The sequence below is a fragment of the Ezakiella massiliensis genome (assembly GCF_059862345.1).
On record NZ_JCBCEO010000002.1, the window covers coordinates 1 to 57,671 of the forward strand.

General features: G+C 29.1%; 39 protein-coding genes and 1 pseudogene (1 of these 40 running past the window's edge). 30 read left to right on the forward strand and 10 right to left on the reverse strand.

Annotated features, from left to right (window positions below):
* Positions 1-93: 93 nt before the first annotated feature.
* From AC6FXG_RS02985 to AC6FXG_RS02995, 3 genes and pseudogenes are all read right to left on the reverse strand, one after another.
* Positions 94-975 (reverse strand): SPL family radical SAM protein, encoded by an 882-nt coding sequence (locus AC6FXG_RS02985; RefSeq protein ID WP_500571510.1) that lies wholly within the window; start codon positions 973-975, stop codon positions 94-96.
* Between the two features lie 70 nt (positions 976-1,045).
* Positions 1,046-1,381 carry a hypothetical protein gene (locus AC6FXG_RS02990; RefSeq protein WP_500571511.1) on the reverse strand — a complete coding sequence of 112 codons (336 nt, stop codon included), beginning with the start codon at positions 1,379-1,381 and terminating at the stop codon, positions 1,046-1,048.
* Positions 1,382-1,570: 189 nt separating this feature from the next.
* A pseudogene (locus AC6FXG_RS02995) lies at positions 1,571-1,744 on the reverse strand (SAP domain-containing protein); the annotation flags it as partial.
* Between the two features lie 591 nt (positions 1,745-2,335).
* Between AC6FXG_RS02995 and AC6FXG_RS03000 the strand changes: the two are divergent.
* From AC6FXG_RS03000 to AC6FXG_RS03050, 11 genes are all read left to right on the forward strand, one after another.
* Positions 2,336-6,625 carry a beta-ketoacyl synthase N-terminal-like domain-containing protein gene (locus AC6FXG_RS03000; RefSeq protein WP_500571512.1) on the forward strand — a complete coding sequence of 1,430 codons (4,290 nt, stop codon included), beginning with the start codon at positions 2,336-2,338 and terminating at the stop codon, positions 6,623-6,625.
* Positions 6,618-14,666: an amino acid adenylation domain-containing protein gene (locus AC6FXG_RS03005; protein ID WP_500571513.1), complete on the forward strand. Its 8,049-nt coding sequence runs from the start codon at positions 6,618-6,620 to the stop codon at positions 14,664-14,666. Before AC6FXG_RS03000 ends, AC6FXG_RS03005 begins: the two co-directional genes overlap by 8 nt.
* An 18-nt stretch (positions 14,667-14,684) precedes the next feature.
* A complete protein-coding gene (locus AC6FXG_RS03010; protein WP_500571514.1) occupies positions 14,685-20,255 on the forward strand; it encodes an alpha/beta fold hydrolase in 5,571 nt (1,856 codons plus the stop codon).
* The gene (locus tag AC6FXG_RS03015) at positions 20,242-20,982 is read left to right on the forward strand and encodes a thioesterase II family protein (protein ID WP_490559965.1); all 741 of its coding nucleotides are present in this window, start codon (positions 20,242-20,244) and stop codon (positions 20,980-20,982) included. The genes AC6FXG_RS03010 and AC6FXG_RS03015 overlap by 14 nt, the downstream gene beginning before the upstream one ends.
* A 93-nt stretch (positions 20,983-21,075) precedes the next feature.
* On the forward strand, positions 21,076-22,008 hold the full coding sequence (locus AC6FXG_RS03020) for an ACP S-malonyltransferase (protein WP_490559966.1): 933 nt from the start codon (positions 21,076-21,078) through the stop codon (positions 22,006-22,008).
* Positions 21,977-22,525 carry a 4'-phosphopantetheinyl transferase family protein gene (locus AC6FXG_RS03025; protein ID WP_490559967.1) on the forward strand — a complete coding sequence of 183 codons (549 nt, stop codon included), beginning with the start codon at positions 21,977-21,979 and terminating at the stop codon, positions 22,523-22,525. The genes AC6FXG_RS03020 and AC6FXG_RS03025 overlap by 32 nt, the downstream gene beginning before the upstream one ends.
* Before the next feature lie 32 nt (positions 22,526-22,557).
* Complete coding sequence (locus AC6FXG_RS03030) at positions 22,558-22,932, forward strand: acetyl-CoA carboxylase biotin carboxyl carrier protein (RefSeq protein ID WP_500571515.1); 375 nt, start codon at positions 22,558-22,560, stop codon at positions 22,930-22,932.
* On the forward strand, positions 22,929-25,055 hold the full coding sequence (locus AC6FXG_RS03035; protein WP_490559969.1) for an ATP-binding protein: 2,127 nt from the start codon (positions 22,929-22,931) through the stop codon (positions 25,053-25,055). Before AC6FXG_RS03030 ends, AC6FXG_RS03035 begins: the two co-directional genes overlap by 4 nt.
* Position 25,056: 1 nt before the next feature.
* Positions 25,057-25,830: a carboxyl transferase domain-containing protein gene (locus tag AC6FXG_RS03040; protein ID WP_490559970.1), complete on the forward strand. Its 774-nt coding sequence runs from the start codon at positions 25,057-25,059 to the stop codon at positions 25,828-25,830.
* Entirely contained in the window at positions 25,817-26,491 is a 675-nt protein-coding gene (locus AC6FXG_RS03045; protein WP_490559971.1) for a biotin--[acetyl-CoA-carboxylase] ligase, read from the forward strand. The genes AC6FXG_RS03040 and AC6FXG_RS03045 overlap by 14 nt, the downstream gene beginning before the upstream one ends.
* Before the next feature lie 837 nt (positions 26,492-27,328).
* Positions 27,329-27,751, forward strand: coding sequence for a sigma factor-like helix-turn-helix DNA-binding protein (locus AC6FXG_RS03050; protein ID WP_490559972.1), 423 nt, complete (start codon positions 27,329-27,331; stop codon positions 27,749-27,751).
* A gap of 768 nt (positions 27,752-28,519) precedes the next feature.
* Here the strand turns inward: AC6FXG_RS03050 and AC6FXG_RS03055 are convergent.
* Both AC6FXG_RS03055 and AC6FXG_RS03060 read right to left on the reverse strand, forming a co-directional pair.
* Positions 28,520-29,839, reverse strand: a complete 1,320-nt coding sequence (locus AC6FXG_RS03055; RefSeq protein WP_500571516.1) for a relaxase/mobilization nuclease domain-containing protein — start codon at positions 29,837-29,839, stop codon at positions 28,520-28,522.
* 1 nt (position 29,840) lies between these two features.
* The gene (locus AC6FXG_RS03060; RefSeq protein WP_070699849.1) at positions 29,841-30,197 is read right to left on the reverse strand and encodes a plasmid mobilization protein; all 357 of its coding nucleotides are present in this window, start codon (positions 30,195-30,197) and stop codon (positions 29,841-29,843) included.
* A 411-nt stretch (positions 30,198-30,608) separates the two neighbouring features.
* Between AC6FXG_RS03060 and AC6FXG_RS03065 the strand changes: the two genes are divergently transcribed.
* A complete protein-coding gene (locus AC6FXG_RS03065; RefSeq protein WP_500571517.1) occupies positions 30,609-31,886 on the forward strand; it encodes an IS110 family RNA-guided transposase in 1,278 nt (425 codons plus the stop codon).
* 182 nt (positions 31,887-32,068) lie between these two features.
* On the opposite strand, the gene AC6FXG_RS03070 is transcribed toward AC6FXG_RS03065, so the two are convergent.
* Positions 32,069-32,524 (reverse strand): hypothetical protein, encoded by a 456-nt coding sequence (locus AC6FXG_RS03070; RefSeq protein ID WP_500571518.1) that lies wholly within the window; start codon positions 32,522-32,524, stop codon positions 32,069-32,071.
* 215 nt (positions 32,525-32,739) lie between these two features.
* Between AC6FXG_RS03070 and lanKC the strand changes: the two genes are divergently transcribed.
* The 18 genes from lanKC to AC6FXG_RS03160 all read left to right on the forward strand — a co-directional run bounded on the left by lanKC (position 32,740) and on the right by AC6FXG_RS03160 (position 53,654).
* Entirely contained in the window at positions 32,740-35,325 is a 2,586-nt protein-coding gene (gene lanKC / locus AC6FXG_RS03075; RefSeq protein WP_500571519.1) for a class III lanthionine synthetase LanKC, read from the forward strand.
* Between the two features lie 17 nt (positions 35,326-35,342).
* Positions 35,343-36,965: an ATP-binding cassette domain-containing protein gene (locus tag AC6FXG_RS03080; RefSeq protein WP_500571520.1), complete on the forward strand. Its 1,623-nt coding sequence runs from the start codon at positions 35,343-35,345 to the stop codon at positions 36,963-36,965.
* A gap of 120 nt (positions 36,966-37,085) precedes the next feature.
* Positions 37,086-37,292 carry a helix-turn-helix transcriptional regulator gene (locus AC6FXG_RS03085; protein WP_500571521.1) on the forward strand — a complete coding sequence of 69 codons (207 nt, stop codon included), beginning with the start codon at positions 37,086-37,088 and terminating at the stop codon, positions 37,290-37,292.
* A gap of 25 nt (positions 37,293-37,317) precedes the next feature.
* Positions 37,318-37,458: a class III lanthipeptide gene (locus tag AC6FXG_RS03090; protein WP_500571522.1), complete on the forward strand. Its 141-nt coding sequence runs from the start codon at positions 37,318-37,320 to the stop codon at positions 37,456-37,458.
* Positions 37,459-37,477: 19 nt separating this feature from the next.
* Entirely contained in the window at positions 37,478-37,612 is a 135-nt protein-coding gene (locus AC6FXG_RS03095; RefSeq protein WP_500571523.1) for a class III lanthipeptide, read from the forward strand.
* Positions 37,613-37,701: 89 nt separating this feature from the next.
* On the forward strand, positions 37,702-37,824 hold the full coding sequence (locus AC6FXG_RS03100; RefSeq protein WP_500571524.1) for a class III lanthipeptide: 123 nt from the start codon (positions 37,702-37,704) through the stop codon (positions 37,822-37,824).
* A 913-nt stretch (positions 37,825-38,737) separates the two neighbouring features.
* Positions 38,738-39,145 (forward strand): sigma-70 family RNA polymerase sigma factor, encoded by a 408-nt coding sequence (locus AC6FXG_RS03105; protein ID WP_500571525.1) that lies wholly within the window; start codon positions 38,738-38,740, stop codon positions 39,143-39,145.
* 467 nt (positions 39,146-39,612) lie between these two features.
* Positions 39,613-39,780, forward strand: coding sequence for a hypothetical protein (locus AC6FXG_RS03110; RefSeq protein ID WP_000332792.1), 168 nt, complete (start codon positions 39,613-39,615; stop codon positions 39,778-39,780).
* A gap of 98 nt (positions 39,781-39,878) precedes the next feature.
* Complete coding sequence (locus tag AC6FXG_RS03115; RefSeq protein ID WP_500571526.1) at positions 39,879-41,597, forward strand: recombinase family protein; 1,719 nt, start codon at positions 39,879-39,881, stop codon at positions 41,595-41,597.
* A complete protein-coding gene (locus AC6FXG_RS03120; RefSeq protein ID WP_500571527.1) occupies positions 41,590-43,335 on the forward strand; it encodes a recombinase family protein in 1,746 nt (581 codons plus the stop codon). The genes AC6FXG_RS03115 and AC6FXG_RS03120 overlap by 8 nt, the downstream gene beginning before the upstream one ends.
* The gene (locus AC6FXG_RS03125; protein WP_500571528.1) at positions 43,328-44,848 is read left to right on the forward strand and encodes a recombinase family protein; all 1,521 of its coding nucleotides are present in this window, start codon (positions 43,328-43,330) and stop codon (positions 44,846-44,848) included. Before AC6FXG_RS03120 ends, AC6FXG_RS03125 begins: the two co-directional genes overlap by 8 nt.
* Positions 44,849-45,033: 185 nt before the next feature.
* Entirely contained in the window at positions 45,034-45,837 is an 804-nt protein-coding gene (locus AC6FXG_RS03130; RefSeq protein ID WP_500571529.1) for a KilA-N domain-containing protein, read from the forward strand.
* Between the two features lie 81 nt (positions 45,838-45,918).
* The gene (locus AC6FXG_RS03135) at positions 45,919-46,416 is read left to right on the forward strand and encodes an ATP-binding cassette domain-containing protein (RefSeq protein WP_500571802.1); all 498 of its coding nucleotides are present in this window, start codon (positions 45,919-45,921) and stop codon (positions 46,414-46,416) included.
* A gap of 142 nt (positions 46,417-46,558) precedes the next feature.
* The gene (locus AC6FXG_RS03140; protein WP_500571530.1) at positions 46,559-48,133 is read left to right on the forward strand and encodes an ATP-binding cassette domain-containing protein; all 1,575 of its coding nucleotides are present in this window, start codon (positions 46,559-46,561) and stop codon (positions 48,131-48,133) included.
* A gap of 81 nt (positions 48,134-48,214) precedes the next feature.
* The gene (locus tag AC6FXG_RS03145; RefSeq protein WP_500571531.1) at positions 48,215-49,363 is read left to right on the forward strand and encodes a sensor histidine kinase; all 1,149 of its coding nucleotides are present in this window, start codon (positions 48,215-48,217) and stop codon (positions 49,361-49,363) included.
* Between the two features lies 1 nt (position 49,364).
* A complete protein-coding gene (locus tag AC6FXG_RS03150) occupies positions 49,365-49,967 on the forward strand; it encodes a response regulator transcription factor (protein ID WP_500571803.1) in 603 nt (200 codons plus the stop codon).
* Positions 49,968-50,095: 128 nt separating this feature from the next.
* Positions 50,096-51,877, forward strand: a complete 1,782-nt coding sequence (locus tag AC6FXG_RS03155) for an ABC transporter ATP-binding protein (RefSeq protein WP_500571532.1) — start codon at positions 50,096-50,098, stop codon at positions 51,875-51,877.
* Positions 51,867-53,654: an ABC transporter ATP-binding protein gene (locus AC6FXG_RS03160; RefSeq protein WP_500571533.1), complete on the forward strand. Its 1,788-nt coding sequence runs from the start codon at positions 51,867-51,869 to the stop codon at positions 53,652-53,654. Before AC6FXG_RS03155 ends, AC6FXG_RS03160 begins: the two co-directional genes overlap by 11 nt.
* 483 nt (positions 53,655-54,137) lie before the next feature.
* Here the strand turns inward: AC6FXG_RS03160 and AC6FXG_RS03165 are convergent, their stop codons facing one another.
* The 4 genes from AC6FXG_RS03165 to AC6FXG_RS03180 form a co-directional block, all read right to left on the reverse strand.
* Complete coding sequence (locus tag AC6FXG_RS03165) at positions 54,138-54,932, reverse strand: hypothetical protein (RefSeq protein ID WP_500571534.1); 795 nt, start codon at positions 54,930-54,932, stop codon at positions 54,138-54,140.
* Positions 54,929-55,660 (reverse strand): ABC transporter ATP-binding protein, encoded by a 732-nt coding sequence (locus tag AC6FXG_RS03170; RefSeq protein WP_500571535.1) that lies wholly within the window; start codon positions 55,658-55,660, stop codon positions 54,929-54,931. The genes AC6FXG_RS03165 and AC6FXG_RS03170 overlap by 4 nt, the downstream gene beginning before the upstream one ends.
* A gap of 599 nt (positions 55,661-56,259) precedes the next feature.
* The gene (locus AC6FXG_RS03175) at positions 56,260-56,910 is read right to left on the reverse strand and encodes a potassium channel family protein (protein WP_500571536.1); all 651 of its coding nucleotides are present in this window, start codon (positions 56,908-56,910) and stop codon (positions 56,260-56,262) included.
* An 8-nt stretch (positions 56,911-56,918) separates the two neighbouring features.
* Positions 56,919-57,671, reverse strand: partial view of a TrkH family potassium uptake protein gene (locus tag AC6FXG_RS03180; protein WP_500571537.1) — the 3' portion only. It continues 609 nt past the right edge of the window; 753 of the gene's 1,362 nt are visible here — the last part of the coding sequence; its start codon lies off the right edge, out of view — the gene reads right to left on this strand; its stop codon occupies positions 56,919-56,921.

Below are 57,671 nucleotides of genomic sequence, written 5' to 3' on the forward strand. Positions count from 1 at the left end.
TAGCTCTAGGCATAGTTCTTAAAAATGAACCTAATTATCTATGGTAAAATTATAGATATGATGGATGGTTAATTTCCTATATTATACATTATTTTAAAATAAGCTCAGTTGTTCATAGCTATTATTTTTAGAAACTTGTTTTATAATATTTGATGATTGAATATTATATTTAGAACGTAATTTTAAAATAACTTTGTCTGTTTTAGAAATGTAACTGTTGTTTGGATATCCATCAATATATATTTTTTTATAAATTTCTAATAATTCAGGCTTATATTGACTAAGAAATTTGAAAAAAATGTTTTTTGTTTCTCCCTTTAAATTTAAATAATTATATTCGATATACTTAACCTTATATTTCTTTGCTAATATAAATATGTTTTCTAAATTCTCATAGCTATCTGTAAGATATGGTATTATCGGCATGATATGAATACCGAAATAGATATTTGAAAATTTGAATTTTTTTAAAATAGTTACTCTTTCTTTAAAAGAAGATGCATAAGGTTCTAGTATACTTAATAAATTCGAGTCAGTTGTTATTAGTGATATTGCTATATTTACAGAGGTTTGTTTAGAGAGATTTTCTAGTAGTGTATAATCACGAAGTATAAGAGATGATTTTGTTGTGATACAACAAGGAATTTTAAATATCTCTAAAGTTTTTATTATCTCAGGCATAATCTTTTGTTCATATTCTATAGGCTGATAACAATCTGATATGCCTCCAATATTTAAAAGGAAAGGTTTTTTTTTATTCAATAATTGCTCAATAAAAATTGTTTTGATATTTCTTTTAATGAATATTTTCTTACTAAAATCTCTGTTATTCAAATAGCGAGCAGTATATCGAGCGAAACAGTAGATACAATCGTGTTCACATCCTCTATATATATTTAAGTCGCTATCATAAGGTAAATTTTGATTGTTTATTTTTGTGTATGCAGATTTCGAATCTAAATATTCATAATTCATATTGTACCTCTTAAGTTAGTTGATTAATATTTTATTTTTTAGAAATAGGAATAATTTTTTAAATGTAGAATTATTTGTTAATACCATTATCGTTATTATTATGAGAAAGTTTATGTATTTCTTTACTATATTTAGTTAGTAGCTCACTGGTGTATTTTTTTTCACCAGGGTTATCCCTTACTTGTCTCCATAAAAATGATGCAATTTGAATTTTGTTGTTTAATAATTTTGTTTTTTTATCCTTGTGGAATTCTTTTAGAAAATTATTCCATTGATAGGTTTTATCCTCATTGGTAATTATTTTTTTTGTAGGATTTTTTTTTGAGTCAAGATACACTTCAATGAGATCTTTTACAGTTATTTCTAAGTCATTATTTTTTTCAGCATTTCTCAGTGTAGCCGCCATTTCTTTTGTGAATGAAAATTTTTTAACATTGAAATAGTCACAAAAAAACTTTCTTGCAATATGGTCGAATTTAAAACCATCTTGTATTAAACGAGTGTTTATAGTTATTTCTTTTGAAGTATTACTTAGTCGTTTTTGTGTGACTTTTAGTCTAGAATTATATACTTCTTTACCATTTAATAAATTAATTATTCTGTCTTGTAATTCAGCTTTAGTTCCATGTGTTGGAAGATTATATTCAGAACAAATAGCTTGTAGTTCAGTTTTATACCAGTAATGTTTTAGAAATTCTTCTTTACTTAAAGATTTGTTAAAATTAGGTCTATTAATAATTTTATTTTCCTCCTTTTGGTATTTAGTGATATAATTATATTATATCACTAAACTACATATAATTTCAATTTTAGTTATGTGTGGAACTGGCAAAAAATATATTCAATTCTCAATAGGTCATTTATGTAAGATAATTTAATCTTTGATAATAAACTGTAGCATAAATTAGGAATAGATAAAAGATTAATATGAGAGCTAACATTTAAATAAGAAACAAAAAATGAAGAGAGAAGATATATTTCTTAGTTAGTAGGCTTAAATATATAATTGTAATATTCAACACACAGTACAGATATAAAATTATTAATATTTCTGATAATCTGAGAAATAATAGGAAGTTTTTACGAATCATAACATGAAATCTTAAAATAAAATAGTAATTAGAAAAATACTTCTGCACAGAAAAAAGAAAATATAAGGATAAAACAAATATTTATATAAAAAAGGGTATAAAAGTAATAACAAATTGAGAAGTGAAAATATGGATATAATTGTTATTTTTCAACTATTATTACCATAAATTTAAAAAATAAAGTAAAAAACAGACAGGTGTAAGCATAAAAAAGATTTATACTTAGAGTTATATATAACTATTACAATATTTACAGGAGGAATTTTAAATTGGAAGGAACTATGAGAAGTATAAAATTAAAAAATGAGTATGAAAGATTGAATGTAAGTGATTTAATAGATGTACATCAAATATGCAAGGAAGAATTATTTTTATGGGGTTATTTATATCTTATTTTTAGAATGCAAGATGAATCTGTATTTATTATTTATAAGGACTATAAATATTTTATTAATGATGACGAAAAAAAATTAGAGTCTTACAAATTTGATAATAAAAATGAAACAAGTGATTTTTTGATTTATAATCAATCGGGAGAAAAATTATTAATAATACGTTTTTTAGATACTGAAATAGAATACAATATTATTAAAAAGTTTGATTATGATTTTATAAAAATACTAAATGAATATTTTTATACACTGTTGTCTGAGTGGGTAAATAAAGTAGACTTTTCAATAGAAAAAATAGAATTTGCTTCTTCTCCATTAGTACAATATGAATCCATTTCTTCTGTAAATAGTTATCCAAAAGAAACAAATATTTATCAATTATTTGAAAAGAAGATGAAATTAACTCCCGATAAGAAAATTTTTGTTGATTACGAAAACGATTACAAAAGGAGTGTAAGTTATATTGAATTATATAATTTAGTAAATAAATTAGCTAATATTATCGAAGATAGTTGTAGTAAAAACTCTATTATTGGAGTTTATTTAAATAGAAGAATTGAATTAATTGTTTCGTTTTTGGCTATTTTAAAAACAGGAAATATCTATTTGCCAATAGATGCAAGTTATCCTAATAGTTATATAGAAGCTATGTTGGAGGATGCTAAACCTACACTGTTAATAACAGATAAAAATGATTTGGGAATCAAGTATAATGTAATTAATATAAGTGATTTTTTTAATAATTATAAAAATGAAGTAGTTGAAAATAAACATGTTGTTAGTAAATCAATAGAAGATACAATGGCTATTTTGTATACTTCTGGATCAACAGGGAAACCTAAGGGTGTATTGATAAATGAAAAACAGGTTTTAAATAAATTTTTTTGGATGAAAGAAAATTATCAAATTGCATTTGATGAAGTATTTGGACAACGTTGTGCAATTTCTACAATTCCTTCGTTTTGGGATTTAATGGCTGGAATTCTTTTAGGCAAAAAAACTGTTATTATACCGGATAATATAATAAAAAATCCAACTAAATTAGCTCGATTCATTGATGAAAACCATATAACATTTATTACATTAAGTCCAAGTATAATACGCTTATTATGTAAAATAGATAATGCTGATAAGTATATGGAATCATTAAACTACATAATAACACTAGGTGAAAAATTTTTAAATGAGGATTATATACAATGTAAAAAAGTATTTAAGAATAGTGTAATAATTAATGATTATGGCTCAACAGAAACCAATACACTTTTATATGAAAATTTAATTTGTAATAATGAAGAATACAAATCTTTAGGGTTTAGCAGTATTAAAAATGTTAATGCTTATATTTTGGATGATAATTATAAACAGTGTAATTATTACGTTGTAGGTGAACTTTGCGTAAATGGAGATTGTATATATAATGGGTATTTAAATAATACTTCTTTAACAGAAGAAAAAAATAAAAAAATTTTTTTAAATGGTAAGATGCAGCATATATTCAAAACTGGTGATCGTGCCTATATAGACATGAATAATAGAATCCATATATTAGGGAGAAAAGATCATATTTTTAAAATACATGGAAAAAGAGTGGATTTAGAAGGAATAAACAATTTAATTATGCAACTAGAATTTGTTCAAGAATCTCTAGTAATAGGTTTGAATAGTACTCAGCAAATTGGTTGTATTATTATACCAAGAAATGGTATTAATATGGAAAATAATATAATTAAAAAGGTTTGCAATGGATTAGAGGGGAGAATACCAGATTATATGATTCCTACAAAAATTGTTATTGTAGAAAATTTTCCATTGCTTCCTAATGGTAAAAAAGATATTAAAACAATGGAACGCATTCTAACACAATTTCAAATAGGTTCCAATCAAGAAAAAATAGGTATTAAAGAAATATTTGAAAATGTTCTTAATCTCGAACTGAATGAATCTAATATGGATATAGAGTTTAAACATTTAGGTATGGATTCACTAAGTGCAATGAGAATTATTGATGATTTGCAAGCGTTTATCGAAAGAGATATTGATATTTCTATTTTATATAATTATCCAACTTTAAATAAACTCATAAATTTTTTAGAGAAAAGGATAGATAATGCTTTTGTAGAAAATAATGTAGAGGAATGTATTGAAAATTCTATTAACGATTTAGCAATTATTGGCGTTAGTTGTTTATTTCCAAATGCTAAAAATCCAAAGGAATTTTTCGATAACTTATTAGAGGGAAAGGTGTCTATTGTTAATAATTCAAGTATCATCAATACAGGCGATTTGAAAGAGTTTTCTAATTCACAGAAAATTTATCCATGGGGATGTTATTTAACTGATATTTATGATATTGATATGTCGATGTTTGATTTAACTAAAAATGAGATTGATACTATGGATTTAAGTCAAAAATTGTCTATTTTTGAGTCTTTTAGAGCTATTGAAAATGCGGGATATAAAGCTAATGATGATGCAATGAGAAATACTGGAGTATTTGTAGGTGCTCATTTAGAACAAAATAGTTTATCAAATTCAATTAATGAAATTTTAGGACATACTAACTCTCTAATTTCGGAACGAATATCATATTTATTCGATTTTCATGGACCATCAATGGTTGTAGATACTGCTTGCTCTTCATCACTAGTGGCTTTGCATGAAGCTTGTTTATCAATAAAAAATGGTGATTGTGATATTGCGTTAGTAGGAGGCGTAAATATTATAAGAGATCCGAAATTTTATTACAATACAGATAAATTAAATATTTTTTCTGAGAAAGGAAAGTTAAGACCATTTTCTAGCGAAGCAGATGGATTTGTAGCTGGTGAAGGAATCGGTTTTATATTAGTTAAAAAGTTTAATGATGCAGTTAGAGATAATGATTATGTATATGCAAAAATAAAGGGAAGTATGATAAATCAAGATGGAAGAAGCAATGGAATTACTGCTCCAAATGGGATGGCACAAGAAGAATTAATGAATAATTTATATAGTAAGATATCTCTTGATTTAGAAGATATAGATTATATTGAATGTCATGGAACAGGAACTAAAATTGGAGATATAATCGAATTAAATGCACTTAGCAACGTTTATAAAAGCAAAAAAAATAAATGTTTATTAGGTTCAGTAAAAGCAAATATAGGGCATCTGATTTATTCTGCAGGTATAGCAGGAATAATAAAATCATTAATGATTATACAAAATCATATAATACCAAAAAGTTTTGAAAGTTTTCCGTTAACACAAAAGTTTAATTGGGATGATTCAATATTTAAAGTAAATATTGATAACGAATATTATAATGATAATAAGCCAATATCTATTGCGATTAGCTCATTTGGAATAGGTGGCACTAATAGTCATTGTGTTTTGGAAGAATATAAAGAAAAAAAATTATCAGAAAAAACAAATAATTATTATGCATTTCCGTTTTACGCAACAAGCAAAGAATCATTGAGGTTATATAAAGAAAATTTTACAAAATGGAGTGAAGGAGAGAAAAAATACAATTGTGAGGATTTATCATATACTTTGATTAATCGAGAAAGTAAAGATAGAGTTGGGGAGATATATGTAGCAAATTCATTAAATATGCTTAACAAATTAATAAGAGCTACTTTAAATGATAATAGTGAATGTTATGAGGTTTTAAGTATTAAACAATATTCCGTATATTACATGGACAAGGATGCTTATAGTAAGGCAAATTTGATAATCGATTATATAAAAAATAATAATTTTTACTTTGAAGTGAACCAAAGTTATCATAAGATACCGATAATCAGCTCTTACAATTATATTCACAAAGAAAAGAATGATTTTAAAGAATTTGATTTATTTGAGTTGATCAGTAAATATACAAAGTTATCTGAAAAAGATATAGATTTACAATTGACTTTAGAAGAAAACGGCTTAGACTCAATAACTTTGATGAATATTAAAGATGAATTAAATGATCTGCACAATAAAGATATAACTATGTCGGAATTATATGAGTTAAGTGTACAACAGCTAATTCATAAAAAATTTTTTGAATTTAATAAGGGGAATAATGATATCATAAAATTATTTAAAAAGAATCAAATTACAGTAAATGAATTAAGTAAAGAAGAAATAATGGTTATTTATGAAGGTTTATTGAAAGGGGATATAAATGAATAATGTATACGACTTGTCAGATATACAACAATCATATTTGTACAACTACTTAACAACTGGGGCCAAGTCTTATACATATACTGAACATAGAGTAAATGTATTGGATTTGAACAGATTTGAAAAAATATGGAATATTATTATTAAAAAAAATCCAATACTAAGATCCAAAGTTGATTTAAGTAAAGGGAAAATATCAATAACTGATAGCTTCAATAGTTATATTGTAAATAATAAATATGATGAAAATATAAATGACAGCAGATTAATCGAAATTCGTAAGAAGATAAAAAAAATAGAATTTTATAAAACAACAGAACAATTATTTTATATTGAAGTATCATCTTTTAATGATGCGTGCATAATACATTTTTTATTCGATTCACTGATTATTGATGGAAGAAGTGCTAACACTTTATTTTGCGAACTATATAATGCATATTTTAATGATACTGAAATCTATACTTGTAATCATACTTTTTATGATTATGTAGAAAGATTAAAAGCATATAAATCCAAATCCACTTATTACGAGCGAGATTTGAAATATTGGAGTGGAGTTTTTAAAGATTCAAACTATTTCTTTTTGCCATCAATAGATACTTATGATGATAAGAAAGTTTACATAAAAAAAATAGATAAAAATCAGATTGAACAAAAGTTAAAAGATAATAAGATACCAAATACAGTATATTTTTTAGAAACTTTTTCAAATATGATACGAAAAATTTGCAATCAAAATGAAACATCTATTATTCTTACTTTAGATAAAAGAAAGCATTTTTTCGAAAATGTTGAAAAAATAATTGGACCATTTACTGAGACTATTTATCATATAATTCATCATAGAGAAAAAAATAATGATATTGAAAACTTATCATTATGTAAAAAAGAAGTAATAAATGAAATTGATCATGCTTCTTGTAATGGAATTGATATAGCTAGGGAAATTAGGGATAAGATTAGTTTACCAGTAGTATTCACATATAGAAAAGAGGAAAGTTATATAAATGATTTAGTAGATGAAATTTATCAAGATATTGAAACTGCAAATATTGCAATAGAGTGTAATATAACAGAGACGAATAATAATTTTATAATTCGATTATTCGTTATACCTAAATATTTAGGATGGGATTCGGATGATATTTTTAACTTCTATATATCACAAATTGAAACTTTTATTAAAATAGATTGTTTTAAAGGAGGAAAAAATACAATTTTGTTAAGTCCGTTACAAAAATATTATATTAGAGATAGAATCAAAGGAAATTATTCAGGGGCAATATTCAAGCAGTATTTATATTATAACAGCAATCATAAGGATAAAATAGTAAAAAAAATAAATAGTATATTATCATTGTATGACAATGTAAAGATTGATTTAAACAACGAAAGTTTGGAGAAAATTAATCAACCACTTGAAGTAGATGTAATTGAAATAAATGAATTAGTTGAATTACAACGATATAGAAGGCATTCAATTGATATGATTGAATCAAATACTGATAATAAAGGTTTAATAGTAAACTTACTATTTAACGATTCATTCATGATTTTACAAGTTGCAGCAGATATGGTTTACTTTACGGCGAATCAAATTCTTAAATTATTAATGCAAATTTTGTCAGCTTTTGAAGGAGAAAGAAATTGTAAAAAATATATAAAAAAAAACCATGAAGATAAATTTTATTCAAGAAATTTATTCTTTGGAATGGATAAATTGTTTATTAAACAATGTGTAAACTATAATGTTAATTATATTGAAGCCCTTGAACTATTAATAACATATCTTTTAAAAAAAATGTGTATTATTTCTAAGGAGATTGCTACAATCATTAGTTATAGTAATGAAAACAAAAAATATGTAGATAATACAAAGATTGATTATAAAAAGTTTGTGTTAGAGAATAATGATATAATTAACAATATAAAGAGCAGTAAATCAAATTCAATGATAAGTCCAACAGAGAATGAATTGGTTTTTACTGAATGTAGTTCTATAAATTTCGAGAAAATTTGTGAAGAAGATGAAAATTTTTCTTATGCTTCTACTCCTGATGTGGGGATTGATTGTCTAATATATAAAAAAGAAGATACTATTAATTTTGAGTTCAATGTTAATAAAGAATTTGTAGATAAATCATTACTTGATTTATTCATAATTGAGTTAAGAAATTTATTGAAAAATTATAGTTTAATAGATGAAAGGTGGACAAGAAATATGAATGAAGAAATTCTATATAGAAATATATTAAATAATTTCCAAAATAATAATGATAATTTACTAACATTTAATGATTACAAAAAAACAGTTTATGATTTTAATGAAACTAGCGAACCCTTTAATTCTTCTATGTTAATACAAGATTGTTTTTTGGAATCAGTGCGTAAATTTCCAGAAAATATTGCATTAAAGACAAATGAACATGAAATAAGTTATAGAGAATTAGATGATAAGTCTGACTTAATTGCTAAGTACATAGTTAATAACATAGAAGATGATGTTATTGGTGTATATATGAATAGAAATGAATATCTTATTTTTACTCTTTTAGGAATTCTTAAGGCTGGGAAAGCTTATTTACCATTGAATGTTACTGATCCAATTGAAAGAGTTTGTACTATTTTAGAAGAAGCACAGGTATATTCAATTATAATAAGTAGTAGTTATAGTAATATCTTTTCAAATACTGGATTTAATATTATATGTAGTGAAGAGTGTTGTATTAAACGAGATTATTTTGAAAAAAATTCATTTGAAGTAAATAAAGATAAAAGTTCAAGTGATTTAGCGTATGTGATATATACCAGTGGGAGTACTGGAAAACCCAAAGGAGTTGCAGTAAATCATAGAGCAGTAATTAACTTGCTTGAATGGTGTAAAACAAAATATAATTTTTGTGAAAAAGATAAAGTATTGTGTGTTAACCCCTTGAATTTTGATTTATCTGTGTTTGATATATTTGGCTTTTTATCTTTTGGAGGGACAATTTACTTATTAAATGAAGAAGATAGAAAGAATCCTTTTACCATAATAGATACATTAAAATCTGAAAAAATAACATTTTGGAATTCAGCACCAGCATATATGAATTTATTACTACCTATACTGAAAACTAATGGATATGTAATAAATTCATTAAGGCTAATATTTTTAAGTGGTGATTGGATACCTTTATCAATGCTGGATGAAACAAAAAAGCACTTCCCAAAAAGTACATTTATTAGTTTGGGAGGAGCAACTGAAGCTACAGTTTGGTCAAATTATTATCAAGTTGATAGGGTAGAATCAAAGTGGAAAAGTATTCCATATGGAAAACCAATTCAAAATTGTATGTACTATATTCTGGATGAAAATTTAAGTCCGTGTAAAATTGGTGAACAAGGTAATTTGTATATTTCTGGTGAATGTCTTAGTATAGGATACTATAAGAATAAAGGGTTGACAGATGAAAGGTTTGTATTAAATCCATTTTCTGAAAAATATAAAAAAATGTACAAAACTGGAGATATTGCTAAATATTTTGAGGATGGTAATATAGAGTTTATTGGTAGAAGTGATACGCAAGTAAAAATACGAGGATATAGGATTGAATTAGGAGAAATTGAGTCAGTTTTAAAGCAATATATGAAATGTAATTGCATAACTTGGCTCGAAAATGAAAAAATTATTGCATGTATTGAAAGTAAATCTATAAGTATGGAAGAAAAGAACAAATTACTAGAAAAATTAGAAAGTAAGCTTTCACCATACATGATACCTAATGAAATAGTAACTATGAAAGAATTTCCTTTGACTACAAATGGTAAATGGGATAGAAAAAAAATTGTGGGTATTATGAAAGAACGAAAAAGTAGCGTAAGTATTGAGAAAGATAATGATGAAATAAGCGAATTAGAAAAAATTATTCTAGAAGTTCTAGATTGTGAAGAATTAACCTCAATTTATTTAAATGATTTAAGTTTAAATTCACTTCAATTAACTTTATTAAGCACAAAATTAAATGAAAAATATAAGATAAAAATTAATCCAACTTTATTTTATAAATTTAAAACTATATTAGATATTAAACATCATATTGATTATAGTCTTTTAAAAGAAAAAGAGGAAAGCGATTATACAAATAAAGAGAGTGAATTACTAAATATTATACAAGATGTATGCAATGATTATGAAAGTGCAATCAATTTTAATACTAAATTTAATGAATTAAATATGAATTCATTGCAAATTTCCATTTTATGTTCAAGGATACTGAATGAATTTAATAAAAAAATAAATCCAGCATCAATTTTTAAATATGAGAATGTTGGAGATTTATATAATGACATTACTGATATTAGAGATAGTTTAGTTACCGAAAAAATAAACTATGAAAAATCTGAAATTATAGATTCTGTAGTCATAATTGGAATTGATTATGATTTACCAAAAGCTAATAATAGCAATAATTTTGAAGATACTGTAATTAACGGATTAAATGCTGTTAGAAAAATACCGTCTGAAAGATGGGATGTTAATGAAATTAATAGAAAATATAATGTAAATTCTAGTTTTGCAAGTTTTATAGATAATATAGATGAATTTGATCCAAAATTTTTTAAAATTTCTCCTAGAGAAGCAGAATTAATGGATCCAAGACAAAGAATTTTGCTTGAATCGACATGGAAATTAATTGAAAAATCGGGATATTCGAATGAATCTCTTAGGGGGAAAAAAATAGGTGTTTTTATTGCTGCAACAGGAGATGAATATTATAATTTATGTAGAGAAAGAAATATAAATATTTCTGAATTATCATTATCAGGAACTTCTAAAACATTGTTAGCAAATAGAATTAGTTACTATTTTGATTGGCATGGACCAAGTGAAGTAGTTGATACAGCATGTTCAAGTTCATTAGTGGCTTTACATCATGCAGTGGAAGCACTAAAGAATAATGAGTGTGAAATGGCAATAGTAGGAGGAATTAATATTATTATAGATCCATTGCCGCATGTTTCTCTTGAAAAAGTTGGAATGTTATCTAAAGATGGTAAATGCAAAACATTTAGTTCAACAGCTGATGGGTATGGAAGAGGGGAAGGATATGGATTACTTTTATTAAAGAAAGAGAAAGATGCTATAAATGACAATGACAATATTTATGCTAAAGTAGCATCGACGATTACAAACCATGGTGGAAAAGCAAATTCACTTACTGCACCAAATCCAAACGCACAAGCAGAGTTGATTTATAGTGCTTTAGTCAAAGGAAATATCGATTTGAATGACTATAGATATATAGAGTGTCACGGAACAGGAACACAACTTGGAGATGCAATTGAAATAGAAGGAATTAAAGAAGCGATAACTCAATATTCTAGAAAATACGAAAATTATTTCGGTAAAAAAATATATCTTGGAAGTGTAAAGAGTTGTATAGGTCATTTGGAAGCTGCTGCTGGGATTGCCAGTATTATAAAAACTATAATATGTATGAATAATAGTCTTATTCCTAAAATGCCTTTATATGGAAATCTAAATGATAAGATAGATTTGTCTGATACAAACTTGATTATCCCCAATAATCAGATTGCTTGGGACGATAATAAGAAAATAGCAGGGATTAGTTCTTTTGGATTTGGTGGTACAAATGCACATATAATTCTAGAAAAAGACGAAATTAAAGAAAAAATAATAGATAATCATGACGATAGCATATCTAATACAGTATGTTTTTCTGCACCTAATGCGGATAAGTTAAAAGAATTTGTAGTGGAAATTTATAACTTTCTTTGCGAAAATACACAGTACTCTATTAAAGAAATTGCTTATACATTATCAAGAAGAACTGAGTTTGAAGAAAGGCTAGCTTTTATTGTTAATTCAAAAACAGAGTTATTAAATAAAATTAAAAAATATTTAGAAATGGGAAGTAAGGCAAATGATTTATATTACGGAAATATTACAAAAGATCAAGATATTACTTCTAATGTTAAGGTGATAGATAATAATAAATTGTCAGATCAAGATTTAGCTCAATTATGGTGCTGGGGAACAATAAAACTTTCAAAATTAGTTTCTAATGATTACAGGATTATTCCATTGCCAATAGTAGATTTTTCTAATAAAAGCTTTTGGATTGATAAGTTTAATAGAAAAACGATTATAGATAAAATTGGGACATTATGTATAAGAAAGGATAACATTATTATAAATAACCATATTATAAATAATAAAAAAATAGTTCCTGCTGCCATGTATATAGAATATATTTTGAAAATATCAAAATCAATTCCATTAAAAATTAAAGATATGACATGGCAAAAGGAAATTTCTGAAGATATGTTACCGGTTAAATTAGAAATTCATAATAAAGATGATGTAGAATTTGTATTAAATAATCAAGCAATGTGTTCTTGTAGGATATCAAAAATTCAATTGGAAAACACAGTAATTGCCCCTTACGAAAATGATTATAATACTCTAAATAAAGAAAAAATTTATAAACTATTTAGAGATAATGGAATTGCTTATGGTGATTTATTCAAAACAATAAATAGGGCTTATATCGGAAATCAAAGAGTTATTGCTTATCTAGATGAATATCTGATAGATACAGTGTATCTTGATGCAATGTTCCAATCGGCAATGTTATTAAATAGTAGTTATAATTCTGACATATTTTTGCCTTTTTCTGTGAATGAAATAAATATATATAGTAATATAAATAATGGCAAAAGAATAATATGTGAAAAAATATCGGATAATAAAAAAATTGATTTCTATAATATTTATATGGTAGATGACAGTAATCAATTAATATGTGAGTTTAAGTGTTATAGTGGAGTAAAAAAAAAAAGTAAAAATTACGAGATAGCTTATGAAGAGTATCAACCTATTATCTTTAGTAGTTCAACTCAAAGGATAGAAAATGTTTTTGGATATATGTCTTCCGATTATAGAGGATTTATTAATTTAAATAGAGAACAGTTATTTACATTAATAAAAGACAATAGATTCGATTGTTTTAATTTGTTTTATGTATATAAAAATCAAATAACTCCATTAGAATTTTTCAGGAATATTTTTGATTTATGCAAAATTGCAAATGAAAAAGATTGCAAGATAAATTTACTGATTGTTCAAGAAACTAAAAATAAGTTGGATAATTGTTACATTTCTTCAATAATCGGATTTGCTAACTCATTAATTAAGGAAAATCATAGTATTAATATTAAATTGTTAAATATGTCAAATATTAATATCGATAGTTTACATCATTTATATTCGTATTTATTTGAATCAATAAAAAATGAATTTAAATATGATGTAACAAACAATAAACTATATGTAAAAATAATCCGAAAATATAGTGGTAGTTATAATTTTATGTCTATAAAAAATCAAGGAGTATATGTGATAATAGGAGGTGGAATAATTTCAAGAAAAATCGCACAAAAAATCAAATCAGATGGCGGACTTCCCATAATTTTATCTAGAAAAAAAGTGAAGGAATATAATTCTTATATATTGGATGCCAGAAATTATAATTTACTATCTAATGTATTTAAGGACATAGTAAAAAAATATGATTCAATAGATGGCATATTTAATCTTGCAGCCATAACAAAGGATAAACTATTTTACTTTAAAGAATATGAAGAGTTTTTAGAAGTTTTGAATACCAAAGCACTAACTACAATTAATATTATTAGATGTGTTAGTGAAAATAAATTTTTTACTGATTTTCTAGTAAATTTCTCATCTCTTGTATCAGTTTTTGGTAATATAGGTCAAACAGATTACTCTATGGCTAATAGATTTTTAGATAATGCATGTTATTTGAAGTCGCCATATATAAAGAAAATTAGAACTGTTAATTGGCCATATTGGAAAGATGGTGGTATGAGACTTTCAAATAATCAGATAGGTAAAATGATTGAAGAAACTAAACAACACCCTATATCTGATGAAGATGCATTAAATATATTATTTGGTTTAGAAGCTATTGATTTGACAGGGAATGAAATTATTTTTTTAAAAAATACATTAAAATAATATAAGGAGATAGTAAATATGGACAGAAAAGAAATAATAAAATTGTTAACAGAATCAATATCAACAGCCACTCATTTAAATGTTACTGAAATCAATAATAATGAGTCATTTGAAAATTATGGTATAGAATCTGCTATGATGATTACCATAATAAAAAGACTTGAATCAGTATTTGGAGAATTACCTAAAACAATATTTTTTGAGTACGAAAATATAAATGAAGTAGCTGATTATTTGTTATCATTAAATGTTATGGACAATCATTCATCAAAAATAGAAGATTTTAATGAAATGGAACTTATAGGACACGATAATTTACCGTTTTTTAGTGAAAATAACGATTTAGATGAATACTTAGACTCTGCAAATAGTGATGTTATATCTAATAGTACGTCTAAGTTGGATGAGTTAATGAATGAAACGGAAATACAGGATTTGACGATTGATTTTGACAGTATTTTGAATTATAAATATTCATCAAATGATAAAGATGAAGAAAAAGATATAGATAATGAAATTGCTATAATAGGAATGTCTGGTAAATTTCCTATGTCAGATAATTTAAATGAATTTTGGAGAAATTTATTGGAAGGAAAAGATTGTATTGAGGAGATTCCTATTAACTTATGGGATAAAGAAAAATATTGGGATAAAAATAGAGGGGTTGAAGGTAAATCTTATTCAAAATGGGGAGGTTTTATAAGGGACACTAAGTATTTTGATCCATTATTTTTTAATATATCAAACTTAGAAGCAACGATGATTGATCCTCAAGAGAGAAAATTTTTGGAAATTGTATATAATACTCTTGAAAATGCGGGGTACACAAAAGAATCATTATCACAAAGTATTGTTGGAGTATATGTAGGGGTAATGTGGGGTCAGTATCAATTATATGGGGAGAAAAAAGCTGATGCACAATCTTCTTACGCTTCAATAGCTAATCGAGTTTCATATTATTTTGATTTTAATGGTCCAAGCATTGCTTTGGATACAATGTGTTCATCATCTTTGACTAGTTTGCATTTAGCATGTGAAAGTATAAAAAGTGGAGAGTGCGAATTAGCGATTGCAGGTGGTGTAAATCTTACTGTTCATCCAAACAAATATGTATACTTGTCAAAAACTGGATTTGCATCTTCTGATGGTAGATGTCGTAGTTTTGGTGATGGGGGAGATGGTTATGTACCTGGCGATGGTGTAGGTGCGTTACTGTTAAAACCATTAGATAAAGCAATAAAAGATAATGATAATATTTGGGGAATTGTAAAAAGCACGGCACTAAATCATGGTGGGAAGGCTAAAGGGTTTACTGTTCCTAATTCTAAACAACAGACAGAATTAATAAAAAAAGGAATAAAAAAAGCAGGCATTGATGTTAACGAACTATCATACTTAGAAATGCATGGTACAGGTACAGCCTTAGGGGATCCTATTGAATTAAGAGCTTATAATAACGCAATAAAAGAAGTTGGCAATAATGTTAAAAAAATTCCAATCGGTTCGGTTAAATCTAATATTGGACATTTAGAATCTGCAGCAGGAATAGCTGGTATTGCAAAAGTATTACTACAAATGAAACATAATATTTTAGTACCTTCAATCCATTCGACGAAATTAAACCAGAATATTAACTTTAATGAATTACCTTTTTATGTTCAACAAAACGTTGATGAATGGAGTGAAAAAGATAAATTTGCATCCATTAGTTCTTTTGGAGCAGGTGGGTCTAATGCTTATGTAATATTAAAAAATTTCAATATAACTTATCGAAAAAAAAATAATAATAATAAGTTGTTTTATATATTATTTTCAGCTAAAACAACATCTCAATTAGAAAAAAAAATACATGATTTTTATGCTTTTTTAATTGGTAAATATTCGTTAGATAAGCATGTATTAGATTTTAGTAAAAAAAGAGAAGAGTTAATAAGAGCTTGTTTTGGAATTAATGTTTTAGAAAATAGCTATATAAATACTAAATCTGATATTAAAATATTTGATATTGACTACAAGAATTTAACTAAAAAATACATTAAAGAAGAAGAAATAGAATGTTATAAAAAATGTAATACTATAGATGAATTTATAATCATGCTTGAAAAATCCATAATAAATAATTATTTTGATATTAATAACGATTTGGAGTTGGGTGATATTTCATATACTTTACAAGTTGGTAGGGAAAATATGAAATATAGAACATACTTTGAGTGTAATACACTATTTGATTTATTTGATATTTTACAAAATATAGTATTTAATAAAACTAAGTTGGAATATTTTGAATGCTCTGACAAAGTAATTAATGATTTATCAGAGGAAGATAATAATATAATAAAAAAAATTACTACTTTAAATGTTGAAAAATATTTAGTTGAATTATGGACAAAGGGAATAAATATTGATTTTAATAACTTATATAAAGAAAGTGTATATAGAAAAGTTTCTTTACCAGAATATCCGTTTGATAAGGAATTGTGCTGGGTAGAAGATGAGTTAAATTGTATAGACGATTTTTCAAATGAAAAACATAAACTGTTTAATAATCTACCAAATAATGTAAGTTTCACACTTAATAGTATAAATTTTCAAAATTTAACTGAACTGAACGATTTTCATTTTGGAATAGATAATGAAAAAAATTTTTTAGAAAATGGTTTGATTAAAAACGTTAAAGAAAAAATAATAGATATAAATTATGAAAAAATTGATGATATACACAAACATTATACCAATATATCTAACAGCGATGATGAAAGTATTGATAAAGTGAAATACAACGCAAATGAGAAATTATATGTGGGAAAAAATTTTATTTCTTCAAGATTTATTTTAGAAATTATCAAAAAAATTTATGATGGTAATCATCATGTTATGTTTAATGTTGTAAATAATGAAAGAGATATAAAATATTTTTATATAGATTTGGAGAATAGAATTTTACGATTATATAATAAAAGAGAGAAATTAATTCTTAATATACACGAGGATAAAGTTGATGAATTATACAATAAAATGTATTTGCCTATTTGGCAAGAAATAGAGCATCAATTTGAACAAAATATACAAATAGATAAAGTCTATATCTATGACAAAAAGTATGAAGATTATTTTTATGAATTAAAGAACAATAATTTGCATATCATATTGGGAAAAGATAAACAGGCAGGAAATTATGATAATATAATAAATTGTCATAGTATTTATGATTTGAAAAAATATACAAATGTATTAAGTAGTAAAAAAATATATTATTTTGGATTATCTAAAGATATTAATATAGATAACCATAATGTTTTGGACAACTTAGTTCTACCTTTTTGGGAATTTATGAATATACTGGGAAGTAATAATGAACTATTAAATTTAACATTAGTTACGAACAATTCTTGGAAAGTTAATGAACAAGATATTATAAATCCAATGTCTTCATTACTAATAGGTATTGGAAAATCAGGAGGGAAAGAATTTAAAAATATTAATTTCAATCACATTGATATTGACATTTTTGAAAAAGATGCTATTAGTTCAGCTATTATGTTAAAACCTAGTGGTAACCGTGATATTTGTTTGAGAAATCAATTAACTTATACACAATCATTTAAAAAAATAGATGATAATATGAAACAATACAGTTATTTCAATAGTGCGAATGTTGTTATAATAATTGGCGGTGCAGGAACTGTTGGAAGATTAATTACTAAATACATTCTAGAAACAAATACAGAATGTAAGGTGATTTGGATAGGAAGACGAGAAAGCAACCATGTGAATACTTCTAATGATGATAACATTATTTATTATAGTTGTGATATTACTGATTTTGATAAGCTTAGAGATATTTTTTATCATATCATAAAATCCTTTGGCAATATAGATATTGTTATGAATTTAGCAATGGATTTTAGTATAGATAGATTAAAAAATATTAATAGTGAATATATATCAAAAAAATTACAGCCTAAATTAGAAGGTAATATAAATTTGTACAAAATTGTTAAAGAAATTGATGTAAAGAAATTAGTGTTTTTCTCATCAGGTGAATCTTTTACATGTAATATCGGATGGGGTATTTATGCTAGTTCGTGTATTTTTACTGATTCATTTAAAGGATACATAAATGATAATAGCTCCGTTGATTGTATTTCTATAAATTGGGGATTTTGGGAAAATCAAGATTCTAAAATAAATGAGCAATTTATAGTAAAGGGGATTTATCCATTAAGTTATAGACTTGGAGGGAAAGCGTTAGATAATATTATTTTATCACCTTTTAAACAAGTTTTAATGCTTGATGTATCTAATAATGTTAAAGAAAAAATGGGAATTAGTGTTATAAAACAAGAAAACAAAGTTGAAAAACAAACTACTATTATTTCAAATGAAAGTGTAGAAAGTATAGATGAAATTGCATTAAAACTAAAAAAAATATTTGAGAAAGTTTTAAAAATAAGTGAAGGTAAAATAGATATTCATGAAGATTTGGCAGTTTATGGTGTTGATTCATTATTAATTACAAATATTCATAAAGAAATCGCATCTGTATATGATGATATACCCGTATCAGTCATTTTAGAAGGCCCTAGTATTTATGATATTGCAAAATATATATTTGATAGTAGAAAATTAAATGATGTTATTTCTGTAGTAGAGCCAGGTGCAGTAGAAAAATACTTAACCGATTACGGTAATACATTTTCGGAAAATAAATTTAATGTTTCTCAACATTTAAGCAAGTATAGAATTTTAAAAATGAGTGATAAAAATTTGGTACATTTTAAATTGAATGTTGAGAATATAAGTTTAGAAATATTTATTTATGGAATAGGCAAACCGGTATTGTTTTTTCCGGCGATAGGTTTAACTGCACCATCGTTCATCAATCAGTTTATTTCATTATCTAACAAATTTAAAATTGTAGTAATTCATGTTCCAGGATATGGATTAAGTGGTATGTATGACAAACTAAATACTATTTGTGTAGGAGATTTAATATATAAAGCAATTGAATCTTTATTTGACACTAAAATTGCAATTGTTGCATCGTGTTTTGGAACAGTAATAGGTACATATTTATCATATAAATATAATGAATCTATTTCGTCTTTAACATTGATTGGTGGATTTTATGATGGATCTGATTTACCAAATATTGATATTCACAGTATGACTCCAGAGGAACTTTCACAAATGACAAATGTAGTATCACAATCTATATCAAAAGATTTTGATGGACTAATTAATTTAGAAGGTGTTGATAAATTAGAAATTGAAAAATCTAAAAGGATATTATTAAGTAGTAAATGCTCTAACTCACTAATAGCTATGAGATATTTGAATGAAATGTTTGAGTTGAATACGTTAAACTGGATAGAAAAAATTAAGATACCAGTACTTTGCACATATGGTGATCATGATTCAATTATAAAACCAATAAGATCTAAGGAAATTACAAAGAAACTATATAATTATAAATTATATGAATTTAAATCTTGTGGACATTATCCATATTTAACACACTCATTAGAATTTAATACTTTATTAAAAAATTTCTTGAGTGAGGTGGACAAGGATGAAAGCAAATAAATGGATTAGTTTTGAGCAAGGCAATAATGCTGCAAAATTGCATATAATTGCCTTCCCATTTGCTGGGGGAACGGCGAATATATATAAGGATTTATTTAATAATAATTTATATAGTAATATAAAAATAACTGGGATAGATATACCTGGTCATGGGAAAAGAATTAGAGAAAATCGATATACTAAAATTGATTTACTAATAAAAAAAATGATTACCGATTTAGATTGTTTATATGAAGAAAATATTGTTTTAATGGGATACAGTTTAGGAGGGATATTAGCATATGAATTAGCAAATTATTGGCAAAATAATAATAAATTTATAAAGGCTATGATAATAATTGCGAGAGTTCCTCCTCATCTGAATGCCAATGAAGAAAAAAGAGGTTCATATGATCGCTTGAAGATGAAAAACTCTGTAATTCAATTAGGTGGTGTACCTTCAGAAGTGATAGAAGAAAATGAATTATTTGACTTTTATTTAGATATACTAGAAGATGATTTTAAACTAGTAGATTCGTATAAAAATAATAGTACCATATATAGCAAGTACCCAATTATAGCTTATGGTGGATTAGAAGATAAAGAAGCTAAATTTATAGATTTGTGCGAATGGGATATGTATACAAGCAATTTTAAAATTCGTATTTTTGAAGGAGATCATTTTTTTCTTGAAAAAAATAAAGATGTGATTGCTAAACAAATAATGAATGATTTATCCAAATTATAACATATGAAGAATATGATGACTAGATGATATAGTTTCATAGTATTAGTAATGAGAAAAAATATATATTAATACAGAAAAAATGGGAGGGTATATATGAAAAAATTTACGCTATTATTCCCAGGACAAGGAACACAATATGTTAATATGGGAGTGGACTTATATAGAAAGGATAAAACTTTTCAAAAAATTATAGGTGATGCATCTAAAATTCTAAATTGGAATATATTAGATTTATTAAGTGATGAAAATAAACTAAGTCATACTAAGTATGCACAAGTATTAATTTTCATAATATCTTATGCATATTATCATAAATTTATCAGTGATTATAAGATATTTCCTTCAATAGTGGTGGGACATAGTTTAGGTGAGATAACTGCCTTAACTGTGTCTGGGACTATCAGTTTTAGTGATGCTTTATTTATACTTAAAGAAAGAGGAAATTTAATGGAAGAATCTGCAAATGAAACTGATGGAGGTATGCTTGTTGTAAATTGTAAAGACATTTCTATAATACTGTCAGCTTGCAAAGATATAGAGAAAAATTATGAACAGTATATTGATATTGCTAATTATAATTCAAATACTCAACTAGTATTATCAGGAACAAATAAATCAATAGAATTAATATCGAAAGTTCTTGAAAAAAAGAATATTATGAGTATAAAACTTAATGTTAATGGGGCTTTCCATAGTAAATTAATGGAAGAAGCAAGTAATAAATTTAGAAAATACTTATTATCATTTAATTTTTTTAATTCTGAACTTAAGGTAATTTCTAGTATGGATAATACAGTCTATAATTTAGAAAATGTGGTAGACACTTTATCAAATCAAATTAAGTCACCTGTTAAATGGAAATCTTTAATTGAGCTATTAATTAACGAGGGAGTAGAATGTTTTATTGATGTAGGACCTAGGAATGTTTTATCAAATATGTTAAAAAGAGATTATGATGATATACAAATTATATCGTTAGAGGAAGTATACAAAAATGATCAAAATTTATGGGACTATATTAAATAAGGAAAATACATCAATAACGAAAAAAAAAGACAGAAAGAAAATATCAAATGATTTTATAAAAGAAGTATTTAATAGATTCTATGGACTATCTGAAACGAAATTAATATATAATTACTTTAATAAGCCATCATTGATAAATGGTCAATTTAAATTTAATATATCTCATTCTGGTCAAGTTTTGATAATGGCTGTGGATATTGACTACATAGGCATAGATATAGAACAAGTTAAGTCTATAGATATAAATCCAACATTTCTTTCAGAAAGGGAACAAAAATATTTAAGAAATAAAGATTTATTCGAATTTTATAAAATTTGGACTGTAAAAGAAAGTTTTTCAAAAAATTTAGGTTTAGGTTTATCGCTAGATTTTAAGAACTTTAGTGTTGATTTATTAAAACCATATATACTATTTAATAGTAAAAAATTCCATTATAGCATTTTAACTTATGAAAATTATATTATTTCTATCTGTAGTGAAAATGAAATGTTACCAAATGAAATAAATTGGTTATGAATAATCTAGAAATGGGGAAATGGGGAGTTGTAATGAAAAATGAAGAAATAATTACAATTATGAAAATGTTTAAAGAAATGAAACTATCAAGATTTCATTATGAAAAAGATGATCAAAAAATTTTAATAGAACGAAATTTGACTCAATCTTTACTTAAAGATAATAAAGAAAAAGCAATGGAAAATATTATAGAGATTAAATCTCCTACAGTAGGGCAAATTAACGTAGAAAACCAAATTAGTATAGGTTCAAAAGTAGTAAAAAATCAAAAAATATTTACAATTGAAACTATGAAGGTAATGCATGATATTCTTTCGCCGTGTGATGGAACTGTTGATTTTGTTGTAGGAAATAGTTGTTTTGTTGAATACGATCAAGTAATAATGAGGATAAAAATAGATGAATGAAAGAAAGAATATTAATAGCAAATAGGGGGTTAATTGCAGAAAAAATAATAAATGTCTGCAATATGTTGAATTTTGAAACAGTTGTTATTTACTCTGTATCCGATAAAAATGAAACATTTGTAAAAAAGTCAAATTATGCAGTGTGTATTGGATCGGATTTATTAAATGACAGTTATTTAAATCAAGATAAAATTATAGAAGTTGCGAAAAAATATGAATGTGTAGCAATACATCCTGGAATTGGGTTTCTATCTGAAAATTTAGATTTCGCAAAAAAGGTAAGGAGTGAAAATATAATATTTATTGGACCGTCTACTACTTCTATGAGTTTTATGGCAAATAAGGTTAACGCAAGAAAATTTGTAGAATCATTAGGAATCCCAATAGCACCAGGGAGTAGTAATGCCGTAAAAACGCTTTATGAAGCTATTGAGATAAGCAAAATAATTGGATATCCTGTTATGATGAAATCTGCGGAAGGTGGTGGTGGTAGAGGAATAAGAATAGTTAAGAGTGAAGAAGAATTGAGGTATTTTTATGAGACTGTAAATAATGAAGCTAAAAATGGATTTGGTTCATGTGAAATATTTATAGAAAAGTATATAAATAATGCTAAGCATATTGAAATTCAGATTGTAGGGGATCAATTTGGGAATTTAATACATGTATATGAAAGGGATTGTTCTGTTCAAAGAAACCATCAAAAAATTATAGAGGTTGCTCCCATGGTAAAAAGAGTTTTAGATGATAAGATTATAAATGATGCCATTAAAATAGCAAATAAAATTAACTATGATAATTTAGGAACTATAGAATTCTTAGTAGAGAATAATAGCGATAAGTATTATTTTATCGAAATGAATACTAGGCTACAAGTTGAACATTCTATTACTGATAAAATATCTGGTATTGATTTACTCAGGCTACAAATTGATAGTGCATTTGGAAAAAAATTATCTTTAAAACAAAGTGAAATTTTATATTCTGGATACGCTATTGAATGCAGAATTTGTGCAGAGGATACTATTAATCATTTCATGCCATCAGTTGGAATAATAGAAAAAGTATATTTTCCTAATAAAAAAGATATTACCGTGGAATCTGATTTAAAAGTTGGAAAATATATTAGTCCTTATTTTGATTCCGTTATAGCTAAAGTTATTATACATAAACAAAGTATAGATGAATGTATAAATGGACTTCTTGACTATTTAAATGAAGTAGAAATAATAGGTGTAAAAACTAATATTGATTTAATTAAAATTATTTTGGAGGATGAAAAATTCAAAGAGAATGAATATTTGTCTTGCACTCTAGAAGAAAATTATGATGTTTATGTCAAAAATCTTACGAAAAGAAAGTGTCCATCATGCGGAAAATTTACATCATCATTTATATTAAAAAAGGATTTGAATATTTGTAGTTGTGGTTATCATTTTTATATTAGTGCTAAAGATAGAATAAAATTGTTATGTGATGAAGGAAGTTTTATTGAGTATTTTTTTGATATTAATGACTCTATTTATAAAGATAATCTTGATTATTTATATAAGTTAAAAAAAATGCGTACTCAAACTGGTTTATCAGATGCGGTAATTACAGGGGAAGGATTAATAAACGGCAACAGAGTATCTATAGTTGTAATGGATAAAATCTTTATGATGGGAAGTATGGGATTTGCAGTGGGCGAAAGAATAACGCAATGTATTGAAAAATCTATTGAAAGGAATAACCCATTAATCATTTTTTCTGCTTCAGGTGGAGCTAGAATGCAAGAAAATATTGTTTCATTAGTGCAAATGTCAAAAATATGTTCTGCATTAAAAGAATATGAGAATACAAAACATTTATTAATTAGTTGCTTAACAGATCCCACTACAGGTGGTGTATTTGCTAGTTTTGCACTGTTAGGAGATATTAATATTTCTGAGCCAAATTGTATTGTCGGTTTTGCAGGCAAGCGTGTAATTGAAAATACAATTCATAAGCGTATACCAGATGATCTACAGACAGCTGAAACATTATTAAAAAATGGATTTATTGATGCAATAGTTAGCAGAAATAATTTAAAAGAATTTATTTCAAAACTAATTGTGTTACATTCGAAAAAAGGATGTTTATAATATGGATGATGCTTGGAATATAGTTAAAAATGCAAGAAAACGTAATAGAATTCAATCTGAAGAGTTCATTAGTGAGTTATTTTATGATTTTATTGAATTAAAAGGGGATAGAATTTATTTTGATGATTGTACTATTATAGGAGGGATTGCTTTTTATAAAGATATCCCAGTAACTATTATTGGATTTAGAAAAGGAAAAAGCTTTTCAGAGATTATTAATTTTAAGAATGGGATGGCAATACCAGCAGGTTATAATAAAGCATTAAGATTGATAAAACAAGCAGAAAAATTTTCTAGACCTGTAATAATTTTTGTAGATACTCCGGGAGCATATCCTGGAGAAGAAGCGGAAGAGAAAGGGCAGGCATATGCTATTTCATTATGTTTGAAAGAACTATCGCATATTAATACAAAAATAATTTCAATAATTATTTCAGAAGCATACTCTGGTGGTGCTTTGGCATTATGTGTTTCAGATAAACTATATATGTTAGAGAATTCTTGCTTTTCTATTTTATCACCTGAAGGATATGCTTCAATACTATGGAAAAATAACGATTATATAAGAGCAGCAAATGAAATGAAATTAACGAGTGAAGACATGTTTAAAATGGGAATAATTGATGGAATTGTTCCTGAGACAGATAGGACGAGCATTATCGACAGTGTTGATGAATTACTATATTATGATTTGTTTGTTAATACATTTTCAATAGAGAATAGACTTAATAAATTGCGATATATGGATGTGGGCGGAGTATATGGAAAAAAATAATAAATGGAAAATAAAAAAAATTGATTCATGTTTATCTACTAATATTGAAATTAGAAAAGAAAAAAATATGTCTATAATATATACTCTTTATCAAAAACAAGGTTATGGGAAATGTTGTTCAAGCTGGATCTCATTTAAAGGGGATTTGGCTTTTTCAATGTCCACAAATTCAAATCTAAATATGGATTTTATTATACTTTTATCTTTAATATCAGCTCTGAAAAGATTTGGGTATAATGCTTATATTAAATGGCCAAACGACATTATGGTAGATAATAAAAAAGCTGTTGGAGTTTTATTTGAATCATTATATAAAGGCAATAATTATATAAAAACGATTATTGGAGTAGGAATCAATATATTAGAAAAAAAAGAATTACCTTATTCAATAAATTTATTAAATTTAAAAGGCAACGAATTAAAATTTATATATTGTTTTTTAGAATTTGTTGATTTGTTTAGTAAATATAACCGTTATGATTTAAGAGAAAAAATTAATAAACATATCTATATGTTTGGCAAAGATGTTTTATATATGAATAAAAATTATGTAATATTGGGGTTTAGCGAGAATGGCAGATTATTACTAAAAGAAAAAAATAAGACTAACTATTTAGAAGTTAGCAATTCAAGTTTTTTAAACGATTATAAAATAACTTGAAAATATTGATTAGGAAAGCTTTTAAAGATGATAATATGGGATATTTGCTATAATATTATTAAGGGTAGTCTTTCTATGATAGTTAAAAATGGTGTTAATGCTATGGTAATAGAATAGCATTTCAACACACTTTAACTAGGACAAGTTTATTGTTTTATAACAAGATATTTATTTTATAATAGATAGTCGATATTGTCGATGTATGTTTGGATATAATTTATGTCTTTTTTTAATATATCTTTTAAGGACATTTATTTAAATAAAATAATATTTTTTAAAACAGAATGCAAGCACAATGGGTATAATCCATCAGTATGTGTCGACAATTGGTATAGTATTGAGATTGATAATAATGGTAATTTTTTATAAAGTTTTATCATTGATACATTAATAGAGTAGAAATGATATTTTATTAAAATGATGTTATTGGTTATATGTTATTTATTAACTTTTAGTAGGAATATTATTGCTACTATAACTAATAGGAAGAATAAGGTTATAAGTATTTATATTTAAAAAAATTTAAAAGTGCTATGTAAGTCAAGGAGGATCTATTTAGTAAAATAAGGAAAATTTATGTAAAGGAAATTAGGGTGGAAAAGCAATGTTTAGATTCTTAATATTAGATACGATACACTATAAATATATATTATGTTTTCTAGAACTTGTTTTAATTTCTATCTTATGTCCTTTTTAAAACATTAAAAACTAAATATAGAAAAAGCCAAAGAACTTTTCATTGTTTACATCTAAGAGGACTTCGCATGTCAAAATGTCGAGATCCTCCTTTTTATGCTCGAAAATCAATAAAACGAGTAAAAAAAGGAGGATCAAAGGATGTCAGACAAAGAAAAATATATTTATGTCAGAGGTAAAAAGATCTATGTACCTGACGAAGTGTATAGAGCATATAAAAAAGAGCTTAATCATGAAGCACATTTAAAAAGATTGGATAGAAAGCATAAGGTGTTTCATTTTGGAGATTTCAATACAAGTATTGTAGATATTGCAGATAATACAGTTGATGTTGAAAAAATTATTGAAACCAAAATGCTTATAGAAGATCTGTATCGTGCATTAGACAGCCTAAATGATGAAGAGCGAAAACTAATCGAAGCACTGTATTTTGATTATAAAACTCTCACAGAAGTTGCAAAGAAAGAAGATACAAATCCAATGAAAATCAGCAGACTAAGAGATAAGATTTTAGAGAAATTGTCTATTTGTTCTTATACTTATTCAGAATATAACATATATTGATATTATTTTGCTATCTAAGATGATTAGTATTACAAATGTGATTTCAACAATTATTTTGTTAATAAATATGTGTTTATTTTGTGTATATTTTTGTAAAAACAAGATTAGAAACTTTAAAAAAAATCTACATAATTCAGATTTTTGTATTTGTTATTTTTATACTATATTCTAGCCCAATAGAATTGCTCATAATCGATATAGGCGTTTTTATGTATTATGTCTTATACAAGTGTAAAATTAACTTTGAGGAAATTAATATAATTGATAAGTTGTTTATACTTTTTTGTTTTGTTGGATTTTTATATTTTATAAATTTATTAAAAAATGAAATTATTATCATGAATTATGCTTGTGCTTTAATTTATTTCATATATTATGTATCCAGTAATAAATACGTCAAAACAGATAGCATAGATCATATTTAAATTATTGAATAAATACTGTTTTAATGCTTGAATTTCAAGGACGGAAATGTAAAAAACTATTATTGAAAGATTGCGTCAAAATTGAACTGGCAACTATTTTTAGCAATTTTATCTATAATATTTGTTTGAGAAAAAATCTTAACAGATATTATAGATACCTAAACCTTTAATAAGATAGTATATCTATAAAAAGATATCTTTAATATTACTATAACATTGCTATTTTTAAAATTTAATCTTTTATAAGATGTTACCCAAATTACTCTGAATTTATTTGTGGAGTATTGTTTTGACAATTGGAATATTAAAATATATATTTTAGTATAATGATTTATCTTTCAATCTATTCTTTATAATAATTTTCATAGTTTTTCCTATACTGAACAAGATCAGAAAATTGTTCTTTATTCAAAGAATACTCCTTCATAAGGGTGTTCTTTTTTTCTTGCAATTTATCGAGTTTTGTTAATATTTCTTTTGTGTTTGGTAGTTTTTTATAGTTTTCTAAAATTTCTTTAGCAGCTATTTTGTAGACGGAAAGTTCGCTATAATATTCTTCTGCAAATTGTTTGTCCTCAGGATTTTTCTTGTAGTATTCATAGATTTCACGATACTTATTTATAGTATTTATATTTTCCATATCCTTGGATAAACTCTTCATTTCAGTTTCAATTTTCTTTATTTTATCTAACAAGTCTTGTCTATCATCAGCAGATTTTTTGATTAGATCATCAAGTTGTGTAATTGAATTAATTCCTTGTTCTCTTAATTTAATTATTGAATCTGCCATTGTTTTGATATTGTGTTTTCTTGCCCAAACTTCATAGCCTTTAGAGGATTGAGCTTTTTTATTAGAAGATATATCAATAACATTTCCTACACGTTTTTTAATAGTATTAGCTTTGTTTTTAATAGCTAAATCTATTCTTTCTTTGATTTTTTCTTCGGTATAATCTTCTCCGATAGTCTTAGCTCTTGTAAATCTTTGTTTATCTTTATGACGAAAAGCAATGTGTTTACCAAACTTAATTTCATAATCAATAGACTTCATATTTTCTAAAAATTCTTCCCAAGATTTAGACTTATTAATCATTCTATCTATATCAAATTGAAGTTTAGATTTCCAAGAATTTCCATTATTGTTTTGCTCATACTCATACCAGGATTTACCCGAAGTTTTATATTTTTTCTTGTAAGCTTCATAGTATTTATCAATGATTGAAAGCTTATTTTCTTTACATAATTCATCACTTTGATACCTGATTTTGTGGTAAGATTTTTTGTTAGATTGGTAGCACTTACCAGTCTTGTAATTAACATTATTAAAAATAATATGGTTATGGATATGCCCTCTATCTATATGAGTTGCAAGAACAAATTCATAATCTTCTTTTAAAATTTTCTTACATAATTCCATTCCAATTTCGTGAGCTTTTATAGGATCAACCTCTCCTGGTAGAAAAGATTGGATTAAATGTCTAGCCAAAACTGTACCCTTAGTATCATTATCTTCTCGAGTTTTCAAAAATTGAATATGGGCAGTAGCTGGGTGACATTTAAATGAAGATACTAAAATTTTTTCATCAGTTTTTTCACTCTTAGTAATGTAGTCTATTGCCAAATTTAGAGTTGATTTTATAGGATGTATTTTTGTAATTGCCATATTAGTCACCAGAACTTTCTTTTGATTTATTAAGAAGTAGGGAATGAATCTGCCATATTTCTTTTGATAATTTTTCTATCTGCTTATTCATAGACTCAATTTCATTTTTGTAAATAACACCAGTTGTATTAGTAGCTTTTGCAATCTGGTTTATATTATTTGTTGCATTTGAAAGTAGCCATTGTAGGTTTCTAAATGGTTCTAAATCCACTACATAAATTTCTTTTTCTAATACACATTTTCTAAGAAAGTGGGACATAGTTTTGCAATTAGCAAGTTTCATTTTCTTTTCAAAAACTTCCTTTTCTTCATCTGTTAAATATATTTTTAGTTGATTATTTCTTTTTCTATTATCCATAGTATATCTCCTTATCATAAATTATTGGGGTCTTAGTGTTCTCCCTAACAAGGTAAAATTGATAAAAAAAGAAGCAGTCCATAAAGGTTCTGCTTCATCAATTTTTCGTAAGTGGGTACTCACTTACTGTGCTTGCTCATATACTAATAGTATAAGAACAGCTTTAAGCATAGTTCTTAAAAATGAACCTAATCATCTATGATAAAATTATAGATATTAGGGATGAAATGGGATTGTTTTATGTGCTTGCTGGGTTTCCAATTTAGGAATTACTCATTTGATAGACTCCACCCTCATTCCATTGCCTTTCATCTTTTCGGTTGGTTAGGTTCATTTATTGATTACCTGTAAACTTAAGAGCCTATTGTGGTTTTGGATTAACAGGGCATCCCAAATTATAGGAGGTATATTATGTCAGGAAAAATTATTGTAGGAATTGATGTTAGTAAAGCTTTCAGTGACATCTGTATTCTATCACCTAATAATGACATCATCAAAAGACTTAAAATTTCTAATGATATTAATGGAATGAAGTCGCTCATCTATGTACTTGAAAAGGTAGAAGATGAGTACGAAGATAGAGCAGTAATTATCATGGAAGCTACTGCACACTATCATCAAATTTTAGCTAATTTTTTCCGTAAGCATAATTACGAAGTCATTGTAATTAATCCGATTCAAAGTGGAGCATTGAAAAATATCAATATCCGAAAAATTAAATCAGATAAAACAGATGCATATAATATAGCGTTGCTATATCGTATTAAGAATTACAACGAAACAATTACACACTCAGATACCGTTAACAGTATCAAAAAGCTTTGCAGACAGCATAAAGAATTGACTGATGAAATTGTGGAACACATCAACCGATTAATCGCTTTTTTAGATATTTCCTTTCCAGATTTCAAAAAAGTATTTACGGATTTACAAGGTAAAACACCTTTGTCTTTGCTTGAAAAATATCCTACTATACAGGAAGTATTATCTCCTGAAAATAAGCAAGATATTATTCAACTGATAAAAGAAAATTCACATAAAAGCAACTCCTATGCCGAAGCAAAATATGAAAAACTAGTGAAAGCTGCTGAAAAATCTATTGAAGTTTGTATAGTAAGCCTTAGTTCAGCAGTACTTATTCAAACAACTGTAAGAGTTATTTTTAGTTTACAGGAAGCTTTGAAAGCAATCGATGATGAAATCAAAAGACTATCTCTTTTAGATGAAAAGTTTCATAAAGAAATAGTGCTTTTACAAAGTATTCCAGGCGTTGGAGAGTATACAGCATGTGTCGTTTTATCAGAGCTCGGAGATATATCTAATTTCTCGAAACCGAAAGAATTAGTTGCCTTCTTTGGATTGGATCCAGGAGTATCCCAAAGTGGAACATACAATAGGAAAAACAATAAAATCTCTAAAAGAGGATCGCCTCATGTTCGCTCAATTCTCCATATGCTGGCTAAATCTAATGTGTATCCGAATCGCAACAGAGAGTATTTAAATCCTGTTATGCGAGCTTATTTCGAAAAGAAAATAGCTGAAAAACCATACAAAGTTGTAATGTGTGCAATTATGCGAAAGATGGTTCAAATTATTTTTGCTGTCCTCAGAAACCAAAAATCATTTGAGTTAAGAACACCAGAAGAACATCAAAAACTAATTCGAGAAAAAAGTAAGTTAGTCGCATAAATTATTAAAAGTGTTGCCTCAAAAAATGAAAGTATATGAGGCTTGTTTGCTATGCACATTTTTATGTTTTGTGACTTGAAAATTTTTTAAAAATAATTATTGACTTTCTTAGTTGGTCTAGCTAGCCAGAATACATATAAATAAAAAAAGCCACATTTAATTAAATGTGGCTTTTGAAAACATTAATTTTTATACTCTAGAGGTTTTTGTAAAATGTTATTGTCTTCTTCAGATAATTCCCAAGTTAATGGCGAAATCACAGGTATGCCCTTTAGGGTTAAGTATGGATAGTTTTTATAAACATAAAAATCAACCGTTGTTTGTTTTCCATTATCTTTAGTATGAGTGAATACATATTTAAAACTTAATTCCGCATCTTTTGGAACACTTTTATAAAGTGTTGACATTACATTATCTTCATCCATATTTTCTACGCTATTACCAATTAATTCAGAAAAATAAACAACATCTTCTTCTTCAGTGAATTCAGTTAACTTTTTACCGTTTGGATCGTATACAGTTACAACATCACTATTTTCGTTAGAATTTCCATTATCAAAACTATTCGAAGAACAAGCTGTCATGATAAAAAGAAAGGAAAAAAATAAACATGATAATATTATCGATTGTTTTTTCATATAGTTACCTCCATCCTCCATAATAAAGTTATTTTTTTTAAGCATATTATAAAAGCTTAAAAAATTCTAATTGATTTTATTTAATAACCTTTTCAACTTAATTATATACTAAAAAAAAAAAAAAAACAATAAAAATCAAAGGAACAATATACAGTTAGCAAAAAACATGGTATATTATTATTAACCAATAGAAATTAAAAAAAGGAGTAAGAAATATGGACTTTAGGTATATGGAATATTTAAAAGAAAACAACAAATACTATGTTGAATCATTAAATGAAGAAAAATTGTATATCTTAGACTATGAATTAAAAAATTATAATTTATTAGATCTTGATGGACACTGGATTATGTGTTCATTAATTGGAGATGTTATACCAAAACAAGGATGGAAAATACATTTGACCGCTAAATTAGATGAAGCCAACGAATTATTAAATGTTGTGGCAAAATATGCTTTTGAAAATAGAATTTCATTTAAATATGTGAGAAGTGAAGAACAACTTTTTTTGAAAAATTCTAAGTATGGCGATCGTTCCTCTTCTGGAAAGTTCATAACAATATATCCGCACAATATTGAGGAATTTATCCTAACAATGGAGAATTTAGACACTCTTACAAAAAAATTCTCTAATGGACCATATATCTTAAGTGATAAGAGGTGGAAAACAGGTAATGTGTTTTTTAGGTATGGAGGATTTCAACAAATATTAAAAAAAGATGGAAGTACATATATGTATTGCATAGAGAATAATAAAGGTGAATTGGTTGAAGATAAAAGAAAACCTTATTATTATTTGCCAGATTTTATTAAAGAGCCTATTGAAATAAAAGAAATGGAAAAACAATTACCAAACAATGAAGTGGGTAAAGAAAAATTTATGGAATATAATATAAAAAGTGCAATACATTTTAGTAATGGTGGGGGCGTATATGAAGCGATAAAAAAAGATTCGAAAATTAAGGTACTTATAAAAGAAGCTAGGCCACAAGCGGGTTTAGATGCTCATAAATTTGATGCAGTAAATAGGCTTGAAAATGAAATCAATATTTTGAAAAAAACTTTAAAATCAGATTTTACACCAGATTATATTGACTCTTTTACTGTATGGGAAAATTTGTTTTTAGTGGAGGAATTTATTGAAGGTGGCTCTTTGAATGATTGGATTGCCAGAAACTATCCTTTTTCATTTGATTCAATAAACACAAATGATTATTTGCAAAATGCAAAAAAAATAATAAACAATATATATGAAGGTTTATTAAATGTGCATGATTTAGGAGTAGGAATAGGTGACTTGCAACCATCCAATATAATTATTGATGAAAACTTTAATATTAAATTTATTGATTTTGAAACTTCAACCTTATTGACAGAGCGTTTAAGACCTGGCTTAGTAACACCGGGGTTTGTTGATAAAAGAACTCAAAATGTAGAGGAAGGAGACTGGTTTGCGTTATTACAGATAATAAAACATCTGTATTTGCCTATAGGATCTGTTGAATTATTAAGTGATGAATTCAGGAAAAGGCACATAATGTATATAAAAAATATTTTTGGACACGAAACATATGATTTTATAGTAGAAATGCAAAAAAAATGTTTAAAAAAAGCTAATTTCAAATCAAAAGAATTATTAAAGAGTCTAGAAATAGATATGCGTAATAGTGATTTATTAGAATTAGATGATATTAATAGTATCAACGAAAAAATTATAAATGGAATACAAACAGATATAAAAGCTTCAAATGATGTATTTGCACATGGAGATATTAGAATGTATGAACATAAAATGGGGAAATTTAATATTTTAACAGGTGCATATGGCGTTATTTTAGCAATGTATATACAAAATAAAGTTGATGGTGAAATCAAAAACTGGATAAAGAAAAACTTGATTTTTGACGAATATGATGAATACGGATTATTTACTGGGAAAACTGGTATAGCTGCTGTTTTGCATAATGTAGGTTATAAAAAGGAATCGCAGAGTATAATAGAGGATACTCTTAGGTATCTAAATGTAAATATAAATAATATAAAAGATATATCTATATTGTCTGGTCTTTCTGGAATTGGATTATTTCTGATAAGCTGCTATAAAAGCTCAAATTTCAGTGAACTTAAATATAAAATCAAACAGTGTATTTATGTAATTAAAGATAAAATTATAGAACAATATAATGAAAATTATATTCCAAACTCTTATGATTTGGACTTTGTGCCTTTAGGTTTTTTTGAGTCATGGACAGGCGCTGCGTATTTTATTACAGAATTTATTCAATCTTTTAATGAAAATTCAATTATTGATATAGCTATAGAGATGATAAAGACTGATTTATCAAAGTGTGAAGAAAGTCCTTTAGATGGATCATTAAATATGAGTGATGGAAACAGGTTATTGCCATATATTTTAGGCGGGAGCGCTGGAATTGTATTTGCGATAGATAAATTAAGTGAGCTGGATATTTTTGATTTTGAAAAAGAGAAAAACAAAATTTTAAAAGTTATAAACAGTAGGTGTTACTATGGTATGGGCTTATTTCGTGGAGCTGGTAGTATGTTTACGCTCATTCCTTTTATTTATGATGAAGAAGAACATGAAAAATACATGAAAGTTGCTTTGGAAAAATTAAATCTATTTGTGTCTAGTGAAGATAATAACAATTTTTATATACCTGGGGATTTTTCGTATAGATTCTCATCAGATATTTTTTCTGGTTCAGCTGGAATAAGTGTAGCAATATATGACATTTTATATAATAAAAAAATGTCGTGGCTACCGTTAATTAAAGATTAGAGAACAAGGAGTATTCAATGAAATTTCTTATGAAAAAAATATATAGTCTTTACAAAAAAGAATATTTTCTATATACTGCATCAATAGTTTTTATAAATATTTCTGTCGTTTTAATTCCGTTTTATAATGGCAAGTTTATTGATGAACTTATAAAAATTGATGACATTAACTTAATTAAGTATTATGCTTTTTTGGTAGTTATTTTTTCTATATTGAATTTATCTTTTGAAATAATAGCTGGATATATCAAACTTTTCCTTACAGAAAAGACTAAATATAGTTTGAAAATGGATATAGTTAGACATCTTAGAAAGATTAATTATTTAAAATATAAAACTTTTGATCCCGAGTATTTAAATCAAAGAATGGAACAAGATATTGGGAAGATGATAGAATTTATTTTAACTAATTTTCCAACAGCGTTTGTATACGTAATTAAACTATCTATTGTTGGTTATATATTAGTTAAAATAAACAGATATATTGCATTTTCAATACTTATACTTATGCCACTATATGTATTAATATATTTAAAATTCAAAAATCCGTTAAGGGAGAGCGGTTTACAAATAAGAGAAAGTCAGAATAATTACTACAAGGAATTTGGAGAACAGTTAAAATATATGTATAATATTAAGTTGAATGCTAACTATATAGTAGAAGACAATTTTATGAGTAATGTCTTCAGAAAGTATATGTTGGTATTCAAACAGTATGCTAATATAATTTTCAAATTTAATATATCAGAAGGAATTATCTCACTTTTATTTCAAATAGCTACTTTGATGTTTGGTGGTTATTTTGTAATTAATAAAAAAATGACTGTTGGTGAATTAGCTGTTATAGGTAGTTATTATGGAATTGTAGAAAGTATAGTAAAGTACTATTCTTCACTAGGAAAAGAATATCAATTATCTAAGGTAGCTAGAGAAAGAGTAGAAGATTTACTGAACATTGAAGTAGAGGAAGATGGAAATGAAAGAATGACATCCATAAATAATATAACAGGTAATATTACGTTTAAATATAGTGATGAAAAACATTTGTTTAAAGACTATAAAATAGAATTAAAAACCGGAGACATATTTATAATTTCAGGGATAAATGGGTCGGGTAAAACAACTTTGATACAAATTATAAATGGTATTATTCATGACAAAGGAATTAATTTACAATTTAATGGTATAAATAAAAAAAATATAGATATGGAATATACACGAAAAGAGCTCATTGCAAATGTTCCCCAAGAGATTAATATAAAAAATGATTATGTAAAAGATTATTTTGACATGGAAGGTAAATCGGAACATGAAGTAATCTCTGATATAGTAGATCATTTTAAAAATATGCCTAAAAATTTAAAATTTAATCTATTTGATTTTTTAAAAGAAATTTTTAAATTAGAAATAAGGGATTTATCAGGCGGAGATAGACAATTTATTTATATACTCAAATCTATATTGTTAAACAGAGAGGTGTTAATTTTAGATGAACCAACTTCTAATTTAGATCTTGATAGAACTCTATGGTTACGCAGCTACTTAGAATTAACACATTTAGAAAGAATTTTAATTATTATAACACATGATGCGAGGTTTAAATTTTCTTTTTCAAAAGAAGTAAATATTGAAAATAAATAAGAAAAACGTTGATTTTTATTATTGACATTTATGTCAAAATAAGGTAAACTATTATTAACCAAAAATAAGAAATAAACAATAGTAAAAGGGTTGTAAATATAGTTAAGGAAAGGTTTTTAATTGAACAATATTAAAAAGTATAGGGAAAAGCTTGGGTTATCTCAATATAGATTAGGAAAACGTGTAGGATTAACACGACAGACGATATTAAAAATTGAAAATGAGAGGGTTTCTCCTACATTAGAAACAGTACTTAAAATCTCTGATACTTTAGAAGAAAGCCCATGTGAGGTTTTTTGTTTTAGTTGTTGTTATAAGGATCGATGAATTATTTAAAGAGAGGTGATTTGCTATGACTGAAGTTTTATTACTGCAAGCAATGGAAACGGAAAAAGAAAGTTCAATGTATCAAGAAAACAATTCTACGGTGAGTTATTTTTGCAAAAAAGAAAGCACAGTAAGTTTGTTTATATGTGTTTTAAAGAACCAATAAATAAAACAGGAGGCATGATATGAAAACTTTAAGCGAAGAAATATTATTATTACAGACTTTTGAAATATATGATAATGGCTTAAGTATCAAGAATTCTACTTTAAGTGTATTGGGTTGCGAAGCACAAAGTACAACTAGTTATTTTTTTTGTTAAATTTTTATGGGATTTAGACTTGTATTTTTTTTCTAATTGATTTTATACAAGTTTAAATAAGAAATATTATAAGAAAGGAGGATGTAAGAATGGCTAATAATATTTTAAAGCTACAAGAAATGGAAGCGACTGAAGATGTTAGTATCATGAAGGCTTCTACAGGAAGTGTTAATTGCAAAAATTCAAGCCATGTTAGTCTTTTTATTTGTTAAACATTTTGTAGAAAAGAGTTTGGCGAAACAAATTGTTTCGCCAAACTCTTTTTGGTTTTGTGTGATATTTTGGGGGCTTATTGAATAGGTTTGCTTTTCTATATTTGTGTGTTTCTACCTTTATTAAATAAATTTACTTTTTATCCTTCATCCGAGGTTTTTTCATAGCAAACAATCCTATTAGAGTTTTTTAATTTTTTTTCAAATCCTTTTGTATATGGATATTCAAAAGTTATTACTTATGTAGAAAAGTATTTACAGAACAAATAATAGGGGGGGAATGCTATGGTTACTTTCTCAATAGCTATGCCATTTACATTTTTTGGGATAGAGTTAGCTTCAATTTTATTAAAAGCCAAGGGAAAAGTAATATATTATGAAAGATAGACAGAGTTTTTAATACAAATATTAGAGAAAAAACAATAGATAAGATGTTCAAGTGTCATGAATACAGGTCTATATATGCAATTTTTTTAATTGAATCTAAAGATAATCAAAACTTAAAAAAATTGAATAAACAAATAAAACTAAAGTTTATAGATTATTTTAACAAGAAAAACTTGGATAAGTGCATATGCTTGGAAGGAAATAAATTTTATGAGAATCTAGAGCTATTAACCTTTCTATATAATTTTTAGATATGAAGCAGAATTAATGCAAATATATCTACTTTTAGTGATATATATAAATGTGATGGAGGTAGATATATCAATGAAGAAAACTATAAATAAAATCACGATAAGAATACCTATCTATTTTAATATCATGTTTATGTTAACTTTTTAGGTTTAACAGAAAACAGTTTTTAGTTTTAAAACTCCTGTTTTTTAGAGGACTCGACATGCCTAAGTGCCGTAGTCCTCCTTTTTTATGCTCAAAATCGAAAAACGAGTAAAAAAAGGAGGATCAAAGGATGTCAGATAATGATAAAGAAAAATACATTTATGTTAAGGGTAAAAAAATATATGTACCTGATGAAGTGTATAGAGCATATAAAAAAGAGATTAATCATGAAGCTCATTTGAAGCGACTGGATATAAAGCATGGTGTATTTCATTTTGGAGACTTTAATACAAGTGTTGTAGATATTGCGGATAAGAGTGTTGATGTTGAAAAGATTATTGAAAATAAAATGCTAATAGAAGATCTGCATCGTGCATTAAACAATTTAAATGAGGAAGAAAGAAACCTAATCAAATTACTATATTTTGATGATAAAACTCTCATAGAAGTTGCAAAACAAAGAAACACGAATCCAATGAAAATTAGTAGATTAAGAAATAAGATTTTAGAGAAACTGAGAAAACTTTTGGATAGGTAAATCAAGTAGGGGACAGAGAAAAATATCTCTGTCCTCTATTTTTTTAAAATTTTTCAAAAAAATATTCAAAAAAGTGTTAAAAGTTGTCCTGAAAGTAAGGCTTATATATAGAGGGACTTTTATACCTCGTTATATATAGATTTTGAACCTTGACAACTGAATAGACCAAGACAAGACGTTAACTGTTAATTGAGCAATTTACAACTTACGCCAAGATAAACCTGCTAAGATAATTGGTTTAAATGAATACCTACATTTGTAGAGGATATAAGGTTTGGAGCGGTAAATAAGTTTGTATAAAAAGAGGATGGCAACTCTTGTGCGATGATATTGACAGGGATAATGATACTTCTACAGTTGAAGCCGGCTCATCTTGAAAAGGGGCGGAGGTGAAATTCCTATGTTGCAGCCAATGCACTTGTCAATGTCAAAAAACTTAAAAATATTGAAGATAAGGAGAAGATATTATGTGTGATGAACATAATATAAATACAGAAATGAAAACAGATAAAAAAGATAAACAGATGATAAATCAAATTGATGGTTGGAATATAGAAGTTAAATTTAATGAAAATGGATTTAGCTTAGAAAATTTAGTAGAGGAATACATCAAAGAAAAATTTTCTGTCTATTAGGGGCTGACAGAAAATATAAGGAGCGTTATAATATTTTTGTGGAAGCCTAGCCTTGGTTCGATTTATTGTATGTAAATTGAATTAAAGGAGGCTTTTTTATGTTTAAAAACAATTTAGCAAAAGAAAATTTGGCAGTTATGTATTTAAGATTATCAAAAGAAGATGGCGAAAAAACAGAAAGTAACTCTATATCTAATCAAAGAGAAATTATAAACTCTTATGCAAGAAAAAATCAAATTACAATTGTCAAAGAGTATGTGGATGATGGATATTCAGGTGCAAATTTTGATCGTCCCAATTTTAAAGAAATGATAACGGCTGCCTATGATAGAAAGTTTAATACAATTATTGTAAAGGACTTATCGAGATTCGGAAGAGATTATATAGAAGCCGGAAAATATATTCAAAGAATATTTCCGGAAAACGGGATAAGATTTATATCTATAAACGACAATTACGATAGTAAAAGTGCAGATATAAACGATACACACCTTATACTTCCTATAAAAAACTTCATCAATGACAGTTATTGCCGAGATATTTCCAATAAGGTAAAAAGCTCTCAGAAGATTAAAAGAGAAAAAGGGGACTTCATCAGTGCCTTTGCACCTTATGGATATAAAAAATCAGAAAAGAACAAAAATAAGTTAGTGGTTGATGAACAGGTTGCTAACAACATTAAAAATATATTCGACATGAAGCTATTAGGGTATTCTTCAAAGGCAATTGCAGATGAACTAAATCGTTTAGGAGTTTTGACTCCAAGAAAATATAAAGAAAGTCAAGGATTTAAGTGTAATGGATTTCAAAATACAAAAGGTGGAACTTGGTCAGCAAAGGCAGTAAATAGAATTATAGAAAATGAAGTGTATATTGGAAATACTTTACAAGGAAAGAGTGTTACTTTAAGTTATAAAAATAAAAAGCAGATAGAAAAAGAGAAGGAAGAATGGATAAGGGTAGAAAATACCCATGAAGCAATTATAAGTAAAGAAGTTTTTACTATTGCAAATACTATGTTAAAAAGAGATTTGAATAATTCTCGTGGAAAGGACAAAATTGATATTTTTACAGGAATGCTTTTTTGTAAAGAATGTGGAAGTTCTTTGATTAGAAGGACTGTAAAGTATAAAAAAAGAGAAGAGATATTCTATATCTGTTCAAAGTACAACAAGGAAAAATCTTGCACAAGACACAGCATAAAAGAAGAAACCTTGATAAAAGCAGTATCTAAAGTAATGAAGTCCTACATTGAATTTAATGAAAATCTATATTCTAAAGTTCAGTGTATAGATATAAATAAAAATTTGAAAGACAATCAAATTCCTCTACTAAAACGAGAAAAAGCAATGACAGAAGAACTCTTATCTTCTCTATACCTTGACCTAAAAGAAGATGTTATCAGTAAAGAAGAATATCAACTTTTTAGAAAAAACTATACAGAGAAATTGACTAAATTAGATGAAAGTATCGAGTATAGATTAAAAAAACAGGAAGATACTAAGGAGAAGATTGACAAAAATAAGAGTTGGATCATCGACATTAACAAGTATAAAAATTTATCTGAAATAGATAGATTGTCTGTTGTGATGCTTATTGATAAAATTTTTATTTCTGAAGATAAGACGATAGATGTTAGGTTTAATCATACTGAAGAATTGTCTTTACTTGAAGAAATGACAAAAATGGATAAGTCTGACATTAAAGCCAACACTATAAAAAAGAAAAGTATCGATAAAAGCAGGAAGTCAAAAACTATACCCACTGTTATGAATAAACGTCTTGTAAGCGCTGAAAGTGAGGTATGCTATGGCTAGAACAAAAAATAGGCATATATCACAATCAGAAACAGAAGTTGGAAAAGTGATTGAAAAAATATACATTGCCGGTATTTATACTAGATTATCACAGGAAAGAAAGGAAGCTTACAGGGATAAAAGTAATTCACTTGAAATGCAGGAAGAACTTTGTATAAATGCTGCAAAAGAAAAAGATATAAAGCTTTTAAGAGTATACAAGGACTATGAATATTCTGGAACAAATTTTAAAAGACCTGCATTTATTGAAATGATGGAAGATATCCGAACAGGCAGGATAAATTGTATCATAGTAAAAGATATGTCAAGGTTTGGTAGAGAGTATTTAGAAATCGCAAACTATATCGAAAAAGTATTTCCATTTTTGGGAGTTCGATTTATTTCCGTAAATGATAATCTGGATACTAAAGACGGTATAAAATCAGATCAGAGTTATGAAATAGCAATAAAAAATATCTTCAATGATTTATACGCAAAAGATATTTCAAAGAAAATAAAAGCCTCTAAAGAAATAAAAATGAAACAAGGGTCTTTTATAGGAGCAATGGCTCCGTATGGCTATAAGGTTGATAAAATTGATGGAAAAAGAGTTCTGGTGATGGACGAAAAGGCAGCAGATGTAGTGAGACTTATCTTTTATATGGCAAGTCAAGGTAAATCCAATATGCAAATAGCAAGAGAATTGACTAAAACATATACGACACCTGATGAATATAAAAGAACAGGTAAAATTTTTAAGGATAAAGAAGATACAAAACAATGGGATATTTCTCATATATCAAAAATGCTTTCTGATGAAGTATATATCGGGAATTTGATTCAAAGAGTATACTCAAATAGACATGATCCAAGTAGGAAAAGTAAGTTTCGTGATAAAGAAGAGTGGATTATAACAGAGAACACCCATGAAGGTTTGATAGACAAAACTACATTTGAAAATATCAGAGAGATAAAGGAGAAAAAACAAAACTATCTACCTTACCATTCACTGAAAAACATAATAAAAGACGGAAAAGAAAATGTTGGAGTAAAAATTCAAAGAGATTATAAAAAAGAAGGAAAGTATGACGACCTCATACAATGCAGTGTTTGTGGTAGAAATTTGAAAAAGCGATATGGACCACGAGGACTGAAATATCATGATGAGATTTGCTATTGCTATTATTGTAAAGGTGGAGACAGATTAAACTTAGAAAAATCTCATGTAAGAATATACGAAACAGACCTAGACAAAATTTTAGTAGATACCTTAAAAAAACTGGTTTCAAGCTTTTATAAAAAGGATAAAAGATTACAACTAAAAATATATTTAGAAAATATAAGTGCTGAAAAGATAAATCAAGTTTCTCTAAAAACAGATGTAAATAATAAAAAGATTGCTTCTCTTAGGATCAATCTACAAGAACAATATGAAAACTATGTTAAAGGAGAGGTTCTTTTAAGTGATTTTAAAATAGAAAGTAAAAAAATAAATAATCAAATAAAAACCTTAAAAAATGAATTAAAAGTTTTTGATGAAAGAATAAGAAATATAAAGAAAAGGAAAAGGGAACTGAAAAAATTCATAGAAGCTCTCTTTTACTGCTTAGATGCTGATAAGAGTATAGAAGTGGATAAAGGATTGGTTGATACTCTCATTAACCATATAGAAATTTCACATAATAAGAAAGTAACCATAAATTTTAAGTTTAATCTTGATAAAGATATAAAAGAGCAGTTGGAGGTAGAGTATGAATAAGGTGGCTATTTATCTAAGACTCTCAGACGAAGATTATAACAAAATGGATGAAAGTATAAGCATAGTAAATCAGAGAGATTATATAAGAAATTATATTGAAAATGAATCATCTTTAAAGAGTTGTGAAATAAAGGAATATGTAGATGATGGGTATTCGGGAACGAATACAAACAGACCTGCATTTTTAAGACTTATTGATGATGTAAAAGAAGGAAGAGTAAAGACTATCATAGTAAAGGATATGTCGAGGTTTTCAAGAGATTATATCTTGCTTGGGGATTATTTGAGCAATATATTTCCATTTTTAAAAATACGATTTATAGCTATCAATGATTGTTATGATTCCATAAACGAAAATGGAAATGGCTTAGATATGGATATGCAGTTTAAGACCTTGTATTATGATTTATTCAGTAAAGAATTATCTGAGAAGGTAAGCAATTCTTTAAAACAAATTAAATCACAGGGGAAGAATACAAACTGGGCAGCACCTTTTGGATACATCAAAGATCCAAATAATAAATATCATATCATCATTGATAAAAAGACAGCATTTATAGTAAAAGAAGCATTTGATTTAATTTTAAGAGGGTATTCTTGTACTCAAATTGCTAATATTTTTAATGAAAAAGGCTATATAACTCGCTCTGAGCGAAAAGAAGAACTGAAACTTTCTGATTATACTGGAAATTTAATTACAGGAAGTAGAGTAAAGAAAAGAGTTTGGACAAGTGTTTGCATATCACAAATTACAAGAAATGAATTATATACAGGAGATTATGTATATAACAAGTATAAAGAAACAAGAATTGGTAGGCGAAAAAAGATATTACTTCCTGAAGAAGAGTGGAAAGTAATCCATAATACTCATGAAGCAATTATTTCAAGAGAGGTTTTTGATGAGGTTAAGTCAATAAAAGAAAAAAGGAAATTTTATGTTTATACAGGAAAGAAAAATCGCTCTATTTTTTCTGATAAGATTTTTTGTAAAGAATGTGGTAGACATATGAGTTTACGATGTGACAGTAGACAAAAGAAGAATTCTGATAAAATATACAAGTATAAAAGTTATTATTGTAATTTATGTAAAGCTGAGAAAAAACCAAACAATATCAAAGAGAAAGATATTATTGAACTTATAAAACCTAAATTAAAAGATTTTAAGATTCACAACACATTAAATAAAGAGAAAGTTATAGAACACAAGAATGTAAAAGAAGAGATTCTAAAGGAAATATCCATATTAAACAGCAATTTACAAATCATCTATGAAAATTATAAAAAGAAAAATATTTCAAAAGAGGACTACTTAAAGGAAAAAACTTTTATCAAAGATAAAAAGATATTATTGGAGAGTAAGTTGAAAGAATTGAAGTCAGAGGAGATTGATTTGAAGAAAGAATTTGATGGTAATTCCTTAGATAAGAATAATTTATTGAAAGCCTATGTAGATAGTTCTATTGATAAAATAGTTGTATCAAGAAGTGGAGAAAGAGAAATTGTAGAAAAATAGATGAATAGCATTAAAAGTAACTCATAATCTCGCCAACTTTAATTTTAATACGCCAAAATAAAAATAATGGCGAGGAAATTTGCGGAAACAAATAGTACTGTTTACTATGAGTTGATAAGGTAAATATTTAGGAACAAAAAAATGATATAATTATAGTTAAAATGAGATATTGTGAGGTGATTTTTGTGTCTAAAATAAATGTGGAAGGATCAGAAATTAGCATTATTGCCATAGATAATAGAGATTATATTTCTTTAACCGACATGGTTAGAAATGTTGAAAATGGTGTGGCACTGATAGAAAAATGGCTAAGGAATAAAAATACAATTGAATTTTTAGGAATATGGGAAGAAATGTATAATGCGAATTTTAATTCCACCGAATTCGAGGGAATTAAAAATGAAGCAGGTTTTAATCGTTTTATTTTATCGGTTAAACAATGGGTCAATAAGACGAATTCTATCGGAATTATTGCCAAAGCAGGAAGATATGGTGGAACATATGCACATAAAGACATAGCTTTTGAATTTGCGTCTTGGGTATCACCTTATTTTAAGCTCTATCTTATTAAAGAGTTTGAGCGCTTAAAAGAAGAAGAACAAAGACAATTAGGTTGGGATATCAAGAGGAATTTAGCTAAAATAAATTACAAAATTCATACAGATGCAATTAAGAATAAACTTGTCCCTGAGAAATTATCAAAGGAAAGAATAAACTATATCTATGCAAGTGAAGCAGATATATTAAATGTAGCTTTGTTTGGAATGACAGCAAAAGAATGGCGTGAAAATAATCCGGAGTTAAAAGGAAATATGAGAGACTATGCTGATATATCACAATTAGTGTGTTTATCAAATCTTGAGAACTTAAATGCTGTTTTTATAAATGAGGGAATGGATGCAACTGAAAGGATAGAAAAATTAAATGCAATTGCTATTGAACAAATGAGGATTCTAACAGAAAGTGAACGTATAAAAAAGTTAAAATAAAAGTTTTGTATATAAATTAGGCGATAGAAATATCGTCTAATTTTATGTAACAATTGCTTGACATTGTAGGGCAAGTCGACCATTTACAATATTATATCCAAGTTTATTGACAGCCAGGATGTTAAAGTCCAATTAAACGGCACAGATATCAACGAAATATCTGCAGCCATGCTCTACGACAGGATTATGCAAGTTGACCAAAAGCCATTTACAATCAACAAGTCCATTTATGAAAATATTTGCCTGGGCGATAAGATTTCCAATGATGAATTAAATGAAGTCATAGATGTATGTCAACTGAGGAACTTGGTCGAGCAAAAAGGCCTGGACTTTGTCATAGACGAAAGAGGGGAAAATGTCAGCGGTGGAGAAAAACAAAGGATATCCATTGCCCGTATGCTCATCAGAAAACCTGATCTAATTCTCTTGGACGAACCAACCAGCGCCCTTGACGAAAAGACAAGTGAAAACTTCGTGAGAGAGCTCATTGACTACGGCAATAAAAACGATATGACCATCGTTGCCATCACCCATAGGGATGACTTTACCAAGAGGGCAGACGAAATTATAAGAATATAAAATTAATCCTAAGTTTTGCTAAGAAAAATTGTGGGCCTAAAAACTCACAATTTTTTTATTGAAAAAAATAAAATTTGCAGTATTTACTCATGTAATCTTTTTTAACTCATGTTAGAATGAAAAATGTTAAAGGAGGTTTATTATGAATAAAATAATCAAAAAACATTGGTTGACATATGTTTTGGCGGTGATTTTAAGTATAGGGTCAGCGGTTTTATTTGCAATGTTTTCTGTTAGACTAGGAACAGTTGTAGACGTTGTAGTTAACCAAGATGTAAACTTTGTTTCAAAAATATTAGCATGTCTTAAGGTTGTAATCGGATGGTTTATTGTATCCCTTTTATTCACGTATATAAAGAGTAAAAATGTATCAGACATAATTAGAGATGCCAAAAAAGACCTTTATGTGTCTGTCAATAAAAAGGAAATGAACGATTATGTATCAAAGTCAAATGAATATTATTTGAACAACTTTACAAAAAACATTGACCTATTGCAAACAAACTATTTGTCACCTAGATGCGAGATTGTTGCGAACTTTATATCGGCCTTGGTTAGTATTGGAACAATATTTTTTATCAATTGGAAATTGGGTTTATCATTTGTTGGGGTTTCACTTGTTACGATAGTTTTATCCCAATTACCGGGAGTAATAATGGCTAAAAAAACCAATGAATTTTCAGAGGAAAGTGCGAACTACTTAAAGGTAATAAATAATCATCTAAAAGGCTTTGAACAAATTAAACTACTTGGCGTATCTGATATTTTTTTGAAAAAATACCTTGATAGGGATAAACAATATGAGAAAAGCAGGTTTTCATATATATTTGTATCTAGACTTGCCAACGACCTTGGACTTTTTTTCAGCTTTTTTGCCCAATTGGCTTGCATGTCAATAGGGGTATGGTTTGCTCTTAGGGGAGATATTACAGTTGGTTTATTAATTTCTGCAATAAACTTGTTAAATGGCGTGTTTAATCCCTTGCAACAATTAGCCTATAATAAAAACTTGATGGGGACAGTTAGCGACATCATGAAAAGTTTTGATGAAATTTTATCAACAGAGAAAAATAAAGGTCAACTAATTCAAAACAATATTTCAACCATAGACATTAAAGACTTGGATTTTAAGTTTGCAGAAGATAAGATAATTTTTGAAGACTTTAATACAAAATTTGAAAAAGGAAAAACCTACGCCATAGTGGGGGAATCCGGGCGAGGAAAGTCCACTCTAGCTAAGCTAATAATGAAATATTATGGTTCAGACCAGTACAAAGGCGAGATTCAGCTAAACAAGCAAGATGTAAATACAATTTTGACCGACGACCTATATAAGAAAGTTGCTTATATACAAAGAAACGACTTTTATATTGATGGATCTGTAAGAGATAATATAGAGCTCTATAGAAAATTGGAAGTTAATAATGGTCTTTATAGGGAATTGAAATTTAATGACAGCTTTTTAGATAAGTCTATTGAAGAAGGGAGCAGGAACCAAGTGTCCACAGGTGAAAAACAAAGGATAGACATTGCAAGATTCCTAGTAGAGGATTATGATGTTATGATTTTTGATGAACCCACAAGTAACTTGGACAAAGAAACAAGCGAAATTATTTTTGATTTGATTTTTGGAATCAAAGATAAGATTGTTATTGTCATCACCCATGTAAATGATGAAAATACACTAAAAAGATTTGATCAGGTTATAAGGTTATAAATTTGTCTTATTTTCTTAAAGGGCTGTGATAACTTCATTCTATATGGTAAAATAAAGCTATAGAGGGGTTGTGGTGAGTATATGTACAAGAAAATGTTAAAAAATATTAGCATCCATGCTTTTATACTGATGTATTTTGCTATTCTTCAAGCGACTGGGCTTTTGGTAAAAGACTATGTAGTTCTGGGAAAAATATTAAATTTAACTAGGCGTGTAATTATTATTTTTGTTGCAGTGGAGTTGTCTAATAATAAAATTTCTTTTAGGACTTCTTTAATATACAGCATTTTAATTATGGTCCCTATTGCCGTTGGTGCCTTGGACTACGTTAATTTTAATACTAAGATTATTTATCTGACCTATGCTTTTATTTGCATTTATATATTAAAATTTTTAAAGATAAAAAATTTTAAAAATATTAATATACTACCACTGACACTGAGGTCTTTGCTAATTTTGGCCCTAGGTTTTGGAGTGTTTGCTGGTGTTACAGTTTATATATTCGGCATTGATCCAAAATCAATAGACCTGATGTATCATTTTACCTATTTATTTTTTGAATTGGTTTTGACCTTATATTTTAAAGAACAAGAAAATATCTACGACAAGATTTACAAGCTCTACTATTTGTCTGACCACATTGGTCAAGAGAGGGAAGAATTTGCCCGCGTTATCCACGACGATATTGTTCAGGATATTTTTGCTTCTAAAAATTACCTGTCGACCAGGGACCCTGACTTGGACTTCGTAAAAGAAATTTTAACCGACCTGGAGGACAAGGCCAGGGGGATTATGAAATACTATCAATCAAATGTTTACGACGACATTGATGTGGGCGCTTCCTTGGAGCATGTCTTCGCAAATATTGCCAGCCTTTACAAGGACAAAAACTTGGAACTCAACATGGATATAGAGCCTGAGGCTGCGACTCTTAAGGATAAAAAGTTAAAACGCCTCTTGCTTTTGGTTTCTAAAGAACTGGTCAACAATATTTACAAGCACTCGGAGGGGACTTATTTAAATTATAGTCTTAGCATGGAGGATGGCAAGGTCCTGATTAATTTGGAGAGCGACGGGGCGACCAAGGAGGATTTCAAAAAGATCCAGGATTCCAAGAGGGGGATTTTGATTCTGACTCTTTTGGTCGAGTCCAATTCTGGAAAGATAAATTATGATTTGAAGGGGGACAAATTGTTTACCCAAGTACTCATGGAGGTGAGGGAAAATTAAAATTTTACTCTTAGACGATCACAAGATTCTGGGCCAATCCATAAAGGTCCTCTTGGAAGAGCAGGAGGGGGTCGAGATGTGCACCTATATATCTAGGCCGGAAGACTTGGACGCAAATTTGAAAGATGCCTATGATATTTTGCTCCTGGATATAAATCTGCGGGGAGAAAAAACTGGCCTGGAGATGATTGGTGGAATCTTGGAAAAATTCCCCGACCAAAAGATAGTCATCTTGACCTCTTATGATTTGGAAAATTATAGGCAGCGGGCCTTTGAATATGGGGCCAAAGATTTTATCAACAAGTCCATAGAAATCGGGGACATGATGGTAAGACTAAGGAAAGTGCACGAGGGCAAGACCCAGGCCAAGGCTGTGGAAATAGTCAACGAACTCAGCCCCAGGGAAGTGGAAGTCCTCACGGAACTGGTAAAGGGCGATAGCAAAAAAGAAATTGCCGAAAAACTCCACATCAGCGAACGCACCCTCTACAACCACATAGCCTCAATCTATGAAAAATTCGGTGTGAAAAATATAGTCGAAGCCTACAATTCCGGCATGGAAAAAGGCTACATTAACCCATACGCAAACAAAAAGGAGGATTGACCCTCCTTTTTTTGTATACAATTAATATATATGGTATAATAAAATAAAGTAATATTAGAATTAAGCATTTTTACATTCCACACATCTGTGCTATAATGAACTTATTGAAACAAGGGGAGTCTTACATAATGAAACACAAATCGAATTTTTTTGACAATTTATTTTTTCTAATAAAAAATTGGTTTGCCAAGGACCGGATGGGGGCCATGGTTGTTTTTCTTGCAGCCATTATTGCTGTCCTCATTCCTATGGTTGAGGCATTGATTACAAAGACCCTGGCCGATTCCTTGGTGGATGGCCTTTACATGAGAGAATTTTTATACAAACTCATGGCCATCTTTGCCCTGTATTTGCTTTTAAAATTTATTAGCGTTTGGGCAGAGGAGAGGACCTGGTATTTTCAAACCAAGGTTTCCATGCTCTATGGCTTGGACCTTATGGGGGCTGTCATGGCCAAGGACCTGGAAGACTTTGAGGGCGCAGACCAGCGGGCACTCTTTGAAAGGGCCAAGGCCTTTGCCTTTGACGGTGACCAGGCTGATGGCGCTTGGTCGGCCATTAGATTTTCCAAATTACTCACTTCAATTTTAGGCTTTTTGACCTATTCAGTAATTTTTTCCAGTCTTTCGCCCCTCCTCATTTCCATTTTAATTTTGACATCTGCCCTGGGCTACTATATCCAAGACAGGCTGATTAAGTTTGGCGACACGACTGCCGACCAAATGTCCTTGGAGGAGATGCGGCTCTATTATCTTTATAGGATTGCTGGTGACGAGTCGGCCCAAAAGGAGGCCAGATTAAACAAGACTCTGGCACTTATCTTTGCTTATTTGGATAAATTTTCCCAGTCCTATTACAAGATCTTGAGAAAATATACTAGCAAGGCCAACGCGACTTCCGGGATCGAGGCGGGCTTGGGTTTTGTAAGAGACCTGGCTACATATATTATCTTGACCAAGATGGCCATGGCTGGAAAGATTTCCGTCGGCGATTTTGTTTTTTATCTGACGCTTGTTATGGGCTTTTCCGAATGGCTGAACAATTTTACAGGCCACATCTCAAGTTTAAAGAGGATTTCGCTGGCCTGTGGCAAATACCGGGACTTCACTCACAAGGACAATCTTGTTGACACCAGACTGCCACTCGAAAAAATAGAATCCATTGAATTAAAAGATTTGTCTTTCGCCTACAAGGAAGGTGGGCAGATTTTAAAGGATATTAATCTGTCCTTAAAAATGGGCGACTCGCTGGCAATAGTCGGAGAAAATGGAGCAGGCAAGACCACATTGGTAAAAGTTTTGTCCGGCCTCTACCGCCCGACCGCTGGCAATTTGTATGTAAATGGCAAGGACATAGACGCCTATTCCACGGAATCGGTCTATGGACGGATGAGTATTTTATTTCAAGATTATTTTCTCCTGCCCGGCAGCCTGATCGACAATATTGACAGCAAAAACCGTGACAAAGAAAAAGTTTCTGCTCTGATCGACCAGCTGGGTCTGGCAAAAAGGATAAATAATTTAGAAGACGGTTTGGATAGCCAGGTTATCGATCTTGAAAACAACAAGATCACTGGTTTTTCTGGCGGGGAAATGCAGAGGATTCTCCTAGCCAAGTCCCTGGCTAAGGACGGGGACATTTTAATCTTGGACGAACCAACGGCCGCCTTGGATCCCATTAGTGAAGAAAATCTCTACAAGGACTATGAAAAAATTTCCAAGGATAAGATTTCGATTTTTATTTCTCACAGGATAAATTCAACTCGTTTTTGCGACCGAATAATTTACATGGAGGACGGGCAAATCGTCGAGGCCGGCAGCCATCAAGAACTCATGGCCAAGGGGGGCAAGTACAAGACCATGTACGACCTCCAAGCCAGCTACTACAAGGAGGACGACCATGAAAACTAGGCAAGTCTTAAAAGACATCCACAAGATTGACAAAAAAATCCTCCCAATTCTCTTCGCAAATTGCTTGCTCAAGGCCCTTGAACCCTTTGTACTAATCTTTGTTTCATCCAAGTTGGTCGACTCTTTGCTTAAAGGCAGGTCTGCCAGGGAAATTTTCACCCTTGCTTTAATTGGTGCAGCCGCATACGCAATTGTTTATTTCCTAAGCTCTATGAGCGAAAATTATAAGATGGAAATCACCGACTACTTAAATTGCAAGGAGAAAAATCTCCTCATCAGGGGAATGTTTGACCTGACCTTTGAAGACTTTACCAGCAAAGATTATAAGAAGAAAATTTCCAGACACAGGCAGGAGACCGAGGGCATGGGCGGAGTTTATTATGAAATGGTCTACCAATTTTGCGATTTCACGTCCAGCATCTTTACAATAATTATCGGTCTGATTTCCCTGAGCACTTTTTATCCTACACTTTTTAAAGCTGTGGACATACGGGTTTTGGGCTCGGCATATTTTCCATTAATAGTGGTCGTGGTATTTATTTTACTTGCCTTGGCTTTGGTTAAAATTAGAAAAAATGTCGAAGAGAAAAATGAAATCGACCGCAGCCTCTACGCAGACAAATATAAAATCTATGATTTTTATATGAGGATTTTCTCCGACTACGATAGGCTCAAGCAGATAAAAATTTACGACGAAAAAGATTTTATTAAGGGCCAGCTCCAGGAAAATTTTATTGATCAAGGGCTCAAGCACGATAAAAAAATAAATATAAGGACTGGCCTCTCCAGGGGCTTAAACGATTTGGTCCTCACTGGAGTGGACATCCTCTTCCTACTGGTCTTGGCAGTTAAGGCCCTGGGCGGACTCTTTGGCATAGAGGCCCTTCTTATATACAAGGGCGCCTTTGCAGAAATTGTCGAAGGAGTCAAGGTCCTTATAGAAACCATAGGCTACCAAAAGGCCATCGACCCAAAGATCGATATTCTCTACGATGTAATAAATTTAAAGGCTACAAAAGAAAAAACTTTTGCAGGCCATCAAGAAAATTCGACAGATTATCTTATCGATGCAAAAAATATTTGCTTTTCATATCCGGACAGCAAAGACCTGCAATTAAAAAATCTGAACCTGCAAGTTAAAAAAGGTGAAAAAATTGCAATCGTCGGCGCCAATGGATCGGGCAAGACGACTTTTATAAATCTCTTGACCGGCCTCTATCAGCCGACTGCTGGCGATTTATATGTAAATGGATCAAGACCAAATTTAAGAGATGAAAAATCCAAATTGGGAACAGTCAGCCAAGATTTCTTTCTATTCTCCTTTATGCTGGGAGAAAATATTGCCTGCAGGGAAAATTATGATCGAAACCAAGCCCAGTCGGCCTTAGACAAAGCCGGCTTTAACAAGGACATGTACCTGACCACTTATATTTACAAAGACCTCTATGAGAGCGGAATTGATTTGTCGGGTGGCGAGGCTCAAAAAGTTGCCCTGGCCAGGGCCCTCTACAAGGACGGAGATCTCCTCCTCTTTGACGAGCCCACATCCAAACTCGACCCCAAGGCAGAGATGCAAGTCTTCGAAAGCTTTAAAAAAGTTTCCGCAGAGAAGACCGCAATCTTTGTCTCACATAGGATGAGCGCCTGCAAGTTTGCAGATAGGATAGCCATCTTCAAAGATGGAAGCATAATTGCAACCGGCACCCACACAGACCTCTTAAAAGAAAATCCAATTTACCAGGAAATGTGGCAAGCCCAAGCCAAATATTATAATTAATAGAAGTTGTGGTTAAGACCCACAACTTTTTTAATACAAAAAAACGGCCACGCGCATGACCATAAATATTCGTAGGAGAATTGCAATAAAAAATGCCTCATGCCCACAAGGGGCAATCGGCATTTTTCGGTCCACATTCTCCTCAGATTGTTGCAACCAATCGGTCAATTTCTTGGCGACCATTTCAGGATCGCCGCTACAGGAAATTGACCTCTTGGGCAACAAGTTGCGTGAGTCACTGCTAGCCAATCGACGGCGTCCTTGCGGACTTGTCTCTTGGGCAGGGCTGCAATCGGCCGCTACCAACGCTTAGCGTTATTTTTTAGTTTTTTATCTTATCTTTATTAATACCATTCTCTTAATTTGCCTGGGAATTTCGATGAGATTCGAAGTGAAATAAATTTTTTAGGACGCAGGTGTACTAGAGCGTACATCGAGGACTAAAAAATTTTTTCACAAGAATATCGCGGAATTAACGGCAAATTAGTTAATATCTTTCTTCTCATAGGCGGCTTTGTTTAAATATACCCCCAGGCCAATAAATATAATTGACGATACTATGGCCATTATAAAATGCGCCTTGGAATCGTAGATGGATAGTTCATAGGTGTTGCCGTAGGGTATAAATCTTGCGATTGTAAATGTTTTATTTCCGCTAAGTATTCTTATAAGCTGGTTAATTACGCTGTAAATGCTTATGGGCGCAAACATTATATAAAAGAGGGTGCCCAGGAGGGCCCAAACTGTTTTTCTAATCATTATGGAGAAGAACATGATGAGTCCAGCCAAGGCAAATTCGACTAATATTTGAACTAGGGATAGGCCGATGAAGTTTCCGACATTGCCAAAGCCCTTGTGGGGTAAAAATGTTGCGCTGCTGATTAGGGTTAGGACCAAAACCAGGACAAAGGCGACCACAATGTAGGCCAAGATCACAAGGAGTTTTGAAATAACCGTTTGAATCTTGGGCGCGAAGGGATCGTAGACCGCCTTTATATAACCCTTTTGAAATTCAATTAAGGAAAAGAGGGCCACAAAGGCTCCTACAAACAATATTATTTTATCAGAATAGTAGAAGTTTAAAACTATTTCCAGGGTCGTCATCTGAGCCAAGCGATTTGCAGTTTCAGCGATTTCTGGCACTTCTAAAATGCCGGTCGAGGACAGGTAGACCAGGCTGTAAAAGGTCATAGTAAAAACTCCCAGAATAAGTAAGATTACATAGGGGAATTTAGACTTGGAGGCTATATAAAATTGGTAGTCGATTTTTCTTTTCATAAGTCCACCCCTTCAAATGGATTTTGCAATAGGTTAAAATAAAAATTCTCCAGACTTATATTATTTTTCTGGCAATAAGCATTCAGTTGCGGACCAGTGGCTGTTAGGATAAGCCTGCCTTGGTGCATAAAGGCAAAGTCGCTTGCAATTAGGCCAAGCTCGCTTAAAATGTGGCTGGAAATAATAAAGGTCGTGCCCAGATCGCGATTAAGGTCAAGGACCAAGTCTCTAAACCACTTGATGCCTTGAGGGTCAAGACCGTTTATAGGCTCGTCGAAAAATACCAGACTGGGTTTGTTTAAAAGGGCCAGGGCAATTGCCAGCCGTTGCTTCATACCCATGGAGAATTTTTTAACTTTTTTATTGGCGGCCTCAGTCAAAGACACCCTATCCAAAAGTTCCCTTATCTCTTCCTCGCTAGCTCCGCACAAAATTCCTTTGGCCTTTAAGTTTTCATAGGCGGTCATGTTTTCAATCACACCAGGCTCCTCCAAAGTCAGACTCATTACAGGCCTGTCATCGCTCCTATCCAAAGTCGGATAGTCTACGTTTCCTTGGCTTGCCTTTGCCAGCCCTGATAAAATTTTTAATAGACTAGTCTTGCCAGCGCCATTTTCCCCAATAAGGGCAAATATGGATCCCGCTTTTATTTTTAAATTAATATTATCCAAAACAAGCTTGTCTCCATAAGCCTTGCTGAGATTTTCTGTTTGCAAAATATAATCCATCCGCATTCTCCTTTCAAAGAAACTATAACACATATACGCCACTTTAGCAATAAAAAATGCCTCATGCCCACAAGGGGCAATCGGCATTTTAATGTCCGAGATAAATCGGACGCTACCCGCAGAGCGAGATAAATAATGAATTAATTTCACCTACGGGTATTTTTTAGAACGTTTGTAGCGTTCACCTTTATGGTGAACATTTCGACCACGCAGGCTCGATGCCTAGTGGTCGAGTTAATTACATATCAATTTTTTATTTATATATTAAACAAAAAATGGCCACGCGCGCGACCATAAAAAATGTAAATATATATCTTCCACAAAGCTCACCCCACAAGGGGAATCGGGATTGTGGTATGGCGACCATAAAGGATCGCCCCTACAACGCTTCGCGTTATTTTTTTTATCTTCTCTTTATCAATACCATTCTATTAATTTACATATAAAATCTCTTATCAAATCCAAAAGCACTTTAGTAAATATTTGAGAGGAAAAATTGAATTATTTGACGAAGTACAGAATTTTTGAACCTGAGGCGTAGTGGGTCCTACGCCGCAAGGGGCAAACAATTCGCACGAGTCAAAGAAACAATTTTAACCTCAAATATGTTTTATAATCTCATTATCTCCTGCTAGAATGATCGTATCTCCCTCTTCAAACACAACATCCGGGCGTATGGTCAACATCGTCTTGCCTTCTCTTTTTATGGCTATAATATTTATCCCATGTTGCTTACGCAAATCGAGTTGGCCGATGGACTTGCCGATCCATTTTTCTGGGACATTTATTTCGTAGATTGATAATTCATCAGACAATATCATTTGGTCGACGACGTTTTCCGATGTTAGGTTATAGGCCAGGCGGCGTCCCACGCTGTGCTCTGGCATTATCGTATAGTCGGCGCCGACTTTTTTCATAACCTTGGATTGGATTTCGTCAGCGACCTTACATACTACGAGTTTGACGCCCATTTCTTTGGCGACGAGTATTGACATAATGGCCGCACGAAAGTCGGTGGATATACCTATGATGACGGCATCAAAATTTCTGATGCCAATATCTATGAGGGCATTTTCGTCAGTTACGTCGACTATGGCAGAGTAGGTGACTCGGTCTGCAATTTTTTGCAGGGCGTCTTCGTCAATGTCGATTGCCATGACTTGGTTGCCCAGGTCTTCAAGGGTGGTTGCAACGGTTGAACCAAAGCGGCCACAGCCTATTACTAAATATTGTTTTCCTTTGTTTAACATATCTTCTCCTATCCTATTAAAATATTTTCTTCAGGGTATTTAATCTTGGCGTTTGAATCCAGGGTGATTCCTGCCATTGAGATGAAAAGTGTGATCATGCCGACCCGGCCGGCGAACATAAAGATCGAAATCAAAATCTTGCCAAGGCTTGTCAGATACTGGCTGCCTGCAATTGAACAGCCGACGGTTGCAATGGCCGAGGTACATTCAAAAAGTGAACTCAAGAGATTGTATTCGGGTTCGACATTTACCATTATAAAGGTCCCCGCCAGGACAAAGATCATGGCGATTAAAAATATGGCTATGGCCTTACGGACTGTGCCGTATTGGAGCCGTCTTTTAAAAATATTTACGTCTTCTGAGCCCTTTATAATGGAGTGGATATTCATAATTAAAACGACTAGGGTGACCGTCTTGATACCGCCGCCGGTTGAGGCAGGCGATGCACCGATAAACATGAGGATGATCATCATAAAGAGTGTCCCCTCGCGGAGGCGGCTCATGTCTACGCTGGCAAAACCCGCCGTCCTAGTGGTTGTCGATTGCATAAATGAATTTGTGACTTTGTCCACAAAACCCATGTGGCCAAGAGAGGTTGGGTTATTGTATTCCAGGGCAAAAAATATTATGGTGCCCAGGACCAAGAGGACTCCAGTTGCAGTCAGGGCGATTTTTGAATGCAAGCTAATGCGTTCGTCGTCTTTAAAGTGATTTACTAGATTTATAATAACTGGGAAACCGATTCCACCCAAGATTATCAG

What these genes read in the sequence shown, in the direction of transcription:
- AC6FXG_RS02985 (WP_500571510.1), bottom strand. Translation starts at nt 975, where the DNA reads ATGAATTATGAATATTTAGATTCGAAATCTGCATACACAAAAATAAAC.
- AC6FXG_RS02990 (WP_500571511.1), bottom strand. Translation starts at nt 1,381, where the DNA reads ATGGCGGCTACACTGAGAAATGCTGAAAAAAATAATGACTTAGAAATA.
- AC6FXG_RS03005 (WP_500571513.1), top strand. Translation starts at nt 6,618, where the DNA reads ATGAATAATGTATACGACTTGTCAGATATACAACAATCATATTTGTAC.
- AC6FXG_RS03010 (WP_500571514.1), top strand. Translation starts at nt 14,685, where the DNA reads ATGGACAGAAAAGAAATAATAAAATTGTTAACAGAATCAATATCAACA.
- AC6FXG_RS03015 (WP_490559965.1), top strand. Translation starts at nt 20,242, where the DNA reads ATGAAAGCAAATAAATGGATTAGTTTTGAGCAAGGCAATAATGCTGCA.
- AC6FXG_RS03020 (WP_490559966.1), top strand. Translation starts at nt 21,076, where the DNA reads ATGAAAAAATTTACGCTATTATTCCCAGGACAAGGAACACAATATGTT.
- AC6FXG_RS03025 (WP_490559967.1), top strand. Translation starts at nt 21,977, where the DNA reads ATGATCAAAATTTATGGGACTATATTAAATAAGGAAAATACATCAATA.
- AC6FXG_RS03030 (WP_500571515.1), top strand. Translation starts at nt 22,558, where the DNA reads ATGAAAAATGAAGAAATAATTACAATTATGAAAATGTTTAAAGAAATG.
- AC6FXG_RS03035 (WP_490559969.1), top strand. Translation starts at nt 22,929, where the DNA reads ATGAAAGAAAGAATATTAATAGCAAATAGGGGGTTAATTGCAGAAAAA.
- AC6FXG_RS03040 (WP_490559970.1), top strand. Translation starts at nt 25,057, where the DNA reads ATGGATGATGCTTGGAATATAGTTAAAAATGCAAGAAAACGTAATAGA.
- AC6FXG_RS03045 (WP_490559971.1), top strand. Translation starts at nt 25,817, where the DNA reads ATGGAAAAAAATAATAAATGGAAAATAAAAAAAATTGATTCATGTTTA.
- AC6FXG_RS03050 (WP_490559972.1), top strand. Translation starts at nt 27,329, where the DNA reads ATGTCAGACAAAGAAAAATATATTTATGTCAGAGGTAAAAAGATCTAT.
- AC6FXG_RS03055 (WP_500571516.1), bottom strand. Translation starts at nt 29,839, where the DNA reads ATGGCAATTACAAAAATACATCCTATAAAATCAACTCTAAATTTGGCA.
- AC6FXG_RS03060 (WP_070699849.1), bottom strand. Translation starts at nt 30,197, where the DNA reads ATGGATAATAGAAAAAGAAATAATCAACTAAAAATATATTTAACAGAT.
- AC6FXG_RS03065 (WP_500571517.1), top strand. Translation starts at nt 30,609, where the DNA reads ATGTCAGGAAAAATTATTGTAGGAATTGATGTTAGTAAAGCTTTCAGT.
- AC6FXG_RS03070 (WP_500571518.1), bottom strand. Translation starts at nt 32,524, where the DNA reads ATGAAAAAACAATCGATAATATTATCATGTTTATTTTTTTCCTTTCTT.
- lanKC (WP_500571519.1), top strand. Translation starts at nt 32,740, where the DNA reads ATGGACTTTAGGTATATGGAATATTTAAAAGAAAACAACAAATACTAT.
- AC6FXG_RS03080 (WP_500571520.1), top strand. Translation starts at nt 35,343, where the DNA reads ATGAAATTTCTTATGAAAAAAATATATAGTCTTTACAAAAAAGAATAT.
- AC6FXG_RS03090 (WP_500571522.1), top strand. Translation starts at nt 37,318, where the DNA reads ATGACTGAAGTTTTATTACTGCAAGCAATGGAAACGGAAAAAGAAAGT.
- AC6FXG_RS03095 (WP_500571523.1), top strand. Translation starts at nt 37,478, where the DNA reads ATGAAAACTTTAAGCGAAGAAATATTATTATTACAGACTTTTGAAATA.
- AC6FXG_RS03100 (WP_500571524.1), top strand. Translation starts at nt 37,702, where the DNA reads ATGGCTAATAATATTTTAAAGCTACAAGAAATGGAAGCGACTGAAGAT.
- AC6FXG_RS03105 (WP_500571525.1), top strand. Translation starts at nt 38,738, where the DNA reads ATGTCAGATAATGATAAAGAAAAATACATTTATGTTAAGGGTAAAAAA.
- AC6FXG_RS03110 (WP_000332792.1), top strand. Translation starts at nt 39,613, where the DNA reads ATGTGTGATGAACATAATATAAATACAGAAATGAAAACAGATAAAAAA.
- AC6FXG_RS03115 (WP_500571526.1), top strand. Translation starts at nt 39,879, where the DNA reads ATGTTTAAAAACAATTTAGCAAAAGAAAATTTGGCAGTTATGTATTTA.
- AC6FXG_RS03120 (WP_500571527.1), top strand. Translation starts at nt 41,590, where the DNA reads ATGGCTAGAACAAAAAATAGGCATATATCACAATCAGAAACAGAAGTT.
- AC6FXG_RS03125 (WP_500571528.1), top strand. Translation starts at nt 43,328, where the DNA reads ATGAATAAGGTGGCTATTTATCTAAGACTCTCAGACGAAGATTATAAC.
- AC6FXG_RS03140 (WP_500571530.1), top strand. Translation starts at nt 46,559, where the DNA reads ATGAATAAAATAATCAAAAAACATTGGTTGACATATGTTTTGGCGGTG.
- AC6FXG_RS03145 (WP_500571531.1), top strand. Translation starts at nt 48,215, where the DNA reads ATGTACAAGAAAATGTTAAAAAATATTAGCATCCATGCTTTTATACTG.
- AC6FXG_RS03155 (WP_500571532.1), top strand. Translation starts at nt 50,096, where the DNA reads ATGAAACACAAATCGAATTTTTTTGACAATTTATTTTTTCTAATAAAA.
- AC6FXG_RS03160 (WP_500571533.1), top strand. Translation starts at nt 51,867, where the DNA reads ATGAAAACTAGGCAAGTCTTAAAAGACATCCACAAGATTGACAAAAAA.
- AC6FXG_RS03165 (WP_500571534.1), bottom strand. Translation starts at nt 54,932, where the DNA reads ATGAAAAGAAAAATCGACTACCAATTTTATATAGCCTCCAAGTCTAAA.
- AC6FXG_RS03170 (WP_500571535.1), bottom strand. Translation starts at nt 55,660, where the DNA reads ATGGATTATATTTTGCAAACAGAAAATCTCAGCAAGGCTTATGGAGAC.
- AC6FXG_RS03175 (WP_500571536.1), bottom strand. Translation starts at nt 56,910, where the DNA reads ATGTTAAACAAAGGAAAACAATATTTAGTAATAGGCTGTGGCCGCTTT.